This window comes from Lactococcus muris, from assembly GCF_042849115.1.
GTDB classification, from domain to species: Bacteria; Bacillota; Bacilli; order Lactobacillales; family Streptococcaceae; genus Lactococcus; species Lactococcus muris.
On record NZ_BAAFQO010000014.1, the window covers coordinates 1 to 57,671 of the forward strand.

The window sequence follows — 57,671 nt, forward strand, 5'->3', positions numbered from 1 at the left end:
TGAGCGTAACCAAGCATGAACCACCAGTCTTTCCAGCTACAGTATCGGCTTCCCAATGTCCAATCTCCAGACCTTGATTGGCACTTTCTGGACGTTCATGAATGGTATGGGAGATAGGGATTTTCCCTCTCTTTTCTTGATGTCCTTTCGTGTGCCTAGTTTTCCCTTTATGACGCAGTGAACGAATTAACCCACGATTACCATGACTTAATTTTTCAAGCTCAAATAGGCCATTATAGATTGCCCTATAGAGGGTTGTATAACTGACCTGTACTTCCGAATCTTCATGCTTTAATCGTGCAGAGATTTGTTCAGGAGACCATTGTAAATCAACGAATAAGTGTCTCACTTTCTCCCAATATTGACGATTGGTGAAGATTGCTTTTCTTCCACAATGACTTTTTCTGCTCCGGTATTTGCTTTGGGCAACCGTTGGAGAGTAGTCCTGATTAACACTATTTCTTTTAAGCTCCCTTGAAATTGTGGAGGCACTCCGATTTAAGCGTCTAGCGATTTCACGCACAGAAACCTTTTGTGATGACCACAAAAATATACTTTCTCGTTCAAATATTGTAAGATGAGTATAGGGACTATTCATATTTCCTCCAGCTTAATAATGTTCTCGACAAACTTATTATACTGGATTTATGAATAGTCTTTTTTCTGTTGCACTTAAATTATAAATTCAAGATAAAAAAAGGGCAGTAGATTTTAATCTACCACCACAGATTATACAGAACCATAAAAACGACTGATTAAATTTTTCTCAGTCGTTTTTATTTCTGAAGACGTAATAGAAGCATAGCTCCTTACCAATAGCTATTTGTATTTTTCTTCTAGTTTACTCATCCAAAGTCCTAAAAGTATCCCAACTACAAAAAGTAAGGCACTCATCATAAAAGTTGAGAAGGTTGCACCAGCATAACTGATCGTTTCAGCACTCTGTGTAGGGACAACAATAAGTAAAGTACTCGACAGGACCAAACCAATAATAAAATGATACACTTTCGAATGATAGTTAAGGAGAAGTCTTTCCATTACCTTTGAAAAGCTCACAAGAGCGAACATTCCTCCAATGGCAATTGGAAGAAAAACACCAAGAATATCACGATTTTTAAAACCGTCAAGCATCGGAGAGAAAAGACCTAAAATTAAAAGAAGATTGGAAGGACTAAGTCCAGGAACCAATACACCTAGGGCAATCAATATACCAGCAAGAAAGAAACCAAAAAAGTTTGCTGGAACTGTACCAGCGATTGCAGGTAACATATACAAAATAATCGCGGATAGGACAAAGGTAAGCTCTAAAATAGCCCAGTCGCTTTGGTCTCTTGACTTGTGACGAGAGCTTTCTCTAAAGAGAGAAGGGAGAGTTCCCAAAATGGCACCGGCAAAGCCCCATAAAACGATGACTTGATGATGTGCAAGCAACCATTCTAAGGGTCTACTAAGAAGTACTAAACCTAAGATTCCGCCTATACCAACAGGGAGGAAGAAAAGAAAATTCTTCTTAAAATCTTGACGAATATGAGCCAAGAAATGGAGCATTCGTTCATAAATCCCTAAAATTGCAGCGAGAACACCGCCTGAAACACCCGGAAGAATGAAACCAAGAGCAATAATCATTCCTTTACACAATCTAAAAATCCAGTTCATAACATCACTTTCTATTTTTAAAACTTTCTGGTTCATTATATCATAAATTACTTATACAAAACATATTAAAAATACATGTTATGATATATACACAATATCATTAACTTTACTATCTTTTTTTGTATTTTTACATTAAAATAGAAATCATAGGGCATTACCTACAGAAATGCTACAAGATTTAACATCACATACGAGGGAGGAATACGGTGAATAAGGTAAGGCAACCGAAATATCAGCAAATTGCCATCTTGATTGCTGAAAATATTGTTCGCAATGAATTGAAAGTAGGGCAAAAAATTTATGCGCGTTCTACATTGGCAACGACTTTTGGTGTTTCTCCGGAGACAGCACGGAAAGCTATCAGTATTCTTAGTGATTTGGGGATTGTCGATTCCATTCATGGAAGTGGTGTTGTAATTGTATCACGACAAAAAGCACAAGAGTATTTGGCCCAGCACCAAGAAATTAAAACAATTCAAGACTTGCAGGTCGATATTTTAAAGAGTGTTGCACGTCAACAGAAAGAACTTGCTAACTTTTCATCTACCTTGGATAAGCTGGTTGGACAAACTGCACACTTCCAAAAGTCTAATCCAATGACACCTATAGAACTAGAACTCAATGAACCTTCAGAAAATTTGGGGAAAACAATCGGAGAGATGAACCTTTGGCAAAATACTGGAGTAACGGTAATCGCTATTCTACAAAATGATGAACTGGTTATCTCTCCTGGTCCGTATGCGACGCTCAACCAACATGATACGCTGTATTTTGTGGGAGGAGCAGATGCCTTGCAAGTTCTTCAAAACTTCTTTTACAAAAATTAATAAAGCTTTGCTTTACTCATAAAAATCGCTCACAAATATAAACATACTTGAGATTTTGTTTATATTTGTGAGTCTTTTCTTTCTTCAATATAAAATATTTTCTGCTTTTATAAGTTTACTCATTTGACAAAGTGACAATACATTGTTAATATAGAGTGGTCACTTTAATGAGATTAAATAACAAAAAGTATTTAATTATTTAAGAGTAAAGGAGAATATTTTGCCAGTAAAAATTAAAATTGAACACTTAACCAAAATATTTGGTAAACGTGTAAAAACTGCTTTGGCAATGGTCGAACAGGGGGAGTCGAAAAACGAAATTTTAAGAAAAACAGGTGCGAGCGTCGGTGTTTATGATGCCAACTTTGAAGTAAATGAAGGCGAAATTTTCGTCATTATGGGTCTTTCTGGTTCAGGGAAGTCCACATTATTACGTCTGCTTAATCGTTTGATTGAGCCAACAAGCGGTAAGATTTTCATTGACGGTGAAGATGTTGCTACATTGAATAAAGAAGATTTGTTAAAAGTTCGTCGTAAAACGATGAGTATGGTTTTCCAAAATTTTGGTCTCTTCCCACATAGAACGATTCTTGAAAATACAGAATACGGTTTGGAAGTACAAAATGTACCAAAAGAGGAACGTCGTAAGCGTGCCGAAAAAGCCCTAGACAACGCTAACCTCCTTGATTTTAAAAATCAATACCCCAACCAACTTTCAGGAGGGATGCAACAACGTGTCGGCTTAGCGCGCGCTTTAGCCAATGACCCAGAAATCCTTCTGATGGACGAAGCTTTCTCAGCTTTGGACCCCTTGATTCGTCGTGAGATGCAAGATGAACTTTTGGAACTTCAAGCAAAATTCCAAAAGACAATCATTTTCATTTCGCATGACCTCAATGAAGCATTGCGTATCGGCGATCGTATCGCCATCATGAAGGATGGTAAAATCATGCAGATTGGTACAGGTGAAGAAATCCTTACTAACCCTGCTAATGATTACGTTAAAACCTTTGTAGAAGATGTTGATCGTGCAAAAGTTATCACGGCGGAGAACATTATGATTCCTGCCTTAACAACTAACATTGATATTGATGGTCCAAGTGTTGCGCTTAAAAAGATGAAAACAGAAGAAGTAAGTTCTTTAATGGCTGTCGATAAAAAACGTCAATTTTACGGTGTTATTACCAGTGAAGCAGCAGTTCAAGCAAAACAAGCCAATAAATCTCTTCGCGATGTTCTCATGACAGATGTTGGACAAGTTGGTAAAGAAACATTAGTAAGTGATATCTTACCTATCATATACGACTCTCCAACACCTGTTGCCGTGGTAGACGATGAAGGATTCCTCAAAGGTATTCTTATCCGCGGACGAGTACTGGAAGCTTTAGCAGATGTAGACGATGAGGAGGTAAATAATGATTGAGTTAGCAATAGGTAAGATACCCTTAGCAGATTGGGTTTCGACTGCAACAGATTGGATTACAAGTAATCTAAGTGCTGGGTTTGATATTATTCAAAAAGCTGGTACGGCAATTATGGATACAGTAACTGCAGGACTTACAGCTGTACCATTTTGGTTAATGATTATTGTTGTTACTTTTTTGGCAGTTTTAGTTTCTGGACGTAAAATTGCCTTCCCTATCTTTACATTCTTAGGTTTAGTTCTTATTGCCAATCAAGGTTTATGGACAGACTTGATGAATACAGTGACATTGGTCTTGCTCTCTAGTTTAGTTTCTATTATTATCGGTATTCCTTTAGGTATATGGATGGCTAAGTCCGAACTCGTCGCTAAGATTGTGCAACCAATACTGGACTTTATGCAAACCATGCCCGGTTTCGTTTATTTGATTCCGGCCGTTGCATTCTTTGGTATCGGAGTGGTTCCTGGTGTATTTGCGTCAGTCATCTTTGCCTTGCCACCAACAGTTCGTATGACAAACTTGGGTATCCGTCAAGTTTCAACTGAATTGGTCGAAGCAGCAGATTCTTTTGGTTCGACACCAAGACAAAAACTCTTCAAGTTAGAATTTCCTTTAGCAAAAGGAACAATTTTAGCAGGTGTTAACCAAACAATTATGTTGGCTCTTTCAATGGTTGTTATTGCTTCAATGATCGGTGCACCTGGGCTTGGACGCGGTGTCTTAGCAGCTGTGCAATCTGCGGACATTGGTAAAGGTTTTGTAAACGGTATTGCTTTGGTTATTTTGGCTATCATCATTGACCGTTTCACTCAAAAACTTAACGTTGCTCCAACAGAAAAACAAGGTAATCCGCAACTTAAAAAATGGAAGAAAAGAGGGGCGCTTGTAGCTCTTATCGTTCTTATCATTGGTGGTATTTCTGGTGTTACACTTAAGAAAACAGCAGCAGATAAAAATGTTGAACTTGTATATATGAACTGGAATTCAGAAGTTGCAGCCATTAATGTATTAAGCCAGGCTATGGAACAACATGGTTTTGATGTTAAGAAGACAGCTTTAGATAATACAGTTGCTTGGCAAACTGTCGCTAATGGTCAGGCTGACGGCATGGTTTCTGCTTGGTTGCCAAACACCCACGAAACGCAATGGAAAAAATTCAGCAAATCCGTGGAATTGCTTGGCCCTAACCTTAAGGGAGCTAAAGTTGGTCTGGTCGTTCCAAGCTACATGAAGGCAAACTCTATTGAAGATCTGAAAGATCAAGCTGATAAATCTATCATCGGTATCGAACCTGGTGCTGGCGTTATGGCAGCTACAGAAAAAGTCCTTAAAGACTATACTAACTTGAAAGATTGGAACTTAGTCCCATCATCTGCTGGCGCAATGACTGTTGCCCTTGGTGAAGCTATCAAGCAACACAAAGATATCGTAATCACTGGCTGGTCCCCACACTGGATGTTTAATCAATATGATTTGAAATATTTAGAAGACCCAAAAAACTCAATGGGTAAAGCTGAAGATATCAATACAATTGTGCGTAAAGGGCTTAAAGAAGATAACCCGAAAGCCTATAAAGTATTAGACAAGTTTAACTGGTCTCAAAAAGATATGGAATCCGTAATGCTTGATGTTCAAAAGGGTAAAACACCAGAACAAGCAGCAGCAGCGTGGATTAAATCTCATAAAGAACAAGTTGACAAATGGTTTGAAGACTAAGCCTGTTGCTTAGTCTTTTTTAGAAGAAATAGCCAAACAAGCAATCCCTATTTTAATCGCAGAAGTGATAATGTGGTAGAATTAGAGTATTGAAGAATCGAATACTTTGAAAGGAAAGATAAATGAAATTATTTCAACACAACACCCTTGCAGCTTTGATGTCAGGACTTTACGAAGGAACTTTAACGATTGGAGAGCTCTTGAAAAAAGGCAGCTTTGGTATCGGAACTTTGTCTGGTATTAATGGTGAGCTTATCGTCCTAGATGGCAAAGCTTATATTGCGACTGGGGACAAAAAAGTACGTCAAGTAGAAGATGATGAAAGTGTTCCTTACGCTGCCGTAGCTCATCATGAAGCAACACTTTCTCTCCAACAAGAAGAAAAAATTTCCAGCGAAGAACTCTTTGAAAAAATTGAAAATGCGTTTAACAGTGAAAATACTTTCTACACAATCAAAATGGCTGGGGATTTTGAAATGATGCACGTGCGTATGGCTCCAGGTGCGGCGGAAGGAGAGCCCTTTGCTAAAGTAGCAGAAAATCAACCTGAGTATAAAGAGGAGAAAGTCAAGGGAACTATTGTCGGCTTTTGGACACCAGAAATGTTTCATGGTGTAAGTGTCGCTGGTTACCATCTGCATTTTCTTGCTGATTCATGCGATTTTGGTGGCCACATTTTAGGATTTACTGGCTTTTCCGGTAAAGTAGAAATAGGTCAAGTGGATGCTTTAGAGCAAAATTTCCCAACAAAATCTCAAAATTTCCTTCAAGCAAAGTTTGATCTTGATCAGCTCAAAAAAGATATCGAGCAAGCGGAATAAAGAACTGCAGAAATGCAGTTTTTTTGTGAAAAGCTTCTATTTTTTACGTATGAATTAAACAGAAGGTAAAAATGGAGGCTTCATAATGAGAAACTTTGAAATACTAAGATTGAAAACAGCGGGTGTATCTAACCGTGGAATTTTGAAACTTATTACATATCAAAAGGAAAACAAGGAAAAGATAACCTTACGGCAGATAGCACATGTAACAGAAGTAAAGTCAGTCCCTAATTTTATAGAAAGTTATAAAGGTCAAGATGTTGAAGGCTTAAGGAGACTTTATAAGAGATTTCCGTCTTTTTCAATCTTGGACGAGGTCTATCCAGAAAGACTTAAGGAAATATATAATCCCCCAGTACTGCTTTTTTATCAAGGGAATCTGGACTTACTCAATCTCCCCAAAATAGGTTTTGTCGGTAGTCGTGAGACTTCGAAAGAAGGGATAAAAGTTACACATAAGCTTGTCGAGGAGCTAAAACAAAAGTTTGTCATAGTAAGTGGTCTTGCACGTGGGATTGATACATCAAGTCATGTTGCAGCTGTAAGGCAAAAGACTCCTACCATTGCTGTTATTGGTAACGGCTTAGACATCAGTTACCCAAAAGAAAATCGTAAATTACAAGAGTACTTAGCAGCAAATGAACTCGTTCTTTCAGAATATCTTGTAGGTGATCCGCCACTTAAATTTCATTTCCCAGATAGAAATAGGATTATTGCCGGCCTTTCTCGAGGAATCGTTGTTGTTGAAGCAAAACAAAGAAGTGGAAGTTTAATTACAAGCAGTTGGGCCTTGGAAGAAAATCGAGATGTTTTTGCTGTGCCAGGTAATATTCTGAGTAGAAATTCTTCAGGCTGTAACAGTTTGATTCAGCAAGGGGCAAAGCTAGTGACACATGGTCAAGATATTTTAGATGAATATTTCTTTGAGTGATAAAGAGGAATTTATCCATAAGTTTTTTCTAAAAACAAAAAACACAAAATGTCGATTCCATGCACATATTATAGGGAACGAAAGACGTTTTTGTCTTTTAATAATCATTTAATTCTCCTATAAGAGAAACACTTTTGGTTTTATTACTTGACATCTGTCTTAAAAGCCTATATTATTAGACTATTGAATTTTGAAAAATAGGTAAAAATATGGCGAAAGCAAGCGAAAAACAAGTAACTGCAAAAAAGAAATTAAACAGTAAAAAAACGAAAAGTAAGAAAAAAGAAAAAATTGTAAAAGGCAAAAATCTCGTAATTGTTGAGTCACCTGCTAAAGCAAAAACAATCGAAAAATATTTGGGACGTAATTATAAAGTTGTTGCGTCCGTTGGACATATTCGTGACTTAAAAAAATCAACAATGTCTGTTGACATAGAAAATAATTATGAACCACAATATATTAACATTCGTGGTAAGGCACCTCTGATAAATGGCCTTAAAAAAGAGGCTAAAGCCGCTAAAGCTGTCTATCTCGCAAGTGACCCGGACCGAGAAGGAGAGGCTATTGCTTGGCATTTAGCCCACATTTTAGGCCTGTCATTAGAGGACAAAAATCGCGTTGTCTTCAATGAAATTACTAAAGATGCTGTCAAAAGTGCTTTTAAAGAACCACGAAGCATAGACATTGACTTGGTTGATGCTCAGCAAGCACGACGAGTTTTAGACCGTTTGGTTGGGTATTCAATTAGTCCAATTCTTTGGAAAAAAGTAAAAAAAGGATTATCTGCAGGACGTGTACAGTCCATTGCGCTTAAGCTTATCGTTGATCGTGAAAATGAAATCAATGCTTTTGTTCCTAAAGAATACTGGTCAATTGATGGTGAATTTAAAAAAGGACCGAAAAAGTTTAAGGCTGCTTTCTGGGGCGTTGATGGTAAGAAGCGCGCACTGGATAACAATGATGATGTCATGGAAGTCATGGCACGTTTGTCTGGTCCAGAATTCAACGTTGACAAGGTAGAAAAGAAGGAACGCCGTAGAAACGCACCGCTACCTTATACAACTAGTTCAATGCAACAAGATGCAGCGAATAAAATTAACTTCCGTACGCGTAAAACGATGATAGTTGCACAGCAACTCTATGAAGGGATAACTCTTGGTGCTCAAGGTCATCAAGGACTAATTACTTATATGCGTACTGACTCTACTCGCATTTCCCCTGTTGCCCAAGGTGTAGCAGCTGAGTTTATCACGGCGCATTTTGGTGCGAAATATAGTAAGCACAGTTCTAAAGTATCTAATAAAGCTGGTGCTCAGGATGCCCACGAGGCTATCCGTCCAACCAATGTTTTGAATACTCCAGAGTCTATTGCAAAATACTTAAACAAGGACCAGTTGAAACTCTATACTTTAATATGGAACCGTTTCGTTGCAAGTCAGATGACTGCTGCTGTTTTTGATACAATGAAGGTTAACCTTTCGCAAAACGGTGTGACTTTTGTAGCGAATGGCTCGCAAGTTAAGTTTGAGGGGTATTTAGCAATTTATAATGATTCTGAAAAGAATAATATGCTTCCAGACATGGTAGCAGGAGATATTGTTAAAAAAGTTAACCTCAAGCCGGAACAACATTTTACTCAGCCTCCTGCACGCTATAGTGAAGCCACTTTGATTAAAGTTTTGGAAGAAAATGGCGTTGGTCGGCCATCAACTTATGCCCCTACACTTGATACAATTCAAAAGCGTTATTATGCGCGATTAGTCGCAAAACGATTTGAACCAACAGAACTTGGTCAAATCGTAAACAAGCTGGTTATTGAATTTTTCCCTAATATTGTAAATACCGAATTCACAGCAGAAATGGAAAAAGATTTAGACAAGGTAGAAGAAGGACAGCGTCGCTGGGTTGATGTTGTTGATCAGTTCTATAAACCTTTCGCCCTAGAGCTTGACAAAGCTGAAGTAGAAATGGAAAAAATCGTCATCAAGGATGAACCCGCTGGCTTTGATTGTGAGGTCTGTGGTCATCCTATGGTTATCAAGTTAGGGCGCTATGGCAAGTTCTATGCATGCAGTAATTTCCCAGATTGTCACAATACTAAAGCTATCGTGAAAGAAATTGGTGTAACTTGTCCAAGTTGCCACAAAGGGCAGATTATTGAACGAAAAACCAAAAAGAATCGCCTTTTTTATGGCTGTGACAGATATCCAGACTGTGAGTTTACCAGCTGGGACAAACCTGTTGGTCGCTCTTGTCCAAAATGTGAGCACTTCCTAGTTGAAAAGAAAGTACGTGGTGGCGGCAAGCAGGTTGTTTGTAGCAATGAAACCTGTGACTATCAAGAAGAAAAACAAAAATAGAGCATTTTACATAATTTTAAATATGCAAAATGTGTTGATGTTAGAAAGTTTACGATGAAAAAAACACATATAAATGTTATCGGTGCGGGACTGGCTGGTTCAGAAGCAGCTTATCAAATTGCGAAACGAGGAATTCCGGTAAAGCTATATGAAATGCGAGGGGTGAAAGCGACGCCCCAGCATAAAACGGATAAATTTGCAGAATTGGTCTGCTCAAATTCTTTCCGTGGCGCTGCTATTACTAATGCAGTTGGACTTCTAAAGGAAGAGATGCGCCGTTTAGACTCTATCATGATGCAAGCTGCAGAAAAAACACAAGTTCCTGCAGGAGGAGCCCTAGCTGTTGATCGCGAAGCCTTTTCCGAATTTATCACTAGAACTATATCACAACATCCCTTGATTGAGGTCATTCGTGAAGAAATTACAGTTCTTCCCAACTTAGAAGAGGAAATTACGATAGTTGCTACCGGTCCTTTAACCAGTGATGCCTTGGCTGAAAAAATTCATGCTTTTAATGATGGTGAAGGCTTTTACTTTTACGATGCTGCCGCACCAATCATTGATGCAAACAGCATTGATTATAGTAAAGTTTATAAGAAATCGCGTTATGATAAAGGTGAAGCAGATTATATCAATTGCCCGATGACCAAGGAGGAATTTAATAATTTCCAACAAGCATTGATTGAGGCAGAGGAAGCTCCTCTTAATGCTTTTGAAGATTTAAAAGTTTTTGAAGGCTGCATGCCTATCGAAGAGATGGCTAAACGTGGGTATAAAACAATGCTATTTGGTCCTATGAAACCTGTAGGCTTGGAATATCCTGATTCTTACACAGGACCACGCGATGGAGATTTTAAAACACCTTACGCTGTAGTTCAACTCCGCCAAGACAATGCCTCGGCTTCCCTTTATAATATCGTCGGTTTCCAAACCCATCTTAAATGGGGGGAGCAAAAACGCGTTTTCCGGATGATTCCAGGACTTGAAAATGCAGAGTTTGTCCGTTATGGGGTAATGCACCGCAATTCCTATATGGATTCACCCAATCTTCTCACGCAAACTTTCCGCTCAAAGAAACAAGTTAATCTTTTCTTTGCTGGTCAAATGACTGGTGTAGAAGGATATGTTGAATCTGCTGCAAGTGGTCTGGTTGCTGGGATTAATGCAGCTCGACTCTTTAAGGGAGAAGAAGAAGTTGTTTTTCCGCAAACCACAGCTATTGGTGCCTTGCCGTACTATATTACCCATACAGATAGCAAACACTTTCAACCTATGAATGTCACTTTCGGTATTGTTAAAGAGCTCGAAGGTCCACGTATTCGTGATAAAAAAGAACGTTATACTAAAGTTGCCGAACGTGCTCTGTCGGATTTAAATAGCATAATCGCAGAGATAAGTTGATAAAAAATTCTAGCCTAATTTACAGGCTAGGCTTTTCATTTTTTTGATATTTTACATAACTAATATTATGTAAAAATAATACAAACAGAATAGAGGATGATTATGGTTAGTGCTTTCAAGCATTTTTGGAAAGGTTACAGCGATTTTAAAGGTAAATCAAGTCGAAGCCAATTTTGGTGGATGTTTCTGATTCAATTACTCTTTTTTACAGCGACGTATGCAGGACTCTTTGTACTTACGTACACAGATTTTTCTAATTTAGTGTGGTCAGCAGTATATTTATTGGCATTTTTTGCTTACATAGCTGCAATTTTGGTGGTCATTATTCCGAATATTTCTCTATCGGTTAGGCGCTTGAGAGACACTGGTTTCCCAGTAGCCCTGATTTTCGTAAATTTGCTTATTGGACCAGGAACACTTATTTTTCTTGGTATTATGATGCTCCCCTCAAAAAATAGTGAAATAGATGTCTTAGAGGACGACGACCCTAGCAACGACTGGCAATCTTTTTAGATTTGTTTTTCTTGAATTTCATGGGGCTCTTGATAAAACGAAAATATAAAAAAGGACTGGCTGTAATCAGTCCTGTGTAACCGTATATGAAAGGCGATTAATATCGAAAATCTCTCTATGGTGTGATTAATTTAATAGTATTCAACTGACACAAGAAAAAAAGATTGTGAGCATTCTCGCCTCCAATCTTTTTTTCTTACAAATCTGCCAATCCATCTTTTGCCTCATCGGAAAGTACTGAAATATACTGCGAAGTGACCGTTGAATTAGAAGTATGGCCAAGCTGATTGGCAACCAGATTAGGCGATTTTGTTTCTGCGTAAAGCCTTGTGGCAAGGGTATGGCGCAGTTTATGTGGGGTCACGCGAATTTTAAAGGCTGCGGAGTATTTGGCCACCAATGCCTCAACAGAAGAAGCACCGATGCGTTTCGCTTCCTGTCTGTAATTGGTCAAAAAGAGCTCTATATTATGCTTTTCAGCCTTGTAGCGCTGTTCACGAATTGCTAGGTAATTCTCTAGATAGGGCTTTGCGAATGGCGCAATATTCACTGAGTCTACAAAGCCTCCCTTACGCATAACTTCAATTGTCATCGTATTTAGGTTAAGGTCTTTTAGGTTGGTATTCACAAGTTCAGACAAACGCACACCTGTAGACAAGAAGAGAGCAATCATAGCCAGATCACGTTCAACATTTTGGTTATAGGAGGTGAGTGCACGTGCTTTGAGTGTCTTAGGATACTCTTCCTGGATAAAGTCAAGGAAAGCTTGCGTTTCATCACCTAAAAATAACTTAGGTTTCATAGTCTCCGCACGAGCAGATAGCGACCTTGTTTTTGCCTTAACTTTGATGCGTTTCATGACATTTCGGTCGAAATAAGGCTCTCCATTTTCATCTTCAGACTCAACTGTGAGATAGTTAAAGAGACTTGAAAGGGCTGAAACAGCACGATTAATGGATACCTGTGAAATCCCGTATTTTTTGTATTTTTCCTGTCCATTTCCTTTTTCTTTGGTTCTGAGGAACATAATATAAGATTCCACATCAGATTTGGGTAACTTAGCCAAGGCATCGAGGGAGATTTGAGTTATGGACTTTGCGCCAGATATGGCATCTGAATCAATCAACCAGCTAAAAAAACGTCGATACTCTTCCAAGTAAGCCAACAATGTATTGGGTGAATAAGGCACAGAAGCTTTAGAGTGATAAAATTCCTGAACGTATTTAGGCATTATATCAAGTAAGGATTCTATTTTATTTTGCACATTTTTAGTCATAAATCTATTATATCACTCGGAAAGTAGCAAGTCAACATCTTTGCGAATAATTTCTGTTTATTTCAAAAACAGTTGAAGAGAAGGTCAAAAGAAGACAATTATAGAGATTTTTTAAGTTTTTAAAAGTAAGAAATTTCAATGATAGATTACTTTCGTTTTCATTCCTTTTATATATTTTACTTCATTAAGATACAGCATCAACTTTTTATTCAAAAAGATGGATGTTCCAAAGCTAAAACCACCCATGAAACGGGTGGTTTGTAGTGTGATGAGCCTTATCCATGTCAAGTCGCTGACCTTTCCCTCTTAATCAGACTTAGGTAGTCAGCTGTTTGTTTATAACTTGTCAAATGCACTTAATTATTTTTACTTCATTACCAGTTGTGTTCACCAACGTTTTCCTTGGTTACAAGGAAGATTGGGGAAACGGTAGTTTTCTCTACGTCTTTACCTTCAAAGTGATCAATTGCTGCTTGAAGTGCAATTTCGCCCATTTTAGCTGGTTGTTGCGCTACTGTTGCTGTCAAGCGACCTTCTTTGATTGCTTCTTGGGCATCTGGCTGTCCATCGATACCAACGATAATCACATCAGACAAACCAGCTGCTTTAACGGCTTGTGCAGCACCAAGGGCCATCTCGTCATTTTGTGCAAAGATTGCTTGAACATCTTTGTTTGCTTGGAGCATATTTTGAGTGGTATTCAAAGCTGTTGCACGGTCAAAGTTTGCAGATTGACTTGAGAGAACATCAAGTGTATCTTTGGCAGCGTTGTCAAAGCCTTTACCGCGGTCAATTGTTGAAGAGGCTCCTGGTGTACCTGAAAGTTGTAGTGTTTTTGCATTTTTACCTGCTTCTTTTGCGATAAATTCTGCTGCCATTTTACCTGCTTCAACATTGTCTGAAGCAACTGTTGTCAATACTTCACCACCTGAAGCGCCGCGGTCCATAAGGATAACCGGAATATTCGCGTTGTTAGCAGCTTCAATCGCTGGTACAATAGCATCAGAATCTACTGGATTAATCAAAATCGCATCAACATTTTGGCTGATGAAGTTTTGTACATCATTGGTTTGTTTAGCAGCATCATTTTGTGCATCTGAGACATTAATCTCTGTGCCAGCCTTTTCTGCAGCATCTTTAATCCCTTTATCCATCGCCACAAAATATGGATTATTCGTTGTAGAAATTGATACACCAATGTTCAATTCATCTGCCGCTTTTTTAGTGGTACCACCATTGTTACCACCGCCTTCATTGCCTAGGCCTGTTTGACCGCATGCTGCAAGTGTTAAAATGGCACCTGCTAAGATTGTACCTGCCAGCACTTTTTTAAACATCTTCATTTGAAATTCTCCTATATGAAATAAATTTTTGATAACGTTAATTATTTGCTAGTTTTCAAACGGTCTAGCATAACCGCAATAAGGATAACCACACCTTTGACTACTTGTTGCCAAAATGCTGACACGCCAATAATATTTAGTCCATTGTTCAAGACACCAATAATCAATGCACCAATCAAAGTACCGATTAAGCGACCTTTGCCCCCCATGAGTGAGGTTCCACCAAGAACTACTGCAGCAATAGCATCCATCTCATAAGATGCTCCTGCTGTTGGCTGTGCGGAGCTTAACCGTGATGTGATGATCAATCCAGAGATAGAAGCCATTACACCTGAAATAGTATAAATCAAGATTTTAACCTTGTTAAGTTTAATGCCCGAGATGTAGGCTGCCTTCTCATTACCCCCTAATGCATAAACTGATTTACCAAAGGCTGTTTTATGCAAAACAACATAAAGTATGATGAAAACAACAAACATTAAGATAACAGGGAAAGGTATACCCAAAATATAACCTTGACCTAAAAATTTGAAAAGATAACTGTTAGACATACCTTGAGTAATAGGATTTCCATTTGTATAAACTAAAGTTGCCCCGCGAAAGATGGTCATGGTTGCAAGAGTCACAATGAAGGGTGCTAGCTTGCCAAAGGAAATCAGCAAACCGTTAATCATGCCTAAGACGCCGCCTAGTAATAAAGCTACAACAATGGCTAAGGGTACAGGCATGCCGTTGGCGATTAGACCCGCTGTAATAGCACTCGACAAGGCTAGTATTGAACCTACTGAGAGATCAATTCCTGAAGTTAAGATAACAAAGGTCATACCGAAGGCGATGAAGCCATTTGCGGTTACCTGCAAAAGCAAGTTGAGCAAGTTATTAGTAGTTAAAAAGTTGGGGTTAATGATGGTGATGACAACCATCAATACAATCAAAGCGAGCAAAGTCGTCAATGAACTGAATTTATTCGTGAGTGCTTTCACTTTTTCCTCCTCAATTATTAATTGAAATTTGTTTTAATTAACAGTGGCCAGCTGCATAATTTTCTCTTGGCTCGCTTCTGATTTGTCCAAGATACCTGCAATTTTTCCTTCGTGCATGACAGCAATACGATCTGAAACACCTAAAACTTCTGGTAAATCACTCGACACCATAATAATTGGTACGCCACGCTCAGCCAACTCGTTAATGAGCTGATAGATTTCACGTTTGGCACCTACATCAACGCCACGAGTAGGTTCATCGAGAATGAGTACTTTTGGTGCAATACCAATCCATTTTGCCAAAACAACTTTTTGTTGATTTCCACCAGACAGGCTCCCAACAGTTTGGTTAACATCTGTCGCCTTAACTTTCAAGCGCTCCGACAGGCGCTCAACAAATTCCAGTGAAGTTTTTTCATCAAAAATTCCTCTTTTGACAAAATCATAGTTACTTGGTAATGTAATATTTTCTCGAATGGAGAAGTCAAGCACTAGTCCTTCTTCTTTACGATTTTCTGTTAAGAAACCGATTCCTTGATGAATTGCATCAGCTGGCGAATTAATGCTTTTCACTTGGCCATTGATTTTAATGACTCCCGACTGTAGCTTATCTATGCCAAAGATAGCACGCATGACTTCGGTTCTCCCTGCACCCATAAGCCCAGCAAAAGCTAAAATTTCGCCTGATTTCACTTGGAATGAAACATCTTTAAACCTCTCACCTGAAAGATTTTCAACTTCAAAAACGACGTCCCCAATTTGAGCAGTTTTTTCAGGATAATAGTCCGATATTTCCCGTCCAACCATCTTGCGAACCAGTTCATCGACATTCGTTTCGCTTGTTTTCTTGGTATCAATCACCAAACCATCACGCATAACGGTTACACAATCGGTAATTTTAAAGATTTCTTCCATACGGTGAGAGATATAAACAATCCCAACGCCACCGGCTTTGAGTCCCTCAATAACCTTAAATAAACGCTCCGTTTCACGCTCTGTAAGTGCAGCTGTTGGCTCATCCATGATTAAGATTTTCAAGTCTGAAAGGAATGACTTGGCAATTTCGACCATTTGTTGCTGACCAACCGAAAGTTTACCAATGACGGCATCCAAATCAATCGTAACACCTAATTGTTCAAAAGCATATGCTGCTTTTTTTCGCATTGCCTTATTATCCAAAAGTCCAAATTTATTTTTGATTTCACGCCCTAAAAATAAATTTTCCAAAACAGTCAAATCTGGCCAAGTATTCATTTCTTGATGAATAAAACTAATCCCGAACACTTCAGCTGCTTGTGGATTACTAAAATGCTTCTGCTTCCCATCAATCACAATCTCTCCACCGCTTGCTGGAAAAAGGCCGGTCAAGATATTCATCAAAGTAGATTTTCCTGCTCCGTTTTCTCCCATCAATGCATGTACTTCGCCGGACTTGATGAGCAAATCAATGCCCTCGAGTACCTTATTGCTACCGAAGGATTTGGAGATATTCTGCATTTCAATTTTCAAAGCCTTACCCCCGACTGTAGAATAATATTCGAATAAGGTGTATTTTCACCTGTTCTTACTATCGCTTTCACTTCTTTATTCATATCTTTCAGTGTTTCATGACTTACAAATTCTATGACTGCAGTATGATTCAGTTTTTTTATGATTTGCTGCAGCTGTTTCGGGTTTTGTGTTTTTATCTCTTCAGCTAAAATAACTTTTTCAACAAAAACATTTTCTAAATATATATCCAAAACTGCTTGAAAATCCGGTGTACCATGACTTAGAGCTAAATCTATTTTTTTAATGTCTTTCGGTACAGGAAGTCCTAAATCGCCAATACAAACGCGATCGGTGTGTCCTAAATCATCCACAATCTTTGCCAAATCGCTATTCAAAATACCATGTTTTTTCATATTGTTCATGCTCCTTAATTGCTTCAAGTGTAGGCATTCCGCCTTGTGCTCCAAATTTTTGAACAGAGAGATGAGAAGCAATTATTGCAAATTTAATTGCTTCTTTTACATATAGACCTGATGTTATTGCAAAACCAAAGGCACCATTAAAGGTATCTCCTGCACCAGTTGTATCCACTACTTCAGCTTTTATTGCTGGAACTCTCTCAATACTTTGACCATTGTGGAAAATCACACCCTCAGCTCCTAAAGTAACAATGAGCTTGTTTGGATACTTAGCCAAGGCTTCTTCCAAACTCAAGTGGGGAAGCAACATTCTGCTCTCATGCTCGTTAGGTGTGATGAAATCTACGAAAGGTAACATCTGAAAGTCTGTCTCACGGGCCGGTCCAGGGTTATAGAGGACTTTAATCCCGTTTTCCTGACAATACTTTGCTATCGCCATATTACTTTCATGCGGAATTTCATTTTGCAAGACAACCAATTGACTTGCTTTTATGATATCCCACTCAGACATCCAAGTATCTGTGAGCACGGTCTTATTGGCACCAGGGATGACGATAATGCGGTTATCGTTTTCAAATAATGTAATCTGAGCGACCCCTGTAGTCTCTGGTACCGTTCCCACTTCGTCCACAAGAACACCTTGGGCAGTAAAATTATCCAAAATACTCTTTCCAAAAGCGTCTTGACCTACTGCACCAATCATTGAAACTTGTTTGGGAGCCAAACGACCAATAGCCACTGCTTGATTGGCCCCTTTACCGCCAGGCACCATTGAAAAAGCTTTTCCAAAAACGGTCTCACCTGTTTCTGGTACTTGCTCAGTGATTGTCACTAAGTCCATTGCAATACTACCAACAACAACTATTTTACTCATTACTTTCTCTTTTCCTAATTGTTTCTCGTTCAACATAGCGTACAGGCAGTTGTAACTGCCGTGATTTGATTTCCTGTCCTAATGATAATTTATAAATTAACTTTGCTGCTTCATATCCCATTTCATAAGCATCTTGGTGAATGGTTGATAAAGCTGGATACATGTACTGGCTCATTAGAATATCATCATAGCCAATAATTTGTACATCTTCTGGAATACGTTTGCCTAAATGGTGGAGTTCACGGATATAGGCCATAGCATGAATATCAGATGGAGCGATGATGCTGTCAAAATCATTGTGCTTCAAAACCTGCTTGGCTTCTTTAAGAATTTCATCGAAATCATAACTCTGACTGTAAAAGGTTTCATAGTGTGTTTTTGTTTTTTTGAGGTAAGCAATGCTTGCTTTAAAACGATTGTTAATACTTTCTGCTGTTACAGGACCACTTATGACTGCGACCTTTTTTGCACCAGCTTCAACAATCACATACGCAGCAATCTTTCCTCCCGATAAATTATCTGAAAAAACGCCAAAATCACTTTTTTGCCCTACCCGGTCAACAATCACTGTCGGAAGCTTAATTTCTGGAAATGCTTCTCGAAAATCATTGGTTGTAATTACACCTGCAGCATTGGTTTGCATAAGTACTTTGAGATAGTCTTCTTCAAATTGATTATCCTCACCAATGTTACCAAGCAAAACTCTATAGCCATGTTCTTTTAGAAATTTCTCCACTCCTTTTGCCAGCATTGGGAAAAATGGATTTGAAATATCTGGTAAAAGCAAGCCCACAATCTGACTATGTTTTGTCTTCAATGATCTGGCTGAAAGATTGGGTACAAAATTAAGCTTGGTTATAGCTGCTTCAATCTTTTCTTGCGCTTCTTGACTGACATAACCATTTTGCGAAATATAACGCGAAACTGTAGATTTAGATACTCCTGCTTCTTCAGCAACTTGTTTTATTGTAACCATGATTTTCTACTCCGATTAATTATGGTACCGTTCCCATTTTGTTAACATCATTGTACACGTTTACATTCGCTTTGTCAAGGGAAATCACAATTTTTTTCAAGTGACATGTGATAAGTACTATCTCTTGGCCTAAAGGGGGAAACTTTTCCTTAACATTGCTAAAAAAATTATTTTCTTACTAAATAATAGGATGTTTTCTTGTCTCTCACAAAGCATGGCAAAATAGTGAAGACAAAGATGAAAGAGAGTATCTAGCAACCTTAAACTTTTAAGATTAGCACGCCTGCCATAATAATATGTACCAAGAATTGTCTACTTGCTAAAGCTTGACAATGTGATGATGCTTTGCAGACTCTTGACAAGCTCTAGCTATTTTAGATGCTGCACGTCCATCTTCAACTTCTGCTGCTACAGTATTAGGTTTTCCGGAGCTAACTGCATAAATGAAGGCTTGTAATTCTGCCTTAAAAGCTTCAGAAAAGCGTTCCGGGAAAGATTGCATACAAGGCCTAACGATTCCTTTATCAGTAAATAATGTCGTATAGTAGGGAGAAGCTTCCTGCCCCACCCGAATCCAGCCCTTGCTTCCCATGATTTCAAATTCAACGTGATTTCCATGAGCTGCAGTACGTCCTGCTACCAAAGTGGCGACCATATCGTTATCAAAGCGAAGATTAGCTACCCCTGTCTCAAATTCTCCCATCTTTTGCAATTCAGGTGCCGCAAGAGAATTTCCCACTGCATAAACCTCAACAGGTTCTTTTCCCACAATCCAACGGACCAAGTCAATATCATGGATGGTCATGTCCAGAAATATGCCACCAGAGTCGTTGCTGCCTGCATAGTTTACAAAACTCTTTAGATTCTTGAAAGGGTCAATGCCGTAACCTCGCATATAGAGAATGTCGCCCAGTTCTTGCGAAATCACCATCCGTTTAGCTTCTTGATAAGACGGATCAAAACGCCGCATGAAGCCGAGCTGGAAAATCTGCTCTGGGCGTGACTTGATCGTCGTAACCATTTGTTCAATTTCCTCCATATCAATTCCCATAGGTTTCTCACAAAAGACATTCAGACCATGTTCTATAGCATAAATAGTAATTTCTGGATGAAAAGCAGTCGGAGCTGCGATGATAATAGCATCTAAATTCTCCTGATTAATCATCATCCGCCAGTCTTTATAAGGCTTAGCCCCAAAACGGGAGTGTACTAAATCTAATTGTTCATCATCCAAAGCAAAGGCTGCTTTTAATTTTACTTTAGGCATACTTGCTACATGCTCAGCATGACACATACCTAAACGCCCCAGACCAATGATTGCGATATTGATTGTTGACATTCATCCACCTCTTTTATGAAATTTTTATAGAAAAAGAATACATAGCTCATCATGTATTTCACCAGTCTCTTGATTCAGGAATTGCTTAGAACTACAGTCGAGCCAATCTGGTAAGACTTTTGGGCAGCTTGAGCAATTTTAACAGCCATAATGCCGTCTTCCATCGTACAAACTACTGGGCTCTCATCAAGGATAGACTTGGCAAAATAGGTCAGTTCTGTATCGTAAGACTTCAGATAACGTTCCAAGAAAAAATGCTGAGGTTTCTCAGAGAACACCCCTGCCTTGGAAGAAAGTACAGTATTACTTTCCAGATGATTATCATTCTGTAACATCCCTTTAGACCCAAAAACTTCAATGCGTTGATCATAGCCATAGACAGCCTGACGACTATTATCAATTACACCAATAGCACCATTTTCAAAGGTTAAAGTTATGATTGCCGTATCTACGTCACCATATGTTGTGATAGCAGGCTCTACCAGAGCAGCTGCCTGCACAAAGATTGACTTCACCTCTCCAAACATGTAGCGAGCCATATCAAAGTCGTGAATCGTCATATCCATAAAGAGACCACCCGATTTTTCTACGTACTCAATGGGAGGCATACCCGGGTCACGGGAGGTAATTTTAAGAATCTGTGGCTCACCAATTTCACTGATACGTGACTTTATAGCCAAGAAATCGTCATCAAAGCGGCGGTTGAATCCTGTTTGTATGATAACCCCTGACTTTCTCACTGCTTCATAAGCCTTTAGGCTTTCCTTCATGCTAGAGCCTAGCGGTTTTTCGCAAAAAACATGCTTGCCTGCTTCAGCTGCTGCCTTAATCTGCATCGGGTGAAGTGAGGTTGGTGTTCCAATCAAAACTGCATCTACATCTGGGTTAGCCAGTACCTCTGCATACTCGGACACAAAAGAAATCTCTGGGTATTCCGTCTCAAAATCATCTGGTTTGACGATATCACAAACCATAATAACATTATAATAAGGCGATGCTACAAGATTTTTCATGTGGACACGCCCAATGCGACCATAGGAGATGATAGCGATATTTACTTTTTTCATTTGGATAAATTCTCTTTCTTTTTTGTAGAACTACTTGCTTGTACAACTAGTAAGGGCGAGCTTTTTTTCTTTCTTTAGCCCTTTGGTCCGATATTTTTTGAGCTTGAAGATTATTGGAGCACTCTGAATACCCTACATTCCACCATGAACCCACATTGTCGCTTGACATGGTCTTTGGCAGAACCTTGATGTCAAATAAGGTGGAAAATCGTTGTTCCTTGCTGTCTTCAAGTGCCGTTTTAAGTTCTTCTAGGGTACGAATCCGATAGGTTTTTGCCCCATATCCTGCCGCAACTGCAGCATAATCGATGTTCATAATTTGATTGTCATGCGTGAGTCGTTCTGTTCCTTGCGAAATCAAACCATGCTCCATTTGCAGGTTATTAATCGAGCCAAAACCACCATTATCAAAAAGCAGGATATTGATTTTTTTGTCATACTGTAAAGCTGTTACCAATTCGCTGTGAAGCATGAGAAAGGAACCATCTCCCACGAGTGCATAGCTTTCAGCTTCGGGATTTGCCAGCTTAACCCCTAAGCTCCCCGCAATTTCGTAACCCATTGTTGAGTAACCATATTCTAAGTGATTTGTATTTTCACTCTTGGACCACCAAAGTCTCTGAAATTCCGCTGGTAAAGAACCTGCTGCGGTTACGATAGTAGCCTTATCATCAACAAAGTCATTAATAGTCAAGAAGACTTCTGTCTGGGTGAGCGCTGTTCCCAAAATTTCACTGTATTTTTTTAGATAATCATGTGAAAAGTGCCCAGCTATTTCTGGTTCAAAGAAAGTCTTGGTAAAATGCAATTTTCCTAAGCGCTCTCGTTCAAGCTGCCACTCATATTTCCACTTGAAAATGTCATCGCCCCATGCTGTTTCATAACCCGCGAGCAAAACATGTAGCTGTGTCAAGGCTGTTTTAGCATCGGCGACAATCTGAAACGCATCAAATTTGTAGGCTTGATAACGATTGACATTAATGTTAATAAATTTAGCTCTAGCAAAGTCATAAATGGTTTTTGAGGCTGTCAAAAAGTCGGAGTAATGAGTACCTACACCAATGATCAGGTCTGCCTGCATAACGGCTTTATTAGCGGCTGACGTCCCCAAAACACCCGTTCCTCCCAAATTATACCTGTAATCTGACTTCAGTGTAGACTGACCGGCATGAGTCATGACCAAGGGAATATGGTAATCATCAGCCATAACTTTAAGAACTTCCTGTGCTCCAGAATATTTTGCTCCGCCACCTACGATAATAACAGGCTTTTGTGCTGCTTGAATCAAGCGCACTGCTTCTTCTAGCTCACGCTCAACAGCAGGGCGACGATCCAGATAGTGGACGCGCTTATCAAAGAAAGTGATGGGATAGTCATAAGCCATCCCTTCTACATCTTGAGGCAAGCTGATCGTTACAGGGCCTGCATTATCCCAAGAAGTCAGAACCTCAAAACCTCGAATCAAGGCGCTCATCAGCTGCTCTGGTCGTTCTATTTTATCCCAGTATTTTGAGACTGGTTTGAAAGCATCATTGGTCGTAATGCCGATAGATAAAGGGTTTTCGAATTGCTGTAAGACAGGATCTGGCTGTCTTGTTGACCAAACGTCTGCTGGCAATAAAAGAACGGGTAAATTGTTGGCATAAGCTGTAGCTGCTGCAGTAATCATATTGGCAGAACCGGGACCTGACGAGGCAGAAACAGCATAAATCTTACGCCGGAGCTTCTGTTTTGCAAAAGCAATTGCTGCAAGAGCCATACCTTGCTCATTTTTACCGCTATAAGACTTAAGATGTCCAGGGTTTTGTTCCATGGCTTCACCTAGCCCCAAAACAATCCCGTGACCATAAATATGAAAGAGACCTTCAACAAAGGGTTCTTCCTTACCGTCAATGGAGATATACTGTTGATTGAGAAACTTGACCAAAGCTTGCGCGGTCGTTAATCGGATGGTTTTACTCATTTTGAAAAAGACTCCTGTCTTCATTTTTAACTGCCTCATGCAAGATATGAGGGACATTCATGTATTGGAAATCCTGGTCAGAAATCGTTTTGACTTGCGTATGTTTAGCGTATTTCTGAATCAGTTTCCCAATTGTTTCTTTATAACGATGAACTTGCGGTGTAAAAAGTAAGATATCATATTCCTTTTTCGACAATTTTTCCTCCAATGATGGCAGTGCTGCATAGTCGATATCAACATTTAATTTTTCACTTTCAATTTCTTGGGCAAGCTTGTAAAGGAGGGAACTAGCAGTAATTCCCGTTTCACAGATAACTAATAATGATTTATTCATAAACTCTTTCCTTATGCATTTTGTTATGCTATTTTTCGCAGATGTCCGCTTATCTAAAAGTCTGATGATTTTCATCAGTTTTTTGGAAAAACGCACATCTTACTGATGGAATGGCAATTTTGTTCCAAGGCTAGTTTTTATCCAATACCCCAAGGTGAGAAAAAGGCATAAGTAATAAGGACAACACCAATGACCAAAGCGCCAACCCACTTGCCATGTTTCCACGCTTCCATATCCACTTTGGCAGAGCTGAAGCTGTCCAAGATAAATTCACCTTCGCCTTTAACTTTAGGAAGGACCCACATCAAGAAAGCTTCTACAAAGAAAAGGAGTGAGAGAATATAGAGGAAATTAATTTGTGAGAAGAAAAACGTTGCAATTCCGTACATGATAACGTGTACAGCAAAGACAATTTTGGCTGTGTAAGCAGTGGCATGCTTAGACCAGAAAGCAAAGAGGATGAGAATCAACAATGGGATATTATAAATGCCGTTGAATTTCTGAATGAAGGTATAGAGACCATCTGGAGCATAAGTAATAAATGGCGCTACCAAGATGCAAAGAACTCCAGCCACAACTGTTGTGACTTTACCACTGCGTGCCACTTGGGCATCTGTTGCTTTTTTATTGAAGACCCCTTTGTAAAAATCCAATGAAGCCAAAGTGACAAGTGAATTCAGGGCACCGGCAAAGGAGGAGAGGACTGAACCTAGAAGGATAGCTCCATAAACACCAAAGAGAGCTTTGGGTAAGAGTTCCACCAACATGTGTGGATAAGAAGAATCTGGATGCGAGAGAAATTGATTGCCGAACATATGACGCGCGATAACTCCAGGAAAAACCAAGAAAAGCGCACCGAATATTTTATAAACTCCCAAAATCATTGTCCCTTTTTGTGCCTCTTTAAGTGATTTTGCTGCGAAAGCTTTCTGAACAATCATCTGGTTGGTACACCAGAAGTATAAGTTGTTAAATAACATGCCTGTAAACAGTGTCGGCCAAGGGACATGTTGCGAGTCAATAGCGCCGATTGAATTCAGAAGACCATTAAAAGGAGTATCGTAAACAATAAATTCAATCCCTCTTAGGAAAGAGCCCTCCCCCACGAACATGAGACCCAAAATCGGTACTGCCAAGCCTCCTATCAAAAAACCGACAGAATAAATTGTATCAGAGTGGGCAGTCAAAGCTAAGCCACCCATCAAGAGATAGGCAATGGCGACAAGACCAACGATAATGCAGATGGCGACAACCGCAACAATGGTTGGTACACCAAACATCAAATCCACGTGGAAGATTTCATTAAATACAAGGGCTCCAGAGTACAAAAGTACCGGCAAAAATGAAGCCACATAGGTGAAAATAAACATTCCAGAAATGGTACGCTTGGCGGTAGAAAAATCAAACCCAGAGCTACAATGGCAATGGCCGAAGTAACCTCCCAAGCCATAACTTGCATCCCCGTCACGTAAGACTGACCATTCAGCCCGACCAACTGATCCGTAGAAAGATTGGTTAGGATAATCGCACCGGCCACATTGACAGCTCCCAACGAGCGCCCACCCATAAAATAGCCTTCCGAGGTTTTGATATTGACTTCTTTTCTGGACTTTCGATAAGAATAAATCCAGATGGCCGCCACAATCACAATGAAGCTGCCAACTGTCCAAGCTACATTCATTTAAAACTCCTTACTTAATGATTTTTGAAAGCATAACTTAAAATGCTTCGCTTATGTTACTGTTCTTTTTAAAATCATTTGCCTTAACTTTTTCCTTAAAACGGAAAACTCTGCTGTCTCTTGTCTTTACAGACACGGAAATTCCTAAAGACCAGTAATTTGATTCATGTATTCACGGGCCATTTTGGCATAAAGGAATGGATTGGCTTGGGTAGGGTCTTGCTCAGCCTCAACCATAATCCAACCTTGATAATCGCTTGTGTGGATCGCATGCCAAATAGGTTCAAAGTCAATCATACCATCGCCAGGCACTGTAAAGACACCCGCTTTAACACCCTGAAGAAAAGAGGAGTGCTCTGACTTTACGTTATTCATCCGTTCTTCTCGTATGTCTTTAAAGTGAATATGCTTAATTCGATTGGCGTATTTATTGTAGATATAAAGTGGATCTTCACCTGAGAAAACCAGATGACCTGTGTCAAACAAAAGCGACACTTTATCTGGTTGAGTTTCTTCCATGAGGCGCTCGATTTCTGCAGTCGTTTGGATACAGGTGCCCATATGATGATGGAAGACAATTTCCATCTCTTTCTCATGAGCCATGTTCCCTAATTTTTCTAGTCCAGTCGTCAAGAGGTGCCATTCTTCTTCCGAAAAAGTCGGCTTCTCATCATATATGGGCCTGTCCAAGCATTGAATAGAATGCCCCTGTTCTGAAACGACGATAACTTTCGAACCCATGGCATGTAAGAAATCGAGTTTAAGTTTGAAAGCCTTTGCTGTTTCTTCAAAAGGTTTGGTAGTCAAAAAAGCTGAAAACCAACCAGAAGCAATAGACATGCCTCGAGGTTCTAAGTGAGAATGTAGCTCAACTGGGTTTTTAGGATATTTATTTCCTATTTCTGTTCCTGTAAAGCCTGCCAGGGCCATTTCCGAAAGGGCCTGTTGGAAAGTATTTTCTGCGCCTAATTCAGGCAGGTCATCATTTGTCCAACCAATGGGACAGATGCCGAGATTGATAGTCATTGAGAATCCTCCTCCTTTTAAAAGCTATGCCTATCTGCTTGAAAGTGATGAAAAGTCAGAAATAAAGGTTTTTGCAAAACTACTGAAACCGGCAAGAAATCATGAAAACAAAAGATGAATTCACTTGACAGCAGCCTCTTTTTCACTCCCTTTTCAGATATTCAATGTGATTGGGTTAAAAGTAAGTCAATAAGTTTTACGGTAAAAATAGGCTAAATTAGTCTTGTGCAGCAATCAATGCTTTAATCTCCTCAAGCGTAGGCATAGCTTCAGAGGAAGAATGCTTACTGACCACAATGGCCGCTGCGGCTGCACCATATTTAAGGGCAGTTTTTATGCTCTCCCCTTTTCGGAGAGCCGTGATAAAGGCCGCTGCATAAGAATCACCAGCTCCAAAAGTCTTCATCACTTTTGCCTTGTACGCTTTACCTTTGATAATATTACCGTTTTTTTCATAGGCAAATGAGCCTTCAACGCCATGCTTTATCACTATCAACTCTGGGCGGTATTTGAAGAGCTCACTCACAGTAGCTTGATTTTCTCCTCCTTGTTTGTTTTCTAACACGTCAAACTCATCACGAGTACCAATCAAAATGTCTGATTGTTGGGCGACAAGTTGATAGTAAATAGCGGTTTCTTCACGAGAATACCATGTGTATTCTCTGTAATCTAACTCCATGATAACGGGAATCTCATTTTTTCGAGCCAGCAAAAGTGCTTTTAAAGCCGCCTCGCGAGAAGGACTTTGTGCAAGAGCCGTTCCAGAAATTAAAAGATAATGGGTCTGCTTGATATAATCCTCAAAAATTTCTTCCGGGCTCAAATACAAATCTGCCACATCTTGCCGATACATGAGGATATTGGATTCGGAAGGGCTTAGAATTTCAGTAAATGCAAGACCCGACTTGTGTCCTTCCTTGTCAATCACAACGCCTCTTGTATCCACATCTTTCTCTTCCAAATAGTTCATGATAAAACGACCATGTTGATCATCCGAAAGCTTGCCGATAAAGCCCGTTTTAAGTCCCATTTTTCTCGCACCGATGACGATATTTGCAGGAGAACCACCCACGTATTTTTTAAAGTTTTTTGTTTTCTCCATCGGTTGATGAAGTTCAACGGCATTTAAATCAATTGCTGCACGTCCAACAGCGATAATATCAAATTTCTTTTTCATATCTTTTCCTTTTAGTCGCGTTTAGCAATCCACTCATGGTCAGGAGCATTGTGAAACTTCCAGAGTTTATGAGGTCCAGCCATAACATTCAAGTAATAGGACTCATAGCCATCAGGCACAGCTACAGGGTGATAACCACGAGGAACTTGTACCATCTCCTCGTTATAAACCGTCATAGTTTCATCAATCAGATGGTCATCCGTATAGACGCGCTGGAAGGCAAAACCCTTATCTTCTTTAACTTCATGATAATAAGCTTCCTCAAGATACGTTTCGTGTGGCAGGTTCTCCCTATCGTGACGATGAGGCGGGTAGGAAGACCAATTGGCCTGAGGCGTGTAGACTTCAACCAAGAGCAGTTTTTCAGATATAGGACTCTGATCATCTAGGATATTCTGTACATGTCTCTGGTTATTGTATTTACCACGTTCTTCAGCTGAATTGGCTCTTGCGGGCACAAAACAAGTTTTTCGTCTTGTGTCTTTAGTGGGTGACATCGCAATCATAACTTTGCCCGGCTTTGTTGCTGTAATGCTGATTGTTTTTCCGTTGGGAATATAAACACTGTCTGTAGGAATTTTTTCAAATACAGAACAGCGTGTCCCCATATTTTCAAACTTTTCGGTTCCATCTGAAACAGTGTATTGTCCAGTTATGGCGATAACTACAGCTTCCTTGTCTACGAGAGGAAGGCTATAAGTACCACTCACAGCCATGCGGAAAACTTGCACTTCAATATAGTCAAAGTGACTATTTTCTCTAGAAATATAATGAAGGAGCTCAACTTTATCGTTGATTTGAAAGCCAATTTTTTTGTTTTTTAAATTAACCATGCGAGATATCCTCTTTTGGGAAACGAGCGGTGACAACCTTACGATGGGTATAGAACTCTATCGCATCCTTGCCGTTAGCGTGTAAGTCACCGTAAAAACTATCCTTCCAACCAGAAAAAGCAAAGAATGAGACAGGAGCAGGAACGCCAAGATTAATACCAAGCATTCCTGCATCAATATTTTCACGGAAGTAACGAATAGCACTTGCGTTGTTGGTATAAAGACATGCACCATTAGCCAGAGTGTGAGAGTTGGCCAGTTCAATTCCCTCTCTGAGTCCTTTAATCTTGTTTACAGATAGAACTGGTGCAAAGATTTCATCTTTCCAGATCATCATATCTTGAGTCACATTTTCAAAAATTGTTGGAGCTATAAAGTACCCTTTATCAAAGTGCTGTTCACGGCCATCCAGTCTAAGTACCGCTCCTTCTTCTACCCCTTTGTTAATGTAGTTGACAGTTCGCATCCGACTTTCCTTACGAATAAGTGGACCGAGGAAAGTATCTTTATCCATACCGTTTCCGATTTTAATATTTTGTGCAGCTCTGACTAGCTTGTCTATAAATTCATCATAAATTTCTTCTTCAACACCAATCACAGCAGCTGCCATACAGCGCTCGCCTGCTGATCCAAAAGCTGCTGTAATCACATTTTTTATAGCATTTTCTATATTGGCATCTTTCAAAATCAAGGTGTGATTTTTTGCTCCTGTCAGAGCTTGGACCCGTTTAAGATTCGCTGTTCCTGTTTTATAGACATATTCACCAACCTTTTGCGATCCCACAAAGGAAATAGCTTTGACAGCTCTGTGCTCCAAGAGTCCATTGACTACATCGTGTGCACCATTCACGATATTGAAGACACCATCAGGCAAGCCTGCTTCTTGGAGAAGAGTTGCTAAATGTGCAGCCAAAAGGGGTGTTTTTTCAGAAGGTTTGAGAACAAAGGTGTTGCCCAGCACGATAGCTAGTGGAAACATCCAGCAAGGAACCATCATGGGAAAGTTGAAGGGGGCTATCCCTCCCACTACTCCAATCGGATACTTATAATTAATAGCTTCAACGTCTGTGGCAACAGCACTCAAGGTCTCTCCCATCATCAGCGATGGTGCTGCAGCTGCAAATTCAACACTCTCGATTCCACGCTGAACCTCACCTAAAGCTTCTGCTAGCGCTTTACCGTTTTCCTTGGTAATCAGTTCAGCTAAGATTTTTTTATCACGGATAAGCAGTTCATGGAATGTAAACATAATTCTTGCCCTTTTTAAGACATCTACTTGTGCCCATGATTTAAAAGATTCCTCAGCTATGTCTACCGCTGCCTCTAATTCTGATTGGGTTGAATGTGGGACTTCAGCTAAGATTTCCTCTGTAGCTGGGTTATAAACAGGCTCATGGAACGTCGCAGTTGACTCCAACCATCGCCCACCAACAAAATTTTTTACTCTTGCCATTTTCCCTCCGACTATGGTTTAACTATTTTAAAATTGTAAACCCTTTCTTTTTTCTGACATCATTTTACCTTATGGAAAATACTTTGTCAAGACTTTTTGGTTATATATTGAATATTTTTTGATTAACTTTTGGCGTTTTTCTATTAAAATATCTTATTAATTTCACCTTTTTATGTTATAATGAGAAAAAGAGATAGATGATAGGGGGAGTATAGAGCTTAGATAGGCTTGTTATAAATATGAAAGTAGAACGGTTAAATCAAATTGAACAATTAGTCTTAGAAAAGGGAAATGTTTCTTTCAAACAGCTGCAAGATCACTTCAACGTTTCCCTTAATACTTTGCGGCGTGATATTAATGAATTAGTCGCACACGGCAAGGTTGAAAAAGTATATGGTGGTGTCAAAGCAGTCAGAAAAACTCAGGAACTTGTCCATTTTGAACAACGTGAGTTCACCGAACAGCTGGCTAAAGTTAAAATTGGCAAAACAGCAGCAGCCTTGGTTGAACCAGGAGATATCATCTACATTGATTCAGGGACTACAACAGTACAAATGCTGCCTTATTTACCGCAAGATCTTGAAGTTACAATCTTGACGAATAATCTGGATGTTATCAATGCAGCAGCAAACAGACCTAAAGTCAAGCTCTTAGTTGTAGGATCTAAGTTTAAACATTCAACCCGCTCATTTGTAGATGCGACATCAGGTTTAAATTTACCAAGAATCAATATTAATAAGGCTTTCATGGCAGCCACTGGGATATCTTTAACGGCTGGACTAACTAATTCTGATGCTCAAGAACAGATTATGAAGTCAGATATTTGCAAAGCATCGCAGCAGATTATTTTATTGGCCGATCATACTAAATTTGGGCATATGGCTTTAATGACTTATGCTGATCTTAAGGAAATTAACACCATCGTCACTGATCGTTTAGAAGTTCAAGCTCAAGAATTTCAAGATTTCTTTGAATCGCATGATATTCAAGTCCTCTTTCCTGAGCTATAAAACACCTCAAAGTTAGCACTTGTCTAGCGATGAGGTGTTTTCTTATATGAAATTATAATATGAAGATGAGCCTGAGAGACTCTGTTTAAAATCGGGGGAGAAACGGGTGAAGTTCCAAGTCTAGCAGATTACATGGAAAAAAGTACCGTTTTTACAAGGAATTTCCTGAATACAGCCATGTATTTTTTGAAGCATTGTTAATAGCTCCACCGGAAATTGCGAAGGAAATTGTCATGATAATTCAGTTATGGAGAATTTCTTTGGGCTTCTTAAACAAGAAATCTATTATGGACACACTTTTAATTCTTATGATGAACTTAAGCAAACCATCAAACAATGGATACACTATTACAATACAAAAAGAGTGAAGAAAAAATTAGGATGGTTATCTCCAATCGAGTACCGTTTAAAAAATGATACAATAACAAAAAGCCCAAGCAATAATTTTGCTTGAGCATCGGTCCAAATTTATGGGTGCACGACATCCTCTGTCTAACTTTTGGGGTGCAGTACAAACCCTCAGTTTTTTGTTTTTCCGAAACTATTTGTAGTTTGAAATTAAGAAAAGAGCTCAAAAATAAAAGTCATGTTGTCCTTGAAATATCGAACAACATGACTTATTTACTCAAAAATTTTCTAATTTTTTCTGTGATTAACCTTTAGCATAACTTGCGGCTTGTTGACCTGCTTGGCGTCCAAAAATGATGATATCTGCTACTGCATTTCCACCAATACGGTTTCCACCATGTAAGCCTCCTGTAAGCTCTCCTGCCGCATACAAACCATCAATTGGCTGACCATCTTTTTTAAGCACTTGTGCCTTTGTAGTAATTTTTACGCCGGCCATTGTATGGTGAATACCAGGTGCAACTTTTATAGCATACACTTTTCCAGATATACCTGTTGTCATACCCGTTGTACGTCCAAACTCGCTATCTTTCTTTTCAGCTACTGCTTTATTCCATTTATCAGCTGTAGCAGTCAGCTCCTTTGGATCCATATCAAGTTTTTTGGCAAGGGCATCAACGCTATCTGCTTCCACAACCATTTTCTTAGAGATATATTGATTTACAGCTTTTACTTTATCTTTTGTGCCTTCACCAAAAACAGCGTAAGCATACTTGCCTTCCTGTTTCAGTTCTGCTGCAGATACTTTATCACGTGTATCCATTTCGTTAACGAATCTTTTGCCGGCTTGGTTAACAAGAATGGCTCCTTCTCCACGAATTGACTCTGATACAAGATAGCCTGTCTTTTGGAAAACAGTTGGGTGGATTTGAATCTTGTCCATGTCTACCAGAGCACCTCCAAGAGCAGTAATCATTTCAATACCGTCACCTGTAGAACCAGCAGCATTTGTTGTAACATAGTCTTTTAAGTCAGGACGGTATTTAGCAATCATTTTTTCATTTGCACCAAATCCTCCTGTAGTAACCACTACTGCTTTAGAAGCTACTTTCTGAGTTTTTCCGTCAATCTTAACTTCAACCCCTGACACTTTGCCGTCTTTTTCAGTTATTTTGGTAACATCACTGTTCACAAATACTGGAATATCGCGTTTAGAAATATTTTCTTCTAATCCTTTAACCAGATATGCCCCAACAGCTGATCCATCATGTGGACGGTGTGTTCTAGAAACACTCATCCCTCCAGTCGTTGTCAGGTTATCCAGCACGATTCCGTTTTGTGCGAGCCAATCCACTGCTCCAGCAGAGTGATCAACGAAGTAGCGTAGAAGCTCTTTATCATTTGTTCCTCCGCCACCTTTTAAGGTTTCCTCATAAAACTTATCGTTAGAGTCTTCGATACCTTGCGCTTTTTCTACAGATGTTTCAGAAGCATTTAACCCAGCAGAGGCCTTTGATGTGTTCCCGCCAGCAACAGGCATCTTTTCAAGAATAACAGGTTTCATTCCCGCATCTTTAGCCTCAATAGCTGCAGTCATCCCAGCACCTCCGGCACCGATAATGATGACATCATAGCTTTTTTCCAAACTTGATGGATCAGCATAGGTCATGGTTTTACTTGCACCAGCTTTAGCATCTGTCTTTTCTGATGAACTTGAAGACGTACTCTTATTTTGAGTAGTATTCCCACAAGCTGCCAAAGACAACCCTAGCATAGCGACTAAACCTAGTTTCCAAATTTTCATAATTCCTCCTTGTATTGTTTTTTCGCATGCATTATAAAATTGTATCATCAATTTTTTAGCACGTCAAGTTTGTGAAAATATGTTACGAGGTTATAAAAAAGATACATCATGTTCGAGAAACATGGGTATCTTTTTGTATGATTATCTGAAAATACACAGCTGTGTTTTTCCTTTTACTATGTTAACAATATTAACGTGTTTGTCCAGTACCTTCAATCAAATATTTTGTAGAAGTTAAAGCTTCCAATCCCATTGGACCTCTGGCATGGAGCTTCTGCGTGGAGATACCGATCTCTGCGCCTAAACCAAATACAAAACCATCAGTAAAGCGTGTCGAAGCATTCACGTAGACTGCTGCTGCATCAATTTCATCTTGAAACTTTTGAGCATTAAAATAATCACGAGTTACGATGCTCTCCGAATGCCGGCTTGAATAACGATTGATATGTTCAATGGCTTCGTCCAGACTATTCACTGTTTTGACAGACATAATGTAATCCAAGTATTCTGTTCCAAAATCTTCTGTAGTTGCTGCTATAGCTGGGCAGTTCTCTTGCGCTTGGAAGATTTTTAAAGCAGCTTCATCAGCTCGGAACTCAACAGGATGTACCTTTTTTAGGTCTTCGCACAGTTTTGGTAAAAACTCTGCTGCAACTTTTGCATGTACAACTAAACTTTCAGCAGCATTACAAACACTTGGACGCTGTGTTTTGGCATTAATCACGATTTGGCTTGCCATTTCTAAGTCTGCAGATTCGTCTACAAAAACGGTACAGTTTCCCACACCAGTCTCAATCACAGGAACTTTTGACTTTTCTTTCACTCTATTAATGAGTCGAGCCGAACCACGCGGGATAAGTACATCTAAAAATTGATCGGCTTGCATCATTTTCTCAGCTTCCTCATGGCTCGTATCCGATAAAAGTTCTACCGCACTGTCAGTGATTCCTTGCGCTCGTAGATTTTCCTTAATAATTTCTACTAAAACTATATTTGAAAAAAGAGCATCAGAACCGCCTCGTAATAAAACACTGTTCCCCGTTTTGAAACACAAGGAAAAAGCATCAATTGTCACATTAGGTCGGCTCTCAAAAATCATCCCAACTGTACCAAGAGGGACTCTCTTTTGAAGGATTTTAAGACCATCAAGATTTGTAAAACCTTGCAAGACTTGGCCAATAGGATCCGGTAAGTCAGCGACTTGTCGTAAACCGACAGCCATATCAGCTATCCGTTGCGCTGTCAAACGTAAGCGGTCTACCATAATTTCAGAAATTCCATGTTCCTTAGCTTTGGCAACATCTCTATCATTTTCCTGGATTATCCGCTCTGTGTTTTGTATCAGACTCTCTGCTAACTGGCATAAAAAGCTATTTTTATCTGTAGCAGATAGCTGGGCCACTTCTTTGCTCGCAGCCTTAACTTTTGCTCCAAGCTCTTCAATCATAATTTCTCTCCCTCTCTATCCTTCTTTCTCGATATTTTTATGGAAATAAGTTCCTATTTCATCCCCATTAACAATTTTCTGGATTTCTCGAATACGCTTACCGTTGGTTAAAACCATTTCTTGATTATTTTCAAACAAAATCTGTGCAGCTGCTAATTTTGAGGCCATTCCACCGGTTCCAAAACGGCTGCCGGCTCCTCCAGCTATCCTCTGCAACTCATCCGTAATTTCATGAACTTCCTTAAAAATTTTTGCATCATCATAAATATTTGGATTTTTATCAAAAAGCCCATCAATATCTGAGAGCATAATCAATAAATCAGCCCCCACAAGCTTAGAAACGATAGCACTGAGCTTGTCATTATCTCCAAACTTTGTTTGATGATCCATTTCATCGACTGCAATTGCATCATTCTCATTGATGATAGGGATAATGCCAAGTGAAAGTAGCGCATTCAGGGCATTTTTTGCATTATCCGAGCTTAGAGGGAAGTCTGTCACATCCCGTGTCAAAAGCAGCTGGGAAACTTTCTGCGAGTAACGACGAAACATTTGTGTATAAAGGCTCATGAGTTCAACTTGCCCAATACTTGCAAGTGCCTGCTGCTGAGCAATTTCTTTTGGACGTTCCTCTCTATCAAGTATATTTAATCCCACACCAATCGCACCAGAAGTTACCAAAATCACTTCGTATCCGTTGTTATTAAGATCCGATAGTACAAATGCAAGTTCATCGATGTTTGATAAATTTATTCTTCCATTAGGCAACATGAGCGAACTTGTACCAATCTTAACTACTATTCGTTGAGCTTTCAAAATATTTTTTCTTGCCATAATTATTAATTATACCAATATCTAGTGACAAATACACTTATAGATGCCTTATCCTTTTAATTTTTATTATATGATGTTCCATTTTGCTTTATAGTAAAAAGCCGAGAAAATACAGACTCGACTTTTTAAGCACTTACTTATTTTGGACAAATTTAGTACACGCGCTTATCCTTCTTTTTCAAGAACTTGCGTGCATTTTTCATACCACCCACTTCTTTAAACATGGCATTAAGCTTTCTTCTTTCAATCTCCTTGGCGTTCATACCATCATAATCTACTTCTTTTATTAATTTTTGATAATTTGAGAAGCGTTCTTGTGAAAATTGCCCTTGTTCAATTGCTTCTTGAACAGCGCAGCCTGGTTCATTTTCATGTGAACAATCTGAAAATTTACAGCAGGATGATAATTCAAGAATATCAGAAAAAGTTTCACTAAAATTAGCTTGATCAAGACCAACTTCCCTAAGCCCTGGAGTATCAATAATCATGCCACCAGAAGGGAGCTTAAATAATTTACGCTGTGTAGTGGTATGTCTGCCTTTTCCGTCATTACGTAAACCATCTGTTTTTAAGTTCTGTTCAGTAAGTAAACCATTAATTAACGTTGATTTACCTACACCAGAAGAACCAATCAGAACAACGGTTTCGTCCTGTTTGATATATTCTCGCAAGGAAAGATAACCGTCATCATCATATGCCGTGGTCATTAAGACGTCAACACCCAAACTGATTTGCTGTAAGTCTTCTAGCTTTTTTTCCAAATCCTGTGCAATATCCGTCTTCGTCAAGACAAATGTGGGAACAGCTCCCGAATCCCACACTAAAGCAAGATAGCGCTCCGCCCTTCGCAAATTAAAGTCCTCATTGAGCGACATGCAGATGAAAACCTTGTCGACATTGGCTGCAAGAATTTGTCGCTCATGAGCCGTGCCAGATGCCTTTCTGATAAGTGCTGACTGCCGCGTTAAACATTGCTGAATCTGAGCTGTTCCAGTATCTTCTGTAGCCCTGTCAAGCAGCACAAAGTCGCCAACAGCAGGAAAATCGGCAGCCTCCAAAGCTTCGTAGCGAAACTTTCCTGAGACTTCAGCGATTGTTTCCCCTGAGTGAGTCACCACTCTGTACTTATCTCTAGCTTGCTCAATGATGCGGCCGGGATATAAGTCAGGGTGTGCCTTAGCCTGTTGTTTAAAGTCCTCTTTAAAACCCAGATGATTTAAGATATACGTTTTATTCATTTTTTCCTCCAAAAAGTCTTTATCACTTATTGGGAGGCAACATGGTTCAGACTAGGTCTAGTGCCTCCCCATGTTTTACAATTTCCTTATTTACTCGCATGCTCTGCTCCTTTCGTCTATCTCCAGTATATCACATTTGAGTGTTACTTTTTACCTATTCACTTTTCTAACGAGTTCTCCAGCATTATTTCCTCTTATAAAGCATGAAAGTTTAGGCTGCCAAAATCTTTATTAAATATATGCTGAAATACCATTTCAATAGCAAGTGTTGAGGTAACATAAGGCATGAAAAAACTGTTTTAGGTATAGCTTTGTGCTTAACTTTTTCAAAAATAATCCATGAAATCAAAAGAGAAAGTAAGAGCGCAGCAGGTACCACAGTAATGCCAAATACAAGTGTATTTTTTATAGCTTGGATAAAAACAGAATCTGAAAAATTTTGAGAACAGATTTATCAAGAAACTTTATGTCTCCAGCTGATGGTGCTAACAGACCTGCAATTAAATTTAAAACCGTAGACTTGCCACAACCAGAAGGTCCCAGAAGACAAACTAAATCTCCTTTTTCTATGTAGAAATCAACAGACTTAAGAGCAATAACTCCACTGTCAAATTGCTTTTTCAAAGCTATTGCTTCAATCATAATACCTCCCAATATTTTCCACCAAAGTCAGATACAAGGCTCGTGTCATTAAATAGGCCTCACCACTGATAGACGGACAGGGAAAAGTCCTCCTTTTTTCATCAGGAAGTAACCCAGAGAGTAAGCGCTATCAGTTTTTCCATTATGATAGCACAGCACAACGGACATTACAAGATATTAGAAGACATTCTGTCCCCTAATCCGTTTATTTCTTTCAGATAAGTAAACATAAGTAAACAAAAAAGTGCAACTTTTTTAAGCTGCACTTTTTTGCTAGATTAGAATGTGGAGGTGTTATTGTATATTATACATCTATTGTAACCGTTTTCCAATAAGAAATCAAGTGGAATTCAGGAATTGTTAGATTAATTAAGATATGTAGGAGATAGAATCATAGACTATAAATATGTTTCTATTTATACAAGTAAAACAAGTCACTCGCAATTGTGGGATAAGCCATAATCCTTTTTTGAAATTCCTCTAAATTGATGGACTGATTGATGCAAAAATTAAGGATATTGACAAGCTCATCAGCTACAGTAGACAAAACCGTAGCGCCTAAAATTTCATTTTTTTGGTTCACGATAATTTTTATTTTTGAAAGAGGATCGGCGATACGTTTATAGGTATACCATTCTGTCATGTCCAATCTTCGCTCAGTTTCGCTGTCAATAACTTGCGTTTGTCCAATCTTCGCTAATTTGCTTGAGCCAAAGATAACTGTAGGCAAGGCAGGATACTGAATTTCTTCCTTATTTTGACTTTCAGGCGATAAATGACGAGCCAAGTATCTCGCTTCAAAACCAGAAACTGGGGTTAATTTTGGTATCTTCTTGTCTAAAACGTCTCCTAAAGCATAGATGTTAGGATTTACCGTTTGTAAAAATCCATTAACAGGAATGCCCTTTGCGCTCACCTCAATGCCAACATTTTCTAGGTTCAGTTCTTCAACATTCGCTACACGACCAACTGCTGATATAATGATATCTGCTGTAAATTCACGACCGTCTTCCGCCCAAATATGAAACTTTTTTCCTGTTTTTTGGACTTTTTGGGCGGAAAAGCTATCGATAAAAGAAATGCCTTCCTTTTGTAACTGCTTAATATAGCTGTCAGAAAATTCTTCATCAAAGTTTGGAAGAACTTGACGACCGTGTGTTAAAACTGAAACTTTAGCACCTGCTGCATTCGCGATTTGAGCTAATTCAAGCGAAACATAGCCAGCTCCTAGAAAAATCACACGTTGAGGCAATTCTTCCAAGTCCAGAAAGTCGTTGGAGGTCAATAAATATTCACTTCCTTCAATATCCAATGCGCGTGGACGTGCCCCAGTTGCAATAACATACTTGCCAGCAATATACTTCTCCTCTCCAACCAAAACGGCGCCAGACTTTGTAAAATGAGCAGCACCAAAAACTAAATCAATGCCTGCACTCTCTAATCCTTTTCGCGTGCGTGAGGGAACAGCATTGCTGTAAGCATTTTTCTGTGCTAACATCTTCTTCCAATCAATATGCAAATTCCCATGAAGTCCAGCAGAAAAAAGATTTTCTGCTCTTTGTTTGGCTTCAACTAGAGCCATCATTATTTTTGTAGGATCACAGCCATAGTTAGGACAGGTTCCGCCCCATTTATCCTTCTCCACCAATAAAACAGAAGCGCCCTGTGCTTTCATCTCATAAGCAAAAGCATTTCCTCCTGGCCCTGCACCGATAACAATATAGTCGTATTTTTTCACTGTAAATTCCTCCCTATAGGAAAAAAGTCAAAACGTTACTGTTTTGACTTATCTTGCTTTATTTTAAAACATCCTGTAACTCGTCTTTATGTACTCTAAAATATTTAGCGGCATAAGGACATGTTGCTTGGAGCTTAAGATTTTCTTTACGAGCTTTTTCTATTCCCGCCTCTAGCAACAGTTTGGCTAGACCTTTGCCACGGTATTCAATTGTTACACCTGTGTGCGTTACAACGATACTGTTTCCCATTTTCATCAAGGTCATTTCACCGATGCGTTCATTCTCATCATTGTACAAGATGATTTCGTTTTCTTCCTCAACAGTCTTCATGGATTTCTCCTTTTTCTATTTGATATATTTTAGTGCACCAGACGGACAACGATTGATGATGCGCTGATTATCCAGCTTTTCACCATTGTCAGGCAGTATCCAGGGTTTTCGCCCCACCTCCCAAACTGCTGGATTGCCTCGGACACATTCTCCCACATGTTCACAGATGTTGGCATTATAATAGATGTCCATTTCTTCACCACGGTAGCGGCGATAGCCTGCTTCTGTCAAGTTCTCAACAGTCGCTTCTTGACCGTTTATTTTGAAATTCTCCATAGGAACTCCTTCCTGTTCTTAACATCAACTCTCCGGAGAAAGCCTTTACATTTTGTTGTATACATCCATTATACTATGAAAGTTGAAAAAAGGGTAAAGTTACCCAGAACAGCCGTCACTTCCACTCTTTATCCAAGTTTTTGTGTAACAGAACTGTCTAAGCTACAGCTTTCTTTGTTTCCTGTAATTCAATTTGGCGATATTCTCTAGAAAAGAAACTGCGCAATTGCTCCTCATTGAAGCCAGCTTGAAGTTTTTCGCCTTTTACCAAGAGAGGACGACGAAGGAGTTCAGGATGTTGTGAAATAAATTTTGTCCATTCTTTAACTGTCATCTCGTCAACATTGACTTTCAAGCTTTTAAAAGCTTGCGAACGTGTTGTAATAAGATCTTCAGTACCATTCTCTGTTTTACTTAACAAGTCAGCAATTTCTTCATCTGTCAATGGTTGGGCGAATAAATTGTGCTCTGTGTATGCCAAGTTATGCTTTTCCAACCAAACTTTTGCTTTTCGGCAACTTGTGCATGAGGGAGTGTAGTAAAATTTAATCATCTTTCTTCTCCATTTCAAATTCTAGTTGGGAGGCAGATTCAGAAACTTTTATAACCAGCAAAATCCACCCCTTTTATGTTTACGGATGTAAACATAATTATATAATACCTCCTTTTTTTCAAAATAGCAATAGAAAAATAATAAATTTTTGTTAAATTAACAGTATCTAAACGACAAACTAAAGACAAAAAGATTTCTTTATTCTATCAAAAAAGGAACAGGTGAATGTTCCTTTTCTGTTTTTCTTCTCTCTTCTTCAGGAATTTGTTTATTAAAAGCTCACACTTTACATATTTTTATTTATGTAAAGTGTGAGCTTTAGCTCTTGATTTTTCTCACTTACACATACGACGCATCTGTCAATTTAAAAGTTACCAGAGTTTCTGAGGGATATGCGGCAAGTTGAGTAGCAAAACTATCATCATCGTCTTTTTTAACCTTTGCTTTGAGATTGATACTTACCTTATAACGTTCTTCAGAGAGCACATCATAGAGTGAGCGAAGGTCCGCGATATCTTGGCTGCTTGCTTTTGGCAAGACTGTGTATTTTGCATATTCAGAATCAAACCAAGAACTTTCTTTCTCAAAATCAACAGGAGAATTTTCGTTGATTTGGAGTTTAACCGTAATGCTGTAATCATAGCCTTGTTGCTCAATCATTTTAGCAATTTTCACCATTTCCTCATAGCTTCCTGAGGCTTTCAGTTTCAAAGTTGCCTTATAAGGTATTCCCGCAAGCTCAAAGCTTTCCGCAATTTTAAAAGGATCCTGTTCTTCGCCTTTTTTATCAACCTGAGGCGGTGTGAAGTTTACAGAGATAGAATAACCTTTTGTCAGGAGTTGCTCATACTGCCCTATAACTTCTTCTGTTTCAAGGTCATCTATGTACTCATTGAAAGTACGTTCTGTTAACTTGTTGCTCTCTAGAGCTTCTTCTTTGGGATAAATTATTTTTACTTGATAAGTCATGTCTTTTATTATACCAAAATATTTTTTCTTGCTCTAGATTGAGCTATTTTAGTAAGTTTTATTAGTTGTGCTATTTTTAAGAGAGGATTTCTGGTGAATGATGAGGGGAGAAATTAAAACTTTAAAAAGTTCTCTTGAATTAGAAAAGGAATAAAACCCTATTCAGTCCATTCACAAAAAAATGTCATCAAATGTAGAGTGGCATTTCTTTGTGATGACGCCACTTCAATTTATTTGCCGCTTCAGGGAACTCCTTAAAAACTCATCTTTGCCGCTTAAGGAAAATTGCTAGGGCTACACTTCCAAGACCAATAACAGAAAAAATATTCTCACTATCTCCAGTTTTTGGCAAATGTTCTTGCCGACTCGGTGCTGTCATATCTTCTGCTGTTTCTTCATCTGCACTAATATTCTGCCCTGCATCTGGTCCAACAATGTCTACACTACCATCGTTTTTATCATCTGTATCCCTTATCCAGCGTGCATAAAGTGTAGTATTCTCCATTATTGGAGTACTAAAATCAAAAGCTTCGTTCAAATTTTCATCCGTATACCAGCCCGCAAACTGATAGTTTGCCCGTATTGGATTTTCTGGCTGTGATACTGTTTTTCCATCGGCTACAAATCGACTGCCAATAACTGAACCACCCCTACTATCAAAATTCACTGTATGCATGGTTGGCAAGACGTTATCAGCATTTGCTGTCCACCGTGCAAATAGGGTCATGTGAGAAGTTACTGGCGTATTGAAATCAAATTCTTCTGTTAAATGTTCATCCGTGTACCAACCTGCAAACTGATGATTGTCTCGAGTAGGATCTTCTGGTCGTGTTAAGGTACTACCTGCTGCAACGAGTTGATTACCAATTATTGATCCACCTCTACCATCAAAGTTGACCGTATACATCGTAGGTAAAATATTATCTGGAGTCAGTCTGAATCTCGCATATAGCGTTAAATCAGAAGTAATCAGCGTGTTAAAATCAAAGGGCTGCGTAAATGTCTCATCTGTGTACCAATCAACAAAATCAGAATGTTCAAGCACTGGATCATCAGGACGACTCACTGTTGAGTTGTTGCCAACATATCGTTCAGGAATGACTGAGGTACCACCCGTGTCAAAACGAACGGTATGAACATCAGGTAATTCATTGCCTGGACCCATTGGAACCACAGTGAAATTAAAAGCCCAAATGAATCGCATATAAGCTCCACTATTAATAGTAACGTTAATACGATAATTACCAGCAACATTTACATCAACCTGACTAGTATCAACTTCAAAATCTGCTTGAGTGAGCGGATTTCCATTTGCGTCAACACCTGTAATATTCAAATCACTAGGAGTCCAGGCCTGACCAACTTCTATTCGCGTACTGCCTCCAACACGATAAGTTGGATTATTTTTATGAATTGCAGTCAAAGTTGCGTTTTGATTAACTGTAAACCTAAAAAAAGACCCTGACCTTTGCGGGATTGTCCCAGTGCTACTTTCCCAGGCGTATAAGTGTTGACGGCCTGGATTAGGATTTATATCTTGTAAAATCAATCGGGTATTAGTATTAGAGAATCCACCACTCATACCATCAGGAGCAATTTCATAAGTGCCACCATGCGCATCATCAACACTCCGAATTGAAGCATTATTTAAATTTAAGGTAGTCAGCCACTGGTTAGTACTTAGTTTTTGGGATACTGATACGTCTGGAATCTTGATGTCAGCACTAACGGTGCTCACTTGCCCAAGCAATATTGTGCTTAGCAAAAATACAGTTGCGGTATTTGACTTATGTACTATTTTTTTCATTTTTATCTCCCTTTTTAATTTATGTTGGTTTGAATTTTACCAACTCGCTTTACCCCACTTAGGGGAAAAATAACAGAACTGAAAAAGCGCCCTTCATCCAGAGCGCTTGGGAGCATGCAGAAAAGAACGGAAATTTACCGCGTGTTTATGTGCTGTGCTGTGCTGTGCTGTGCTGTGCTGTGCTGTGCTGTGCTGTGCTGTGCTGTGCTGTGCTGTGCTGTGCTGTGCTGTGCTGTCTGATTATAGAGCATGGCTTTTTCCTCGTCAAGTATTTCGTGTACATAAAGTAATACAATATACATATTATATAATGACATTGTAATCTTTTTCTTACCAATTTCCAAACGATATCGTAAAAAAGAGTGGATATGGGATGTGAGGAAGGAGGTCCCCCTTCCTTCTTAGCTTTAATAGCTGATAAACCTTCTGATTAGGCTGACCTTATATTATTGAAAAATAAATAAGGAGTGCTATAATGTTTTTGTTATGACATACGTGAGGAGAAACTAGGTGTTAAAATTAACAAAAAATGAACAGGATTATCTAAAAGCCATTTATACATTAGAAGGTTCAAGCGAGGAGCCTGTCGTAAGCATTCAGTTAATTGCAAAAAAATTGTCCGTTGCAGCTCCTAGTGCAACGGAGATGATTAAAAGATTATCTAAAAAGGGACTTGTACTTTATGAGCCTTATCATGGGGTTAATTTGTCCGAACAAGGCCATACTCAGGCTCGTTTCATTATTAAAAGTCATCGAGTCTGGGAAACCTTTTTAGTTGAACGCTTGGGCTACTCTACTGAGGAGGTTCATGAAGAAGCAGAAAATCTAGAACATGCTTCTTCTCCTAAGCTTGTGGAATATCTCTATGCTCTGCTGGATTACCCGATAACGGACCCTCACGGCTCAACTATTCCTTCCGAGCTTTTTTGGAAAAAGGATGAAGTGGAAATTCCCTTATCTCACGCTGAGGAAGACAAGAGTTACTACATCACCACATTAGACTCAGATGCTAAAGCTTTCTTTCACAAACTTAAGATAAAGATTCCGCATTTTATTCGTATCCTTGAACGTCTCCAAGACGGTTCAATTATCTTAAAAGAAGACAGCGGTCAAATATCTGTGATTCCGCAATTTTTACAAGAAAATATACTATTAATGCAAAGAACAGGACGTGTAGCTTCTTCTTTAAAAAATGAGTCCCTCTAGAAATCCCCCTGTTTTCACTCCTATATAAAAAATAAGGCTGAGCTTCTCTCAGCTTAGAAAGGAAAATATGAACAATCTTAAAAATCAGCCTCATAAGTTGATTTATCATACAAATGGCAAGTCACTTCAAGAGATTAACGGAACGGTAAAGGTACCTAAAGATGGTAAATTTTTCAGGACACTCCTTGCTTATTCCGGTCCGGGAGCTTTAGTCGCCGTGGGTTATATGGATCCGGGGAACTGGTCCACTTCGATTACAGGGGGACAAAACTTCCAATATTTGTTAATCTCGGTTATTCTAATGTCAAGCTTGATTGCTATGCTTCTTCAGTATATGTCAGCCAAGCTTGGAATTGTTAGTCAGATGGATCTTGCACAAGCTATTCGTGCACGTACCAGTAAAGTCCTAGGAATCATTCTATGGGTTCTGACAGAGCTAGCGATTATGGCAACTGATATTGCGGAAGTTATTGGAGCCGCTATTGCTCTTTACTTACTTTTTGACATTCCGCTGATACTGGCAGTATTCATCACAGTATTTGATGTTTTTCTTTTGTTGCTTTTGACAAAAGTCGGCTTTAGAAAAATCGAAGCTCTTGTGGTCTGTCTTATTCTCGTTATTTTATTTATCTTTACTTATCAGGTTGCCCTCTCTAACCCTGACTGGAAGGCACTCGTGGAAGGATTCATCCCCAGCACACAGACCTTTGCAACTTCGCCTTCAGTCGCTGGAATGACGCCTTTAACAGGGGCACTGGGTATTATCGGAGCAACTGTGATGCCCCATAATCTTTATCTTCATTCTTCTATTTCACAAAGTCGAAAAATCAATCACAGTGATGAAAAGGATATCGCCAGAGCTGTAAGATTCTCTACTTGGGATTCTAATATCCAACTTACCATGGCCTTTGTCGTTAATGCACTCCTGCTGATTATGGGGGTAGCTGTTTTTAAAACAGGTGTCATTGATGATCCATCGTTTTTTGGGCTTTATGATGCGCTTTCCACCCCCTCTCTTTTAAGCAATGGTGTACTTGCTGACGTAGCTAAAACAGGTGCACTCTCCACTCTATTTGCCGTGGCACTCTTGGCTTCTGGCCAAAATTCGACCATTACAGGGACATTGACGGGACAGATCATAATGGAAGGCTTCATTCATATGCGAATGCCGATGTGGGCGCGCCGACTCGTTACACGACTTCTTTCAGTCATCCCTGTTCTCATCTGTGTCACAATGACACGAGGCTATAGTTTAAAGGAGCAGCATGAAGCTATTAATAACTTGATGAATGACTCTCAAGTCTTTCTGGCTTTTGCTCTCCCTTTTTCAATCATTCCTCTTTTGATGTTGACAAACAGTAAAAATGAGATGGGCAAGTTTAAAAACAATTGGATTGTCCAGCTTTTTGGTTGGCTTTCTGTTCTTGCACTGACCTACCTCAACCTTATCGGTTTACCCGATCAAATTGAAAGTCTCTTTCCTAAAAATCTAGCTTATCTTGCAGACACTACAGCCATCCTCCTGATTATTTTAGTTCTAAGTTTATTAATTTGGACTGTAGTTGAACTTTATAGAGGCAACAGAAAACTCACCCTTCTTCATCAGAAACTGTCTGATTTTAAGAACAAGTGAGGGAAGCTTGGTTACTCACTAAGGAGTCTAACCTACACAAAAACTATAAAAATGGAACCGCACGGTTAAGGAGCGATTCCATTTTTTTATTTTTAATTTGAGATAACTATAGCGCTTCATGCATGCGGATAGCGCGTAATGCAGGAAGAATCCCCAACAGTGTTATGACAATCATAAAAAGAGACATCCCTATATTTCCATAAATTGCTGACAGAGATACCAGCAGGCCTGAAAGAACCGCGGCTACAGGTTGAGTCACAGAAAATGCTCCTGTATATGTTCCGACATGCTCTCCTTCCATAAGATCTGCCCTTAAAGACTGAGAAAATGGTATAAGAATCATTTCACCTAGAGTTACCACTACTGCGGCAACAACTTCCCAGATCAGGTTATCTCCCAAAAAGGCAATAATAAATCCCAGTCCCTGTATAAGAATACCTAATCCTATACCTGTACGGCGTGACCAGTTTCTCGTTAAATGATTTATCCTCCCCATGAAAAGAATGATGATCAATGTATTAATCAAAAGAAACATGGTCAACATTCTTTGGCCATAAATTTCTACTCCAAAAATTCTTGTGGACAAAAAACTATCGCTAAGATGTACGGGTAAGTAATAATCAACTTGATTAAATATCATCGAAATAAAGACCGAAGCAAAAAGGTAGTACATAAAAATATGGTCTTTTGCTACAAAAAAATATGCTTGAATAATATTGGGTGTTTTCGTCTTACTTTGTTGTTGCGAATCAAAAGATTCCTCAATCCAAAAAAAGATTACGATAAAGCTCAAAATTTCTTCAACAGTGATAGCGAGTAAAAGCCAAACCAGATAGTCTCTAAAGAACCATGCAGAAAGACCAGAACCTATCATGATTGCAAAATTAATCACCCAGTATTGGATACTATAAACTGTTCTTCGATTTTCACTGGTCGTTAAGTCAACAATCATAGCTTGGCTTGCTGTGTTAAAAAAACCAAAGCCAAAATTCTCAATTAAAAATCCAAGAAAGGTGAGCCAGGGATTAAAATAAAAACTAGAGTTAGAAAAAGTAGCTAGGGCTGCTCCTACTGCTGTAAGTGCTGTCGCGAATAACATCACTGGACGTCTTCCTTTCATATCCGTCAAATGTCCAGCATAAAGTCCCACTAAAAAAACTACAATGGAACTTATGATAAGGAGTAAACCTGTAACTCCTGCCCCCATATACTTATTGTAATAAATAGTCATTGAGCCCCCCACTGTGCTAAAGCAGAGGGTCCCTAAAAAATTCATCAGCAGACGAATCCTTATCGCCGGATGAAGTTTCCAAAATTCTTTCATATTTTCCTTTTCTCCCTTGATAAAAAGTGAACACAAAAAGACCTTCTTCTGGTTATTACAGCCGTATAGCTCAAACCTAGTCAGAAAGTCCTTGCTCTCGAAATTTACTTTTTCTTTATGAAAACCAGAGTGCAATTTCCCGCTCAGCAGATTCAGGGGAGTCTGATCCATGAACAATGTTTTCAATCGCTTTGCCTTTTTCAGGTGATTGCGCAAAGTTTCCACGAATAGTCCCAGGTTGAGCTTGTGCGGGGTTAGTCGCGCCCATCATTGCACGCCAACAAGATATAGCTTCTACACCAGATATTACGCCAACAACAAGAGGACCAGAAGTCATGTAATTACGAAGATTGGGATAAAAATCTTTATCCACCAAGGCCTCATAGTGTTTGTCTATCAGAGACTCATCTGGAGCGGTGCGTAGCTCTAATCTATCCAGCTGTAAACCGCGTTGTTCAATACGTTTCAAGACTTCACCCACCAAGCCACGTCGAACGCCGTCGGGCTTAATAATAAAGAATGTTTTTTCCATGATAGACTCCTTCTCGTATCCTATATTGACTACATTTTACCTCTAAAGACTATAAATTGTCAAGAATTATCTGGAAATTTAGGGAATAAGCTATTGCTTTGACAAGTTTTCTCAGGGAACACAACGTCAGGGAAGTCGTTCAAAAAAGTTTTTATACTATAGGGAATACTTTTTGCTGCATGAAAAAAGCCCGAAATGCTCGGACTTCTTCCTTTATTTTAATTATTGATTATTCTGAGATAGGCAAGATATCAAAGTCTACTTTATTGTCAATAAGTTTAACTAAAACTTTAGTTTTAGGTGGAATCTTGCCTGCAATGATTAATTTAGCAAGAGGATTTTCGATAACCTTCGTCAGATAACGTTTTAATGGACGTGCACCATAGGCAGGTTCATAAGCATTTTCAGCAATCCATGTTTTCACTTCTTCGCTAAGTTCAAGTTCGACGGACATGTCTTCAAGACGTTGTGTCAATTGGCTGGTCATCTTCACAATAATATTTTTGATGTTATCCAATGACAGTGGTTTAAAGAGAATAGTGTCATCAATACGGTTGAGAAATTCTGGTTTGAAGTGCATACGCAACTGCTTCATCACTTCTTCAGTTGTTTCTTCAGAGATTTCGCCTTTATCACCAACATTATCAAGCAAATATTGTGAACCAACATTTGATGTCATAATCAAGACAGTGTTCTTAAAGTCAACCAAGACACCTTTCGAATCAGTCAAACGACCATCATCCAGAACTTGCAAAAGAATATTGAAAACATCTGGATGCGCCTTCTCAATTTCATCAAGCAGGATAATCGTATAAGGATTGCGGCGAACAGCTTCAGTCAATTGTCCCCCTTCATCATGACCGACATATCCCGGAGGAGCTCCAACAAGGCGTGAAACGCTATGCTTTTCCATATACTCACTCATATCAATCCGAACCATATGTTCTTCGGAGTCGAATAGATTTTCAGCTAAAGCTTTAGCCAGTTCTGTTTTACCAACACCAGTTGGACCTAAAAAGAGGAATGAACCTAGAGGACGGTTAGGATCCTGGATTCCTGCACGCGCACGAATAATCGCATCGGACACAGCTTCTACCGCTTCATCTTGCCCAACAACACGTTGGTGCAAGGTGTCTGGCAGATGAAGCAGCTTTTCACGTTCCCCTGCCACTAGTTTCGTTACAGGAATCCCTGTCATACGACCAACCACTTCAGCAATTTGCTCTTCAGTAACAGATTCTTGTACCAGACTGAGATCATCTGATTTTGCTTTACTTTCAAGGTCTTTCAGTGATTTTTCGATTTCAGGAATTTTACCATAGCGCAATGCAGCCGCTTTTTCAAAATCGCCATCGTTTTGTGCTTCTTCAAGTTCATGACGGGCACGTTCCAGTTCATTTCTTTTTTCAGAAATATTACCGATTTCCTTCTTTTCAGCTTCCCATTGTGCCTTAAGCTGGTTGTTTTCTTCACGTAATTCAGCAATCTCTTCACGGATAATATTCAAACGTTTCTTAGAAGCATCATCATTTTCTTTTTTAAGCGCTGCTTCTTCGATTTCCAATTGCATGAGACGACGATTGGCTTGGTCGAGCTCTGTAGGTAAAGAGTTCATTTCGACACGAATAGTTGCGCTGGCTTCATCCACCAAGTCAATCGCTTTATCAGGAAGAAAACGGTCTGTAATATAGCGGTTTGAAAGCGTTGCTGCGGCAACTAAGGCATTATCATGAATGGTTACACCGTGGTGAATTTCAAAACGTTCTTTCAAACCACGAAGGATAGAAATTGTATCTTCAACTGTTGGCTCTGTAACCAAGACTTTTTGGAAACGGCGTTCCAAAGCCTTGTCAGTTTCCATATATTTCCGGTATTCATCCAAAGTTGTAGCACCGATAAGATGGAGTTCTCCCCGAGCAAGCATTGGCTTCAAAAGGTTACCAGCATCCATTGAACCTTCCGTTTTACCTGCTCCTACAATGGTGTGCAACTCGTCAATAAAGAGGATAATCTGACCGTCTGATTTTTTAACTTCATTCAGTACAGCTTTCAGACGTTCTTCAAACTCACCACGGTATTTGGCACCGGCAATAAGCGCACCCATATCAAGTGAAAAGACCGTTTTATCTTTTAGATTTTCTGGAACGTCTTTTCGTACGATACGTTGAGCAAGTCCTTCAACGATAGCTGTTTTACCAACACCAGGCTCACCGATAAGTACGGGATTGTTTTTTGTCTTGCGTGACAAGACACGAATAATATCACGAATTTCTTCGTCACGTCCGATGACGGGGTCTTGTTTGCCTGCTTTTACCTGAGCAACAAGATCAACGCCATATTTTTCAAGTGCTTTGTATGTATCTTCTGCGTTTTGATTTGTCACTTTATCACCTCCACGTAAGTTTTCAATTGCTAATTTTGTTTTTTCCTTATTAAGTCCATGGCTGACTAAATATTTTGTTAAAGGATTTTTCTTTAAGTCAAAAAGTGCTAGCAGTACAATCTCCGTTGAAAGGTACTCGTCTCCCATTTCCTTAGCAATCTTATCTGCTGCACTAAAAAGGCTAAAAAGATCTGAGCTTATGTTTTGACCATAAGTAATGTTACTTCCTTCAACAGAAGAAATTTTATCTATTTCATTTTCAATAATTTTTGTAAATTCATCAATATTGATGCCTAGATCTTTGTAAAAATTATAAGCAAAACTATTGGGTTCTACAAAGATTCGCCATAAATGTGGAATTTCGATCACTTGATGATGGCGAGTTTGCGCAATTTGTTGCGCTTCATAAAGTGATTTTTGCATACTTGTTGTCATTTTTTCGATGTCCATAATGCACCTCGATTCATTTCATATTAATATAGTAATTTTCTCATTTTTCTTACTACCTCTTAATTATACCCCTTTGGTCAGTAAAGGTCAAACATTTTGTTCGCTATTTTCTATGTAAAAATAAAAAGGATTTTTCAAGAAAACCCCTTTTTATTTTTGAAAAACACTGATGCGTTGTCCAACATAATTTTCCTCAAGAGCAATATTAATCATCGCTTTAGCGTAGTCCGCATAACTGATAATACTTTCGTCCTTGGCATTCAATGTGAGTTCTTCACCAGCAACAACATAGTCCCCTGTCTTTTCTCCCTCTGGTCGGAAGTCAATTGCTGGACTCACGTAAGTCCACTTAACATTATCTCGTTTTCTTAGTGCCGCCAAAGATTCAGCCATAGCGGCAGCCAAAGGTTTAAAAGCTTCTGGAAAGTTCTCTGACTGATAAAGTTGAAGGCTATGTTCTGGATTAAGATACAAACTTCCTGCACCACCGACAACCAGCAATCGTTTGTCTGTATTTTCCACTAAATCTGCAAGATGCTGAACCGAAGCTGTATGCTGTTCAAGACTGTCTTCAGCCCAAATACCAAAAGCATCAATAATAACATCAAAATCTTTGACATCTTCTTTAGTCAAATCAAATAAGTCTTTTTCCAGTACTGACTGAGCTGCTGTTTTGTTCTCGCTCCTGACAATAGCTGTGACATCTATTCCTCTATCTGTTGCCTCTTGTACAATTAGACGGCCAACTTTGCCATTTGCTGCAACTACTGCTAATTTCATAAATTAACCTCCACTATCATTTTCGTTGTAATTCCTTTTGTTACAAGTTAATTTTATATAAGCCTACAGAAAAAGTCAATTATTCAGTTTTTTTAAGGATTTATCGCTATACAATGCTCAATATCCCTAAGAACTTCCTGCAGACCTATCGTTTTCATTTGTTCTTCCATGGCGTTTTGAATCATGTCGAGTTTAACATCAAGAACCTGATGAATATTTTTCCCCACAGAACAATCTAAGTTAGGATGTTCATGAAAATGAAAAAGACCTTTTTGACTCACAGCCTCAACTGCTTCATAAACATCAAATAAACTTATTTCTTCGATCGGCTTTGCAATTCTTGTCCCTCCACTTCCTCGAACCACTGTTACCAGTTCTTTGGCTTTTAATTGTTGAAGTACTTTTCTGATGATGACTGGATTGACATTGATACTGCTTGCCAGAAAATCGCTGGTTATCTTGCGCTCTCCTTCATATGTATGGATACAAGCAAAAATATGAAGAGCAATGGTAAAGCGGCTTGATATTTGCATTTTTTCTCCTTAAACGCTTGACTTACTTTAAGTATAATTCTCCTCTCTGAGAATGTCAATAATAAAACAATTGCATCAATTTCCCACTCTTTAAACAAAATAAGTTATAATTAAGTTATCAGAAAAGAAAGGGGTATTAAAATGTTTTCTGAAAATTTTTCAAAAAGGCTACGTAAAAATGTCGGAATAAACGGCTTAATTTCAACACTTATTGGCTTGCTTATTCTCTTCTGGCCAGGGCGTACAGCGCAGGTAGGAACTGTTTTGATTGGAATTTCTTTTATTTTAATCGGGATTTTTTATCTTGTTTCTATTTTCTCACTGATGAATGAAAATTTTTGGTCTAGATTTGGACATTTTCTTTTAGGAACAATTTACGTGATTGCAGGACTGTTTTCATTGATTAATCTAGCAGCTGCTACAGCCACTTTATTTATTATTATCGGAATTTTAGTGGGCTTTACTTGGATAACAGAAGGCTTTGTATCTTTTAGTTATGTGCCTTATTCACCCTCTAAACCGTGGACTATTCTCTCTGGGGTTTTAAGTGTAGTTGCAGGTTTCATGCTTTTGCTTACGCCACTATGGGGTGCAATAGCACTTTGGACGCTCCTCGGTATAGTTATACTTGTCCTTGGTATCTTTAAGCTCGTTCATTACTTTACATGGTAATTATAAAAAAAGGAATCGCTAATGTTTAAGCGGTTCCTTTTTTTATGCTTTATTCTCGTCTTTTGCAGTTTATGACTCAATGCTTTTTTAAAAATCTGCTTGCTTTCTCTTACGGGTCATAAGCATTGATAGTATTCCGGTTCCGAGTAAAATAATCGCTGAAATATAGTAAGGGAAAAAGTGATTAATGTCAAACATCATCCCTGCCGCCAGCGGCCCTAAAATATTGCCAAAGCTTGTAAAGGTTGAATTCAAACCATTGATTGCTCCTTGCTGATCCCCTGCATGCTTTGAAAGATAAGTTGTTACTGCAGGTCTGAACAAATCAAAGGCAAGGAAAACAACAAAAGTTGATAAGGCAACAGTTATCCTATTTCCTGTAAAGGCGATAATAGCAATAAAGAGAGCACTTGCAAAGAAAGTCAAATGAATCAGATGCATTTCACCAATCTTTTCGACAATCCAATCAAAGAGGAAAAGTTGGAAGAAAAGAGCAAGAATACCACTGACAGTGATTATCAAAGCAATTTCACTCATTGTGAAACCGAAATTAATCGTTGCCATGATGCTATAAATCGACTCGAAAGCTTGTAATCCAAATGAGGAAATTAAAATAACAACGAAAAGCGATGTAAACATTGGATTTTTAAGAATATCCAGAAACGAAGATTGAGTTGCTTCGGGGTTAATATCCATCGTTTTCTCAGACTCTTTAAGCACAGTCATACTTAAGATAAAGCCCACAAATGCTAATAAGGCGGCCACATAAAAAGGTACCCGTATCCCGAATTTTGCTATAAATCCACCTACACCAGGACCAATAATAAATCCACCGCTAATTGCTGCTGAAACTTTCCCCATCGCCTTGGCACGCTCAGCTACTGTTGTCAAATCTGCAACATAGGCTGTCACGGAAGGCATAAGTAAGGCAGCTGCAATACCGCCTAATGCGCGTGAAATATAGAATACGGCTTTGACTTGTGCTAAGCCAAATAAAAGCTCCGAAAAGGAAAAGATAATCATCCCCAAGGCAATCAACTTTTTCCGTCCAACCTTGTCTGATAAGTAACCTGCAGCAGGTGATGCAATCAATTGAGCAATTGCAAAAATCGAAATCATCATCCCCATGGTTGTTCCTGAAAAATGCATTTGCTCTTTTAATGGTGGTAAAACAGGAATAACAAGGCCCACTCCTAAGAAGACCAGCAGTAGGTTGGAAATCGCTAGATTGATCATCCATTTTTTGTTTTTCATAAAGTTACACCCCCAATCATCCGATAAAAAGACAGATTCAAAAAATTGAAGCCGTCTTTTTAACTTATTTCATTTACTAATACTCATCTATTCTATCATATTATACAACAAAATAAAAAAGTATCGCATTTGTCATTCTGGTGTTTTGGCTAAAATGTCAGACTTTTACTTATGAGGAAAATACTTCTGGGAATAAATAACTTAAAACATCCATTGTAACGCGCCTCCCTTTCCCCTTAAGCGGGTATAAATGAAACAACATTGCTGGGTTAAAGTTCGCCTCAATGATGCTGTAATCAGATGCAGACTCATCTGTGAGCGACTCAATTAAAATATCGATTCCTGTAATATTCACTTGCAATACTCGGGCAGCTTGTTCAGCAATCGTTTTGTAAGCTTCGGGCATTTCATCAGTCATATCAATTGAATCACCACCAGTAGAGATATTTGAATTTTCTCGAAGATTTACTCTCACTCCTTTTTCAGGTATACTTTGCTCTGTATAGCCTTGCACCTCAAGCATTAGTTTTTCTGTTTCAGTGATTTGTATTTTTTCCAGAGGGTAGCGATGATCAATTCCTCGTAAAGGATTTTCATTTTTTGATTCTACCAGTTGCGCAATAGTCGATAAGCCATCACCGATAACATGTGCTGCATCTCGTCGAAGAACAGCTCTTGTTTTACCGTCAAGCACAAAGAAACGATATTCCGTTCCAGTCACAAATGTTTCAACAATAACTTCCTTATCTTCATGAAAAGCAATATCTAGCGCTTTTCTAAATTGTGCTTCCGTTGCTGGTTGCTTAAATATAGAAATGCCCAAGCCATAGTTTGTTGATTTTGGCTTAATGACGATAGCCTTGTCTTTAAAAAGCGGATAAGCTGCCAAGGCCGTTGAATGTTCCCTAAACTCATGTCCTTTAGGCGTTTTCAGATGTGCACGATCCAGTAACTTTTTCGTTACCACCTTATTTTCCATGATGGCATAGGCTACCATAGAGTCCTTGGAAGTCATATTTCCTTTTTCAACAATCTCTGTATGTGACTTGTATGTGAGAGAAACCATCTGATCTTGAGCGTCTAAGACTTCTACTTTTAGTCCTTTCTGAATCGCATCAAACAATAAGTTTTGAGTAGAGAGCTCTAAGTCAGTGAACCCTGCCAGCTGAAAGGGATGTTGATAGGTCTTCTTGCGATAATCCCTTGCTAATTCTAAGGCAAAATTTGCGTTTTCTTGATAAGCCAACTCCATTTGACCTGCTATTGTCATTTCTGGCTTTTCCAACATCTGAGCGAATTTGTCGATAATAATCTGATCTTCTTGTGAAAGATTGAGTGCTTGTGCAAAATGACGCATTTGTGAGAAAAACTGTTGTCCTTCTTCATAATAGCCTGTCTTTTCTAAGGGATGTTCCAAGGCAACGGTATCATTTATTTCATAACCCCGTCTCTGACTTACATCTGTACAATCTTCCTCGTCCATATAAATAAGATAAAGAACAAAGAGATGAATAAAACGGCTTGTATCCTCATCCATTGCTATACGGGCAAATGGATTCAGGTCAAAGTTCCGAAACTCTACATATTGAATTCCACTTTCCATAAGCTCTTCTGCACGTGTTCCACCACGTAAACGTACAGCAGAATAAAACTCTTTCATCTCTGACAATGAACCTGACTCAACGTAAGTCGACAGGTCATTATAGTACTTCTCCAAGCTCTGATAGCTGACAAAAATCTCCTGAGCATTGCGATAACCAAACTTTGAGTTTCTGATAGACCGCACAGGCTGATGAGGCACTTCTGCCTCATCGGTGAAAAATCCAAAATCTGCGCGTGGAGAAGCACCCAGACAATAAGTAATAATCCACATGTAACGCAAATATTGTCGAGCGAGTTTCATATATACTTCCGTCTTGAACTCTTGAAAGTCTCCGCTTCCCTGCTGCTCCCACATCGCTTGAAGCAGGACATCCGCAAATTCAAAATTATAATGGATACCAGATACCATCTGTTTACGTTTACTATACTTTGAGGCTAGGCCCTGACGATAAGCCACATCCTTTTCTTTTTCAAGCTCAGCCAATCTGATGTCATCTTCATTTTTTGGAAGTGCGGGAGGCATAGATTGCACCCAAAGTAGCTCCTCCTCTTCAAGAGAACGGATGATGACATCATGAAGGGCTTCCATGAATTGTAAGGCTTGCTTTGGATGACCAAAAACTGGAGTAATAGCTTCAATCTGTGTTTCTGAAAAATCAGTTTGAATATAGGGATGAAAGCTGCGTGCTCCTAAACACTTAGGATGAGACAAGGTACTCAGCTCTCCCGTTGAATCTATACGATGCCCTTCTCTTTCTAGGCCAAAATGTGCTTGAAAGAGATAAGGTCTTACTTTTGTACTTGATAATATTTTACGATAAGAAATAGCCATTTTTATTTCCATAGTTTCTATATTTTATTTTTAATATATTTATTAAAGTATTCATTGTTATTATACCATATTACTCCTCGTCACTGACCGAAATAAAATTGGTTTTTTATTTATTGTCCATTGTCTAGCGATACACTTTTCAGATAAATTTGTGTTGCTTGTGATTTAAATGCAGGTTTCAGCAGATTATTATTCTTTTCTCGTTCATTACTTACTTGGCCATACTTTAAATTCCTAAACATAAAAAGCTAATGAATTTCTAAATTTTGTTAAAATAAAAATAGACAGAAAGGAAGGATTTGTAGAAATCCATTAATATAAAAAATGAATAAAAAATTAGTTTTAGGTCTAGCCTTATTTTCTCTCACTTCTTTTGGGGTTTTGACCGCTTGCAGCAAAAAAGAAAACGTTAAGCCTGAGCCAAAAGAAATTATCGTGGCGACGAATGCGAACTCAAAGCCCAATACCTATATGGAAGGCAATAAATTGACAGGTTACGATATTGAGCTTGCACGTGCTGTTTTCAAAGAACTCCCTGAGTACAAATTGAAGTTTCAAGTGATTGATTTTAATTCCGTACTTTCTGGAATTGACAATGACCGTTTTCAAATGGCCGCAAATGCTCTTTCTTGGACACCTGAACGTGCAGAGAAATACAGTTATTCGCTTCCCTTATCCAAGTCCGCAACATCGGTAGCAGTTAAACCTGACTTGCACGTCAAATCATTGAGTGATTTAGCTGGTAAAACAACGGAAGTCTTGTCTGGTGTACAAGTCACAACGATGCTTGAAAACTGGAACAAGGAAAATCCAGAAAAAGCAATAAACTTAAAATATATGGATGCCAGCTATCCGTTAACTTCTTATGTTGCTGATGTTGACTCAGGCAAGAGTGATTTTGTGATTTACGACCAAATTTCACTCACACAAATTATCCAGCAACACGCTTATGATTTAAAAGTCGAGCCGATTGATTTAGGTGAGACAGATAAACATACGGGATTTAGCTATTTCATTTTTGGTAAGGAAAAAGAAGGCAGAGACCTTCAACAGAAAGTCGACAAAGCCTTGGTAAAACTTCAAGAGAATGGCACAATGAAAAAACTTTCTGAAAAATACCTCGGTGGCGATTTTACTCCTAGAGAGGAAGATATGAAAGATGAGAAAGATTAAAGACGCTACATATTGGGCAGAAAAAATACGTACTGGGCAAATCAGTGCTGCTGAATTACTTCAAAGTACTCAAAAAAAAGATTGAAGAAATCAATCCGAAATACAATGCCGTCGTTGCTTACGACTTGAATCAGGCTCAAACTGATTTATCAAAAACAGAAGACGGCTATTTCGCAGGCATTCCTTTTCCACTAAAGATGCTAGGTCAAGATCATGCAGGACTTCCGTCAACTTCGAGTTCCAAACTTTTTGAAGACAGTATGGCCCACTCAGACGACAACTTCGTCAAAGCTGCTCTTGACGCTGGCTTAACTCCCTTTGGACAAACAAATTCTCCTGAATTTGGCTTTAAAAATATTACGGATTCAGCTTTATATGGGGACACCCGTAATGTTTGGAATACAGCTTATTACTCT

50 protein-coding genes and 3 pseudogenes (1 of these 53 running past the window's edge) are annotated in these 57,671 nt (G+C 39.0%); 15 read left to right on the top strand and 38 right to left on the bottom strand.

Going from position 1 to position 57,671, the window contains the following annotated elements; genetic code table 11:
* Window positions 1-598, bottom strand: a 598-nt coding sequence (locus ACGHCK_RS08735) for an IS30 family transposase (RefSeq protein WP_394304528.1), incomplete at its 3' end; no start/stop codon positions are given.
* 221 nt (window positions 599-819) lie between these two features.
* Window positions 820-1,656 carry a DUF368 domain-containing protein gene (locus ACGHCK_RS08740; protein ID WP_271328147.1) on the bottom strand — a complete coding sequence of 279 codons (837 nt, stop codon included), beginning with the start codon at window positions 1,654-1,656 and terminating at the stop codon, window positions 820-822.
* Window positions 1,657-1,862: 206 nt separating this feature from the next.
* Between ACGHCK_RS08740 and ACGHCK_RS08745 the strand changes: the two genes are divergently transcribed.
* From ACGHCK_RS08745 to ACGHCK_RS08780, 8 genes are all read left to right on the top strand, one after another.
* Window positions 1,863-2,483 (top strand): TrkA C-terminal domain-containing protein, encoded by a 621-nt coding sequence (locus ACGHCK_RS08745; protein WP_202229563.1) that lies wholly within the window; start codon window positions 1,863-1,865, stop codon window positions 2,481-2,483.
* Window positions 2,484-2,703: 220 nt separating this feature from the next.
* A complete protein-coding gene (locus ACGHCK_RS08750; RefSeq protein WP_202229565.1) occupies window positions 2,704-3,906 on the top strand; it encodes a quaternary amine ABC transporter ATP-binding protein in 1,203 nt (400 codons plus the stop codon).
* Window positions 3,899-5,623: an ABC transporter permease/substrate binding protein gene (locus ACGHCK_RS08755; RefSeq protein WP_271328146.1), complete on the top strand. Its 1,725-nt coding sequence runs from the start codon at window positions 3,899-3,901 to the stop codon at window positions 5,621-5,623. Before ACGHCK_RS08750 ends, ACGHCK_RS08755 begins: the two co-directional genes overlap by 8 nt.
* Before the next feature lie 122 nt (window positions 5,624-5,745).
* Window positions 5,746-6,444: an acetolactate decarboxylase gene (gene budA, locus ACGHCK_RS08760; RefSeq protein ID WP_202229569.1), complete on the top strand. Its 699-nt coding sequence runs from the start codon at window positions 5,746-5,748 to the stop codon at window positions 6,442-6,444.
* 85 nt (window positions 6,445-6,529) lie between these two features.
* Window positions 6,530-7,375, top strand: coding sequence for a DNA-processing protein DprA (dprA, locus tag ACGHCK_RS08765; protein ID WP_271328145.1), 846 nt, complete (start codon window positions 6,530-6,532; stop codon window positions 7,373-7,375).
* Window positions 7,376-7,584: 209 nt separating this feature from the next.
* On the top strand, window positions 7,585-9,735 hold the full coding sequence (gene topA / locus ACGHCK_RS08770) for a type I DNA topoisomerase (protein ID WP_271328144.1): 2,151 nt from the start codon (window positions 7,585-7,587) through the stop codon (window positions 9,733-9,735).
* A 54-nt stretch (window positions 9,736-9,789) separates the two neighbouring features.
* Window positions 9,790-11,136 (top strand): methylenetetrahydrofolate--tRNA-(uracil(54)-C(5))-methyltransferase (FADH(2)-oxidizing) TrmFO, encoded by a 1,347-nt coding sequence (trmFO, locus tag ACGHCK_RS08775; protein WP_202229575.1) that lies wholly within the window; start codon window positions 9,790-9,792, stop codon window positions 11,134-11,136.
* Window positions 11,137-11,232: 96 nt separating this feature from the next.
* On the top strand, window positions 11,233-11,649 hold the full coding sequence (locus tag ACGHCK_RS08780; protein ID WP_251420834.1) for a DUF805 domain-containing protein: 417 nt from the start codon (window positions 11,233-11,235) through the stop codon (window positions 11,647-11,649).
* Window positions 11,650-11,845: 196 nt separating this feature from the next.
* Here ACGHCK_RS08780 and xerS read toward each other — a convergent pair whose 3' ends face one another.
* From xerS to ACGHCK_RS08865, 17 genes are all read right to left on the bottom strand, one after another.
* Entirely contained in the window at window positions 11,846-12,925 is a 1,080-nt protein-coding gene (xerS, locus tag ACGHCK_RS08785; RefSeq protein ID WP_251420832.1) for a tyrosine recombinase XerS, read from the bottom strand.
* Between the two features lie 374 nt (window positions 12,926-13,299).
* Entirely contained in the window at window positions 13,300-14,268 is a 969-nt protein-coding gene (locus ACGHCK_RS08790) for a substrate-binding domain-containing protein (protein ID WP_202230818.1), read from the bottom strand.
* A 41-nt stretch (window positions 14,269-14,309) separates the two neighbouring features.
* Entirely contained in the window at window positions 14,310-15,191 is an 882-nt protein-coding gene (locus ACGHCK_RS08795) for an ABC transporter permease subunit (RefSeq protein WP_202230824.1), read from the bottom strand.
* Window positions 15,192-15,284: 93 nt separating this feature from the next.
* On the bottom strand, window positions 15,285-16,760 hold the full coding sequence (locus tag ACGHCK_RS08800) for a sugar ABC transporter ATP-binding protein (protein WP_271328142.1): 1,476 nt from the start codon (window positions 16,758-16,760) through the stop codon (window positions 15,285-15,287).
* A complete protein-coding gene (gene rbsD / locus ACGHCK_RS08805; RefSeq protein WP_202230814.1) occupies window positions 16,757-17,155 on the bottom strand; it encodes a D-ribose pyranase in 399 nt (132 codons plus the stop codon). The genes ACGHCK_RS08800 and rbsD overlap by 4 nt, the downstream gene beginning before the upstream one ends.
* Window positions 17,130-18,035 (bottom strand): ribokinase, encoded by a 906-nt coding sequence (gene rbsK / locus ACGHCK_RS08810; RefSeq protein WP_251420828.1) that lies wholly within the window; start codon window positions 18,033-18,035, stop codon window positions 17,130-17,132. Before rbsK ends, rbsD begins: the two co-directional genes overlap by 26 nt.
* Window positions 18,028-19,011: a LacI family DNA-binding transcriptional regulator gene (locus ACGHCK_RS08815; protein ID WP_271328141.1), complete on the bottom strand. Its 984-nt coding sequence runs from the start codon at window positions 19,009-19,011 to the stop codon at window positions 18,028-18,030. The genes rbsK and ACGHCK_RS08815 overlap by 8 nt, the downstream gene beginning before the upstream one ends.
* Before the next feature lie 319 nt (window positions 19,012-19,330).
* A complete protein-coding gene (locus ACGHCK_RS08820; RefSeq protein ID WP_251420826.1) occupies window positions 19,331-20,350 on the bottom strand; it encodes a Gfo/Idh/MocA family protein in 1,020 nt (339 codons plus the stop codon).
* 74 nt (window positions 20,351-20,424) lie between these two features.
* Window positions 20,425-21,417 (bottom strand): inositol 2-dehydrogenase, encoded by a 993-nt coding sequence (iolG, locus tag ACGHCK_RS08825; protein WP_271328140.1) that lies wholly within the window; start codon window positions 21,415-21,417, stop codon window positions 20,425-20,427.
* 46 nt (window positions 21,418-21,463) lie between these two features.
* Window positions 21,464-23,380 (bottom strand): 3D-(3,5/4)-trihydroxycyclohexane-1,2-dione acylhydrolase (decyclizing), encoded by a 1,917-nt coding sequence (gene iolD, locus ACGHCK_RS08830; RefSeq protein WP_251420822.1) that lies wholly within the window; start codon window positions 23,378-23,380, stop codon window positions 21,464-21,466.
* Window positions 23,373-23,714 (bottom strand): PTS sugar transporter subunit IIB, encoded by a 342-nt coding sequence (locus ACGHCK_RS08835; protein WP_251420819.1) that lies wholly within the window; start codon window positions 23,712-23,714, stop codon window positions 23,373-23,375. Before ACGHCK_RS08835 ends, iolD begins: the two co-directional genes overlap by 8 nt.
* A 137-nt stretch (window positions 23,715-23,851) precedes the next feature.
* Complete coding sequence (locus tag ACGHCK_RS08840) at window positions 23,852-25,084, bottom strand: solute:sodium symporter family transporter (protein ID WP_271328139.1); 1,233 nt, start codon at window positions 25,082-25,084, stop codon at window positions 23,852-23,854.
* The gene (locus tag ACGHCK_RS08845) at window positions 24,994-25,395 is read right to left on the bottom strand and encodes a sodium:solute symporter family transporter (protein WP_394304529.1); all 402 of its coding nucleotides are present in this window, start codon (window positions 25,393-25,395) and stop codon (window positions 24,994-24,996) included. Before ACGHCK_RS08845 ends, ACGHCK_RS08840 begins: the two co-directional genes overlap by 91 nt.
* Before the next feature lie 144 nt (window positions 25,396-25,539).
* The gene (gene iolE, locus ACGHCK_RS08850) at window positions 25,540-26,421 is read right to left on the bottom strand and encodes a myo-inosose-2 dehydratase (RefSeq protein ID WP_251420815.1); all 882 of its coding nucleotides are present in this window, start codon (window positions 26,419-26,421) and stop codon (window positions 25,540-25,542) included.
* Between the two features lie 217 nt (window positions 26,422-26,638).
* The gene (gene iolC / locus ACGHCK_RS08855; RefSeq protein ID WP_251420813.1) at window positions 26,639-27,598 is read right to left on the bottom strand and encodes a 5-dehydro-2-deoxygluconokinase; all 960 of its coding nucleotides are present in this window, start codon (window positions 27,596-27,598) and stop codon (window positions 26,639-26,641) included.
* Window positions 27,599-27,609: 11 nt separating this feature from the next.
* Window positions 27,610-28,431, bottom strand: a complete 822-nt coding sequence (gene iolB / locus ACGHCK_RS08860) for a 5-deoxy-glucuronate isomerase (protein WP_251420811.1) — start codon at window positions 28,429-28,431, stop codon at window positions 27,610-27,612.
* Window positions 28,424-29,884, bottom strand: a complete 1,461-nt coding sequence (locus tag ACGHCK_RS08865) for a CoA-acylating methylmalonate-semialdehyde dehydrogenase (RefSeq protein ID WP_251420809.1) — start codon at window positions 29,882-29,884, stop codon at window positions 28,424-28,426. Before ACGHCK_RS08865 ends, iolB begins: the two co-directional genes overlap by 8 nt.
* A 239-nt stretch (window positions 29,885-30,123) precedes the next feature.
* On the opposite strand from ACGHCK_RS08865, the gene ACGHCK_RS08870 reads away from it, so the two are divergent.
* Both ACGHCK_RS08870 and ACGHCK_RS08875 read left to right on the top strand, forming a co-directional pair.
* The gene (locus ACGHCK_RS08870) at window positions 30,124-30,894 is read left to right on the top strand and encodes a DeoR/GlpR family DNA-binding transcription regulator (protein WP_202230800.1); all 771 of its coding nucleotides are present in this window, start codon (window positions 30,124-30,126) and stop codon (window positions 30,892-30,894) included.
* Between the two features lie 220 nt (window positions 30,895-31,114).
* Window positions 31,115-31,348, top strand: a pseudogene (locus tag ACGHCK_RS08875) (IS3 family transposase); the annotation flags it as partial.
* Window positions 31,349-31,546: 198 nt separating this feature from the next.
* On the opposite strand, the gene ACGHCK_RS08880 reads toward ACGHCK_RS08875, so the two are convergent.
* The 12 genes and pseudogenes from ACGHCK_RS08880 to ACGHCK_RS08935 form a co-directional block, all read right to left on the bottom strand.
* On the bottom strand, window positions 31,547-33,046 hold the full coding sequence (locus tag ACGHCK_RS08880; protein WP_271328138.1) for a flavocytochrome c: 1,500 nt from the start codon (window positions 33,044-33,046) through the stop codon (window positions 31,547-31,549).
* Window positions 33,047-33,236: 190 nt separating this feature from the next.
* Window positions 33,237-34,493, bottom strand: a complete 1,257-nt coding sequence (locus tag ACGHCK_RS08885) for a glutamate-5-semialdehyde dehydrogenase (RefSeq protein WP_202230796.1) — start codon at window positions 34,491-34,493, stop codon at window positions 33,237-33,239.
* Window positions 34,494-34,508: 15 nt separating this feature from the next.
* Window positions 34,509-35,327, bottom strand: a complete 819-nt coding sequence (proB, locus tag ACGHCK_RS08890; RefSeq protein ID WP_271328137.1) for a glutamate 5-kinase — start codon at window positions 35,325-35,327, stop codon at window positions 34,509-34,511.
* Window positions 35,328-35,479: 152 nt separating this feature from the next.
* Window positions 35,480-36,565, bottom strand: coding sequence for a ribosome small subunit-dependent GTPase A (rsgA, locus tag ACGHCK_RS08895; RefSeq protein WP_251420805.1), 1,086 nt, complete (start codon window positions 36,563-36,565; stop codon window positions 35,480-35,482).
* Between the two features lie 438 nt (window positions 36,566-37,003).
* Window positions 37,004-37,207: pseudogene (locus tag ACGHCK_RS08900) on the bottom strand (ATP-binding cassette domain-containing protein); the annotation flags it as partial.
* A 412-nt stretch (window positions 37,208-37,619) separates the two neighbouring features.
* Entirely contained in the window at window positions 37,620-38,945 is a 1,326-nt protein-coding gene (locus tag ACGHCK_RS08905) for a dihydrolipoyl dehydrogenase family protein (RefSeq protein ID WP_271328136.1), read from the bottom strand.
* A 58-nt stretch (window positions 38,946-39,003) separates the two neighbouring features.
* The gene (locus tag ACGHCK_RS08910) at window positions 39,004-39,276 is read right to left on the bottom strand and encodes a GNAT family N-acetyltransferase (RefSeq protein WP_251420800.1); all 273 of its coding nucleotides are present in this window, start codon (window positions 39,274-39,276) and stop codon (window positions 39,004-39,006) included.
* A 15-nt stretch (window positions 39,277-39,291) separates the two neighbouring features.
* Window positions 39,292-39,552 (bottom strand): (4Fe-4S)-binding protein, encoded by a 261-nt coding sequence (locus ACGHCK_RS08915; protein WP_202230786.1) that lies wholly within the window; start codon window positions 39,550-39,552, stop codon window positions 39,292-39,294.
* A 157-nt stretch (window positions 39,553-39,709) separates the two neighbouring features.
* Entirely contained in the window at window positions 39,710-40,105 is a 396-nt protein-coding gene (gene spx / locus ACGHCK_RS08920; protein WP_202230784.1) for a transcriptional regulator Spx, read from the bottom strand.
* Window positions 40,106-40,444: 339 nt separating this feature from the next.
* On the bottom strand, window positions 40,445-41,074 hold the full coding sequence (locus ACGHCK_RS08925) for a hypothetical protein (RefSeq protein ID WP_202230782.1): 630 nt from the start codon (window positions 41,072-41,074) through the stop codon (window positions 40,445-40,447).
* A gap of 262 nt (window positions 41,075-41,336) precedes the next feature.
* Window positions 41,337-42,839 (bottom strand): InlB B-repeat-containing protein, encoded by a 1,503-nt coding sequence (locus ACGHCK_RS08930; protein ID WP_202230780.1) that lies wholly within the window; start codon window positions 42,837-42,839, stop codon window positions 41,337-41,339.
* Between the two features lie 176 nt (window positions 42,840-43,015).
* A complete protein-coding gene (locus tag ACGHCK_RS08935) occupies window positions 43,016-43,183 on the bottom strand; it encodes an adenine methyltransferase (RefSeq protein WP_394304531.1) in 168 nt (55 codons plus the stop codon).
* 208 nt (window positions 43,184-43,391) lie between these two features.
* Between ACGHCK_RS08935 and ACGHCK_RS08940 the strand changes: the two genes are divergently transcribed.
* The gene (locus ACGHCK_RS08940) at window positions 43,392-44,087 is read left to right on the top strand and encodes a metal-dependent transcriptional regulator (protein WP_271328133.1); all 696 of its coding nucleotides are present in this window, start codon (window positions 43,392-43,394) and stop codon (window positions 44,085-44,087) included.
* 67 nt (window positions 44,088-44,154) lie between these two features.
* On the top strand, window positions 44,155-45,720 hold the full coding sequence (locus tag ACGHCK_RS08945; RefSeq protein ID WP_251420796.1) for an Nramp family divalent metal transporter: 1,566 nt from the start codon (window positions 44,155-44,157) through the stop codon (window positions 45,718-45,720).
* 106 nt (window positions 45,721-45,826) lie between these two features.
* Here the strand turns inward: ACGHCK_RS08945 and ACGHCK_RS08950 are convergent, their stop codons facing one another.
* The 5 genes from ACGHCK_RS08950 to ACGHCK_RS08970 form a co-directional block, all read right to left on the bottom strand.
* Window positions 45,827-47,044, bottom strand: coding sequence for an MDR family MFS transporter (locus tag ACGHCK_RS08950; protein WP_251420794.1), 1,218 nt, complete (start codon window positions 47,042-47,044; stop codon window positions 45,827-45,829).
* Window positions 47,045-47,159: 115 nt separating this feature from the next.
* A complete protein-coding gene (ndk, locus tag ACGHCK_RS08955) occupies window positions 47,160-47,576 on the bottom strand; it encodes a nucleoside-diphosphate kinase (protein WP_202230772.1) in 417 nt (138 codons plus the stop codon).
* Between the two features lie 229 nt (window positions 47,577-47,805).
* On the bottom strand, window positions 47,806-50,409 hold the full coding sequence (gene clpB, locus ACGHCK_RS08960; RefSeq protein ID WP_271328132.1) for an ATP-dependent chaperone ClpB: 2,604 nt from the start codon (window positions 50,407-50,409) through the stop codon (window positions 47,806-47,808).
* A gap of 150 nt (window positions 50,410-50,559) precedes the next feature.
* Window positions 50,560-51,189 carry an NAD(P)-dependent oxidoreductase gene (locus ACGHCK_RS08965; protein WP_202230769.1) on the bottom strand — a complete coding sequence of 210 codons (630 nt, stop codon included), beginning with the start codon at window positions 51,187-51,189 and terminating at the stop codon, window positions 50,560-50,562.
* Window positions 51,190-51,281: 92 nt separating this feature from the next.
* Window positions 51,282-51,722 (bottom strand): Rrf2 family transcriptional regulator, encoded by a 441-nt coding sequence (locus ACGHCK_RS08970; RefSeq protein WP_251420788.1) that lies wholly within the window; start codon window positions 51,720-51,722, stop codon window positions 51,282-51,284.
* A gap of 141 nt (window positions 51,723-51,863) precedes the next feature.
* Here ACGHCK_RS08970 and ACGHCK_RS08975 point away from each other — a divergent pair, with 141 nt between their 5' ends.
* Window positions 51,864-52,394 (top strand): HdeD family acid-resistance protein, encoded by a 531-nt coding sequence (locus ACGHCK_RS08975; protein ID WP_202230765.1) that lies wholly within the window; start codon window positions 51,864-51,866, stop codon window positions 52,392-52,394.
* An 87-nt stretch (window positions 52,395-52,481) separates the two neighbouring features.
* On the opposite strand, the gene ACGHCK_RS08980 is transcribed toward ACGHCK_RS08975, so the two are convergent.
* Both ACGHCK_RS08980 and gshAB read right to left on the bottom strand, forming a co-directional pair.
* Window positions 52,482-53,648 carry an MFS transporter gene (locus tag ACGHCK_RS08980; protein ID WP_251420786.1) on the bottom strand — a complete coding sequence of 389 codons (1,167 nt, stop codon included), beginning with the start codon at window positions 53,646-53,648 and terminating at the stop codon, window positions 52,482-52,484.
* A 169-nt stretch (window positions 53,649-53,817) separates the two neighbouring features.
* Window positions 53,818-56,082: a bifunctional glutamate--cysteine ligase GshA/glutathione synthetase GshB gene (gene gshAB, locus ACGHCK_RS08985; RefSeq protein ID WP_271328131.1), complete on the bottom strand. Its 2,265-nt coding sequence runs from the start codon at window positions 56,080-56,082 to the stop codon at window positions 53,818-53,820.
* 324 nt (window positions 56,083-56,406) lie between these two features.
* On the opposite strand from gshAB, the gene ACGHCK_RS08990 reads away from it, so the two are divergent.
* A complete protein-coding gene (locus ACGHCK_RS08990; RefSeq protein ID WP_251420784.1) occupies window positions 56,407-57,255 on the top strand; it encodes a transporter substrate-binding domain-containing protein in 849 nt (282 codons plus the stop codon).
* Window positions 57,242-57,671: pseudogene (locus tag ACGHCK_RS08995) on the top strand (amidase family protein); it runs 1,047 nt beyond the window's last position. The gene ACGHCK_RS08990 and the pseudogene ACGHCK_RS08995 overlap by 14 nt, the downstream one beginning before the upstream one ends.

What these genes read in the sequence shown, in the direction of transcription:
- ACGHCK_RS08885 (WP_202230796.1), bottom strand. Translation starts at nt 34,493, where the DNA reads ATGATTGAAGAGCTTGGAGCAAAAGTTAAGGCTGCGAGCAAAGAAGTG.
- ACGHCK_RS08925 (WP_202230782.1), bottom strand. Translation starts at nt 41,074, where the DNA reads ATGACTTATCAAGTAAAAATAATTTATCCCAAAGAAGAAGCTCTAGAG.
- clpB (WP_271328132.1), bottom strand. Translation starts at nt 50,409, where the DNA reads ATGGACATCGAAAAAATGACAACAAGTATGCAAAAATCACTTTATGAA.
- iolG (WP_271328140.1), bottom strand. Translation starts at nt 21,417, where the DNA reads ATGAAAAAAGTAAATATCGCTATCATCTCCTATGGTCGCATTGGGCGT.
- dprA (WP_271328145.1), top strand. Translation starts at nt 6,530, where the DNA reads ATGAGAAACTTTGAAATACTAAGATTGAAAACAGCGGGTGTATCTAAC.
- iolB (WP_251420811.1), bottom strand. Translation starts at nt 28,431, where the DNA reads ATGGTTAATTTAAAAAACAAAAAAATTGGCTTTCAAATCAACGATAAA.
- ACGHCK_RS08980 (WP_251420786.1), bottom strand. Translation starts at nt 53,648, where the DNA reads ATGAAAAACAAAAAATGGATGATCAATCTAGCGATTTCCAACCTACTG.
- ACGHCK_RS08950 (WP_251420794.1), bottom strand. Translation starts at nt 47,044, where the DNA reads ATGAAAGAATTTTGGAAACTTCATCCGGCGATAAGGATTCGTCTGCTG.
- iolE (WP_251420815.1), bottom strand. Translation starts at nt 26,421, where the DNA reads ATGACTATCAATCTCGGCATCTGTCCCATTGGTTGGACAAATGATGAC.
- trmFO (WP_202229575.1), top strand. Translation starts at nt 9,790, where the DNA reads ATGAAAAAAACACATATAAATGTTATCGGTGCGGGACTGGCTGGTTCA.
- ACGHCK_RS08780 (WP_251420834.1), top strand. Translation starts at nt 11,233, where the DNA reads ATGATTATGGTTAGTGCTTTCAAGCATTTTTGGAAAGGTTACAGCGAT.
- ACGHCK_RS08880 (WP_271328138.1), bottom strand. Translation starts at nt 33,046, where the DNA reads ATGAAAATTTGGAAACTAGGTTTAGTCGCTATGCTAGGGTTGTCTTTG.
- ACGHCK_RS08915 (WP_202230786.1), bottom strand. Translation starts at nt 39,552, where the DNA reads ATGGAGAATTTCAAAATAAACGGTCAAGAAGCGACTGTTGAGAACTTG.
- rbsK (WP_251420828.1), bottom strand. Translation starts at nt 18,035, where the DNA reads ATGAGTAAAATAGTTGTTGTTGGTAGTATTGCAATGGACTTAGTGACA.
- ACGHCK_RS08845 (WP_394304529.1), bottom strand. Translation starts at nt 25,395, where the DNA reads ATGAATGTAGCTTGGACAGTTGGCAGCTTCATTGTGATTGTGGCGGCC.
- ACGHCK_RS08835 (WP_251420819.1), bottom strand. Translation starts at nt 23,714, where the DNA reads ATGAATAAATCATTATTAGTTATCTGTGAAACGGGAATTACTGCTAGT.
- rbsD (WP_202230814.1), bottom strand. Translation starts at nt 17,155, where the DNA reads ATGAAAAAACATGGTATTTTGAATAGCGATTTGGCAAAGATTGTGGAT.
- ACGHCK_RS08975 (WP_202230765.1), top strand. Translation starts at nt 51,864, where the DNA reads ATGTTTTCTGAAAATTTTTCAAAAAGGCTACGTAAAAATGTCGGAATA.
- ACGHCK_RS08935 (WP_394304531.1), bottom strand. Translation starts at nt 43,183, where the DNA reads ATGTATATTGTATTACTTTATGTACACGAAATACTTGACGAGGAAAAA.
- ACGHCK_RS08755 (WP_271328146.1), top strand. Translation starts at nt 3,899, where the DNA reads ATGATTGAGTTAGCAATAGGTAAGATACCCTTAGCAGATTGGGTTTCG.
- proB (WP_271328137.1), bottom strand. Translation starts at nt 35,327, where the DNA reads ATGGCAAGAAAAAATATTTTGAAAGCTCAACGAATAGTAGTTAAGATT.
- spx (WP_202230784.1), bottom strand. Translation starts at nt 40,105, where the DNA reads ATGATTAAATTTTACTACACTCCCTCATGCACAAGTTGCCGAAAAGCA.
- rsgA (WP_251420805.1), bottom strand. Translation starts at nt 36,565, where the DNA reads ATGAATAAAACGTATATCTTAAATCATCTGGGTTTTAAAGAGGACTTT.
- iolC (WP_251420813.1), bottom strand. Translation starts at nt 27,598, where the DNA reads ATGAAAAAGAAATTTGATATTATCGCTGTTGGACGTGCAGCAATTGAT.
- ACGHCK_RS08965 (WP_202230769.1), bottom strand. Translation starts at nt 51,189, where the DNA reads ATGAAATTAGCAGTAGTTGCAGCAAATGGCAAAGTTGGCCGTCTAATT.
- ACGHCK_RS08840 (WP_271328139.1), bottom strand. Translation starts at nt 25,084, where the DNA reads ATGTTTATTTTCACCTATGTGGCTTCATTTTTGCCGGTACTTTTGTAC.
- ACGHCK_RS08865 (WP_251420809.1), bottom strand. Translation starts at nt 29,884, where the DNA reads ATGGCAAGAGTAAAAAATTTTGTTGGTGGGCGATGGTTGGAGTCAACT.
- ACGHCK_RS08820 (WP_251420826.1), bottom strand. Translation starts at nt 20,350, where the DNA reads ATGTCAACAATCAATATCGCAATCATTGGTCTGGGGCGTTTAGGTATG.
- ACGHCK_RS08990 (WP_251420784.1), top strand. Translation starts at nt 56,407, where the DNA reads ATGAATAAAAAATTAGTTTTAGGTCTAGCCTTATTTTCTCTCACTTCT.
- budA (WP_202229569.1), top strand. Translation starts at nt 5,746, where the DNA reads ATGAAATTATTTCAACACAACACCCTTGCAGCTTTGATGTCAGGACTT.
- topA (WP_271328144.1), top strand. Translation starts at nt 7,585, where the DNA reads ATGGCGAAAGCAAGCGAAAAACAAGTAACTGCAAAAAAGAAATTAAAC.
- ACGHCK_RS08795 (WP_202230824.1), bottom strand. Translation starts at nt 15,191, where the DNA reads ATGGTTGTCATCACCATCATTAACCCCAACTTTTTAACTACTAATAAC.
- ACGHCK_RS08945 (WP_251420796.1), top strand. Translation starts at nt 44,155, where the DNA reads ATGAACAATCTTAAAAATCAGCCTCATAAGTTGATTTATCATACAAAT.
- iolD (WP_251420822.1), bottom strand. Translation starts at nt 23,380, where the DNA reads ATGAGTAAAACCATCCGATTAACGACCGCGCAAGCTTTGGTCAAGTTT.
- ACGHCK_RS08815 (WP_271328141.1), bottom strand. Translation starts at nt 19,011, where the DNA reads ATGGTTACAATAAAACAAGTTGCTGAAGAAGCAGGAGTATCTAAATCT.
- xerS (WP_251420832.1), bottom strand. Translation starts at nt 12,925, where the DNA reads ATGACTAAAAATGTGCAAAATAAAATAGAATCCTTACTTGATATAATG.
- ACGHCK_RS08970 (WP_251420788.1), bottom strand. Translation starts at nt 51,722, where the DNA reads ATGCAAATATCAAGCCGCTTTACCATTGCTCTTCATATTTTTGCTTGT.
- ACGHCK_RS08870 (WP_202230800.1), top strand. Translation starts at nt 30,124, where the DNA reads ATGAAAGTAGAACGGTTAAATCAAATTGAACAATTAGTCTTAGAAAAG.
- ACGHCK_RS08910 (WP_251420800.1), bottom strand. Translation starts at nt 39,276, where the DNA reads ATGAAGACTGTTGAGGAAGAAAACGAAATCATCTTGTACAATGATGAG.
- gshAB (WP_271328131.1), bottom strand. Translation starts at nt 56,082, where the DNA reads ATGGCTATTTCTTATCGTAAAATATTATCAAGTACAAAAGTAAGACCT.
- ACGHCK_RS08790 (WP_202230818.1), bottom strand. Translation starts at nt 14,268, where the DNA reads ATGAAGATGTTTAAAAAAGTGCTGGCAGGTACAATCTTAGCAGGTGCC.
- ACGHCK_RS08740 (WP_271328147.1), bottom strand. Translation starts at nt 1,656, where the DNA reads ATGAACTGGATTTTTAGATTGTGTAAAGGAATGATTATTGCTCTTGGT.
- ndk (WP_202230772.1), bottom strand. Translation starts at nt 47,576, where the DNA reads ATGGAAAAAACATTCTTTATTATTAAGCCCGACGGCGTTCGACGTGGC.